This window comes from Saccharibacillus sp. CPCC 101409 (assembly GCF_030518235.1).
In the GTDB taxonomy this organism is placed as follows: domain Bacteria; phylum Bacillota; class Bacilli; order Paenibacillales; family Paenibacillaceae; genus Saccharibacillus.
The window spans coordinates 1-57217 of record NZ_JAULSA010000020.1; the positions used below are offsets into that span (position 1 = coordinate 1).

General features: G+C 58.7%; 54 protein-coding genes, 1 rRNA gene, 1 pseudogene and 1 riboswitch (1 of these 57 cut by a window edge). Of the genes and pseudogenes, 5 read left to right on the forward strand and 51 right to left on the reverse strand.

The features are described from left to right. Both QWJ34_RS24110 and QWJ34_RS24115 read right to left on the reverse strand, forming a co-directional pair. Positions 1-67: ribosomal RNA gene (locus QWJ34_RS24110) — 16S ribosomal RNA — on the reverse strand; the annotation flags it as partial. A 528-nt stretch (positions 68-595) separates the two neighbouring features. Beyond that, positions 596-1144 (reverse strand): hypothetical protein, encoded by a 549-nt coding sequence (locus QWJ34_RS24115; protein WP_302731664.1) that lies wholly within the window; start codon positions 1142-1144, stop codon positions 596-598. 106 nt (positions 1145-1250) lie between these two features. Here QWJ34_RS24115 and QWJ34_RS24120 point away from each other — a divergent pair, with 106 nt between their 5' ends. Continuing rightward, complete coding sequence (locus tag QWJ34_RS24120) at positions 1251-1850, forward strand: TetR/AcrR family transcriptional regulator (RefSeq protein WP_302731665.1); 600 nt, start codon at positions 1251-1253, stop codon at positions 1848-1850. A gap of 114 nt (positions 1851-1964) precedes the next feature. Here the strand turns inward: QWJ34_RS24120 and lysS are convergent, their stop codons facing one another. From lysS to folB, 5 genes are all read right to left on the reverse strand, one after another. Beyond that, the gene (gene lysS / locus QWJ34_RS24125) at positions 1965-3476 is read right to left on the reverse strand and encodes a lysine--tRNA ligase (RefSeq protein WP_302731666.1); all 1512 of its coding nucleotides are present in this window, start codon (positions 3474-3476) and stop codon (positions 1965-1967) included. A gap of 261 nt (positions 3477-3737) precedes the next feature. Continuing rightward, positions 3738-4214, reverse strand: coding sequence for a transcription elongation factor GreA (gene greA, locus QWJ34_RS24130; protein ID WP_302731667.1), 477 nt, complete (start codon positions 4212-4214; stop codon positions 3738-3740). A 445-nt stretch (positions 4215-4659) separates the two neighbouring features. After that, a complete protein-coding gene (gene dusB / locus QWJ34_RS24135) occupies positions 4660-5643 on the reverse strand; it encodes a tRNA dihydrouridine synthase DusB (protein ID WP_302731716.1) in 984 nt (327 codons plus the stop codon). A gap of 145 nt (positions 5644-5788) precedes the next feature. Beyond that, entirely contained in the window at positions 5789-6313 is a 525-nt protein-coding gene (folK, locus tag QWJ34_RS24140) for a 2-amino-4-hydroxy-6-hydroxymethyldihydropteridine diphosphokinase (RefSeq protein ID WP_302731717.1), read from the reverse strand. Positions 6314-6335: 22 nt separating this feature from the next. Next, positions 6336-6698 (reverse strand): dihydroneopterin aldolase, encoded by a 363-nt coding sequence (gene folB, locus QWJ34_RS24145; protein WP_302731668.1) that lies wholly within the window; start codon positions 6696-6698, stop codon positions 6336-6338. A 45-nt stretch (positions 6699-6743) separates the two neighbouring features. On the opposite strand from folB, the gene QWJ34_RS24150 reads away from it, so the two are divergent. Next, positions 6744-7007 carry a hypothetical protein gene (locus QWJ34_RS24150; protein WP_302731669.1) on the forward strand — a complete coding sequence of 88 codons (264 nt, stop codon included), beginning with the start codon at positions 6744-6746 and terminating at the stop codon, positions 7005-7007. Here QWJ34_RS24150 and folP read toward each other — a convergent pair. The 5 genes from folP to cysK form a co-directional block, all read right to left on the reverse strand. Next, positions 6989-7855 (reverse strand): dihydropteroate synthase, encoded by an 867-nt coding sequence (gene folP / locus QWJ34_RS24155; protein WP_302731670.1) that lies wholly within the window; start codon positions 7853-7855, stop codon positions 6989-6991. The two genes, QWJ34_RS24150 and folP, sit on opposite strands and share 19 nt — an antisense overlap. Before the next feature lie 2 nt (positions 7856-7857). Next, positions 7858-8754, reverse strand: a complete 897-nt coding sequence (locus tag QWJ34_RS24160) for an aminotransferase class IV (RefSeq protein WP_302731671.1) — start codon at positions 8752-8754, stop codon at positions 7858-7860. Next, the gene (locus QWJ34_RS24165) at positions 8751-9332 is read right to left on the reverse strand and encodes an anthranilate synthase component II (protein WP_302731672.1); all 582 of its coding nucleotides are present in this window, start codon (positions 9330-9332) and stop codon (positions 8751-8753) included. The genes QWJ34_RS24160 and QWJ34_RS24165 overlap by 4 nt, the downstream gene beginning before the upstream one ends. A gap of 782 nt (positions 9333-10114) precedes the next feature. Continuing rightward, entirely contained in the window at positions 10115-12040 is a 1926-nt protein-coding gene (locus QWJ34_RS24170; RefSeq protein WP_302731673.1) for an anthranilate synthase component I family protein, read from the reverse strand. Positions 12041-12361: 321 nt separating this feature from the next. Further along, positions 12362-13300, reverse strand: a complete 939-nt coding sequence (cysK, locus tag QWJ34_RS24175) for a cysteine synthase A (protein WP_302731674.1) — start codon at positions 13298-13300, stop codon at positions 12362-12364. Between the two features lie 362 nt (positions 13301-13662). Between cysK and QWJ34_RS24180 the strand changes: the two genes are divergently transcribed. Continuing rightward, on the forward strand, positions 13663-13812 hold the full coding sequence (locus tag QWJ34_RS24180; RefSeq protein ID WP_302731675.1) for a hypothetical protein: 150 nt from the start codon (positions 13663-13665) through the stop codon (positions 13810-13812). A gap of 249 nt (positions 13813-14061) precedes the next feature. On the opposite strand, the gene hslO is transcribed toward QWJ34_RS24180, so the two are convergent. The 19 genes and pseudogenes from hslO to pth all read right to left on the reverse strand — a co-directional run bounded on the left by hslO (position 14062) and on the right by pth (position 37162). Then, entirely contained in the window at positions 14062-14982 is a 921-nt protein-coding gene (gene hslO, locus QWJ34_RS24185; RefSeq protein WP_302731676.1) for an Hsp33 family molecular chaperone HslO, read from the reverse strand. A 67-nt stretch (positions 14983-15049) separates the two neighbouring features. After that, the gene (locus QWJ34_RS24190; RefSeq protein WP_302731677.1) at positions 15050-15826 is read right to left on the reverse strand and encodes a type III pantothenate kinase; all 777 of its coding nucleotides are present in this window, start codon (positions 15824-15826) and stop codon (positions 15050-15052) included. 326 nt (positions 15827-16152) lie between these two features. Further along, a complete protein-coding gene (gene ftsH, locus QWJ34_RS24195; protein ID WP_302731678.1) occupies positions 16153-18180 on the reverse strand; it encodes an ATP-dependent zinc metalloprotease FtsH in 2028 nt (675 codons plus the stop codon). A 169-nt stretch (positions 18181-18349) separates the two neighbouring features. After that, the gene (gene hpt, locus QWJ34_RS24200; protein ID WP_302731679.1) at positions 18350-18889 is read right to left on the reverse strand and encodes a hypoxanthine phosphoribosyltransferase; all 540 of its coding nucleotides are present in this window, start codon (positions 18887-18889) and stop codon (positions 18350-18352) included. 60 nt (positions 18890-18949) lie between these two features. After that, positions 18950-20380, reverse strand: a complete 1431-nt coding sequence (gene tilS, locus QWJ34_RS24205; RefSeq protein WP_302731680.1) for a tRNA lysidine(34) synthetase TilS — start codon at positions 20378-20380, stop codon at positions 18950-18952. A 98-nt stretch (positions 20381-20478) separates the two neighbouring features. After that, entirely contained in the window at positions 20479-21402 is a 924-nt protein-coding gene (locus tag QWJ34_RS24210; protein ID WP_302731681.1) for a protein kinase domain-containing protein, read from the reverse strand. A gap of 284 nt (positions 21403-21686) precedes the next feature. Further along, positions 21687-23270 (reverse strand): FAD-dependent oxidoreductase, encoded by a 1584-nt coding sequence (locus QWJ34_RS24215; protein WP_302731682.1) that lies wholly within the window; start codon positions 23268-23270, stop codon positions 21687-21689. 52 nt (positions 23271-23322) lie between these two features. After that, positions 23323-24156, reverse strand: coding sequence for a MurR/RpiR family transcriptional regulator (locus QWJ34_RS24220; RefSeq protein ID WP_302731683.1), 834 nt, complete (start codon positions 24154-24156; stop codon positions 23323-23325). A 115-nt stretch (positions 24157-24271) separates the two neighbouring features. Next, positions 24272-24334, reverse strand: a pseudogene (locus QWJ34_RS24225) (hypothetical protein); the annotation flags it as partial. Beyond that, on the reverse strand, positions 24331-24831 hold the full coding sequence (locus QWJ34_RS24230; RefSeq protein WP_302731684.1) for a hypothetical protein: 501 nt from the start codon (positions 24829-24831) through the stop codon (positions 24331-24333). The gene QWJ34_RS24230 and the pseudogene QWJ34_RS24225, both read right to left, overlap by 4 nt. Positions 24832-25183: 352 nt before the next feature. Then, entirely contained in the window at positions 25184-25738 is a 555-nt protein-coding gene (locus QWJ34_RS24235; protein WP_302731685.1) for a S1 domain-containing RNA-binding protein, read from the reverse strand. A gap of 126 nt (positions 25739-25864) precedes the next feature. After that, positions 25865-26263 carry an FtsB family cell division protein gene (locus tag QWJ34_RS24240; RefSeq protein WP_302731686.1) on the reverse strand — a complete coding sequence of 133 codons (399 nt, stop codon included), beginning with the start codon at positions 26261-26263 and terminating at the stop codon, positions 25865-25867. 385 nt (positions 26264-26648) lie between these two features. Beyond that, positions 26649-26927 (reverse strand): RNA-binding S4 domain-containing protein, encoded by a 279-nt coding sequence (locus QWJ34_RS24245; RefSeq protein ID WP_302731687.1) that lies wholly within the window; start codon positions 26925-26927, stop codon positions 26649-26651. Between the two features lie 2 nt (positions 26928-26929). Continuing rightward, positions 26930-27202 (reverse strand): HU family DNA-binding protein, encoded by a 273-nt coding sequence (locus QWJ34_RS24250; RefSeq protein WP_302731688.1) that lies wholly within the window; start codon positions 27200-27202, stop codon positions 26930-26932. Positions 27203-27469: 267 nt separating this feature from the next. After that, positions 27470-28975 (reverse strand): bifunctional methyltransferase/pyrophosphohydrolase YabN, encoded by a 1506-nt coding sequence (gene yabN / locus QWJ34_RS24255; protein WP_302731718.1) that lies wholly within the window; start codon positions 28973-28975, stop codon positions 27470-27472. Between the two features lie 274 nt (positions 28976-29249). Then, positions 29250-31241: an oligosaccharide flippase family protein gene (locus QWJ34_RS24260; protein WP_302731689.1), complete on the reverse strand. Its 1992-nt coding sequence runs from the start codon at positions 31239-31241 to the stop codon at positions 29250-29252. Between the two features lie 556 nt (positions 31242-31797). Further along, a complete protein-coding gene (locus QWJ34_RS24265; protein WP_302731690.1) occupies positions 31798-33003 on the reverse strand; it encodes a peptidylprolyl isomerase in 1206 nt (401 codons plus the stop codon). Then, complete coding sequence (gene mfd, locus QWJ34_RS24270; protein WP_302731691.1) at positions 32984-36517, reverse strand: transcription-repair coupling factor; 3534 nt, start codon at positions 36515-36517, stop codon at positions 32984-32986. Before mfd ends, QWJ34_RS24265 begins: the two co-directional genes overlap by 20 nt. 84 nt (positions 36518-36601) lie before the next feature. After that, a complete protein-coding gene (gene pth, locus QWJ34_RS24275) occupies positions 36602-37162 on the reverse strand; it encodes an aminoacyl-tRNA hydrolase (RefSeq protein WP_302731692.1) in 561 nt (186 codons plus the stop codon). Positions 37163-37330: 168 nt separating this feature from the next. On the opposite strand from pth, the gene QWJ34_RS24280 reads away from it, so the two are divergent. After that, a complete protein-coding gene (locus QWJ34_RS24280) occupies positions 37331-37531 on the forward strand; it encodes a hypothetical protein (RefSeq protein ID WP_302731693.1) in 201 nt (66 codons plus the stop codon). A gap of 120 nt (positions 37532-37651) precedes the next feature. Here QWJ34_RS24280 and QWJ34_RS24285 read toward each other — a convergent pair whose 3' ends face one another. The 11 genes from QWJ34_RS24285 to QWJ34_RS24335 all read right to left on the reverse strand — a co-directional run bounded on the left by QWJ34_RS24285 (position 37652) and on the right by QWJ34_RS24335 (position 49605). Continuing rightward, positions 37652-38602, reverse strand: coding sequence for a ribose-phosphate diphosphokinase (locus QWJ34_RS24285; protein WP_302731694.1), 951 nt, complete (start codon positions 38600-38602; stop codon positions 37652-37654). A gap of 177 nt (positions 38603-38779) precedes the next feature. Continuing rightward, on the reverse strand, positions 38780-40174 hold the full coding sequence (gene glmU, locus QWJ34_RS24290) for a bifunctional UDP-N-acetylglucosamine diphosphorylase/glucosamine-1-phosphate N-acetyltransferase GlmU (protein WP_483314300.1): 1395 nt from the start codon (positions 40172-40174) through the stop codon (positions 38780-38782). A gap of 263 nt (positions 40175-40437) precedes the next feature. Next, positions 40438-40725, reverse strand: a complete 288-nt coding sequence (spoVG, locus tag QWJ34_RS24295; protein ID WP_302731696.1) for a septation regulator SpoVG — start codon at positions 40723-40725, stop codon at positions 40438-40440. Positions 40726-41041: 316 nt separating this feature from the next. After that, a complete protein-coding gene (purR, locus tag QWJ34_RS24300) occupies positions 41042-41878 on the reverse strand; it encodes a pur operon repressor (protein WP_302731697.1) in 837 nt (278 codons plus the stop codon). 218 nt (positions 41879-42096) lie between these two features. Continuing rightward, complete coding sequence (gene ispE / locus QWJ34_RS24305; RefSeq protein ID WP_302731698.1) at positions 42097-42951, reverse strand: 4-(cytidine 5'-diphospho)-2-C-methyl-D-erythritol kinase; 855 nt, start codon at positions 42949-42951, stop codon at positions 42097-42099. A gap of 203 nt (positions 42952-43154) precedes the next feature. Next, positions 43155-43433, reverse strand: coding sequence for a Veg family protein (locus QWJ34_RS24310; RefSeq protein ID WP_302731699.1), 279 nt, complete (start codon positions 43431-43433; stop codon positions 43155-43157). 133 nt (positions 43434-43566) lie between these two features. Continuing rightward, positions 43567-44451, reverse strand: coding sequence for a 16S rRNA (adenine(1518)-N(6)/adenine(1519)-N(6))-dimethyltransferase RsmA (gene rsmA / locus QWJ34_RS24315; RefSeq protein ID WP_302731700.1), 885 nt, complete (start codon positions 44449-44451; stop codon positions 43567-43569). A 6-nt stretch (positions 44452-44457) separates the two neighbouring features. Next, the gene (gene rnmV, locus QWJ34_RS24320) at positions 44458-45003 is read right to left on the reverse strand and encodes a ribonuclease M5 (protein ID WP_302731701.1); all 546 of its coding nucleotides are present in this window, start codon (positions 45001-45003) and stop codon (positions 44458-44460) included. A gap of 161 nt (positions 45004-45164) precedes the next feature. Further along, positions 45165-46616: a 3D domain-containing protein gene (locus QWJ34_RS24325; RefSeq protein ID WP_302731702.1), complete on the reverse strand. Its 1452-nt coding sequence runs from the start codon at positions 46614-46616 to the stop codon at positions 45165-45167. A 331-nt stretch (positions 46617-46947) separates the two neighbouring features. Continuing rightward, positions 46948-47182, reverse strand: a riboswitch (cyclic di-AMP (ydaO/yuaA leader). Positions 47183-47383: 201 nt separating this feature from the next. After that, positions 47384-48151: a TatD family hydrolase gene (locus QWJ34_RS24330; RefSeq protein ID WP_302731703.1), complete on the reverse strand. Its 768-nt coding sequence runs from the start codon at positions 48149-48151 to the stop codon at positions 47384-47386. Positions 48152-48303: 152 nt separating this feature from the next. Further along, the gene (locus QWJ34_RS24335) at positions 48304-49605 is read right to left on the reverse strand and encodes an HD domain-containing protein (protein ID WP_302731704.1); all 1302 of its coding nucleotides are present in this window, start codon (positions 49603-49605) and stop codon (positions 48304-48306) included. A 372-nt stretch (positions 49606-49977) separates the two neighbouring features. Here QWJ34_RS24335 and QWJ34_RS24340 point away from each other — a divergent pair, with 372 nt between their 5' ends. After that, a complete protein-coding gene (locus tag QWJ34_RS24340) occupies positions 49978-50232 on the forward strand; it encodes an AbrB/MazE/SpoVT family DNA-binding domain-containing protein (RefSeq protein ID WP_172247901.1) in 255 nt (84 codons plus the stop codon). A 187-nt stretch (positions 50233-50419) separates the two neighbouring features. Here QWJ34_RS24340 and rsmI read toward each other — a convergent pair whose 3' ends face one another. The 9 genes from rsmI to QWJ34_RS24385 form a co-directional block, all read right to left on the reverse strand. Beyond that, entirely contained in the window at positions 50420-51316 is an 897-nt protein-coding gene (gene rsmI / locus QWJ34_RS24345) for a 16S rRNA (cytidine(1402)-2'-O)-methyltransferase (RefSeq protein WP_302731705.1), read from the reverse strand. After that, a complete protein-coding gene (locus QWJ34_RS24350) occupies positions 51288-52130 on the reverse strand; it encodes a tRNA1(Val) (adenine(37)-N6)-methyltransferase (protein ID WP_302731706.1) in 843 nt (280 codons plus the stop codon). Before QWJ34_RS24350 ends, rsmI begins: the two co-directional genes overlap by 29 nt. Before the next feature lie 99 nt (positions 52131-52229). Then, on the reverse strand, positions 52230-52610 hold the full coding sequence (locus QWJ34_RS24355; RefSeq protein WP_302731707.1) for an initiation-control protein YabA: 381 nt from the start codon (positions 52608-52610) through the stop codon (positions 52230-52232). A 32-nt stretch (positions 52611-52642) separates the two neighbouring features. Beyond that, complete coding sequence (locus QWJ34_RS24360) at positions 52643-53443, reverse strand: PSP1 domain-containing protein (protein ID WP_302731708.1); 801 nt, start codon at positions 53441-53443, stop codon at positions 52643-52645. Positions 53444-53563: 120 nt separating this feature from the next. Next, the gene (gene holB, locus QWJ34_RS24365; protein ID WP_302731709.1) at positions 53564-54559 is read right to left on the reverse strand and encodes a DNA polymerase III subunit delta'; all 996 of its coding nucleotides are present in this window, start codon (positions 54557-54559) and stop codon (positions 53564-53566) included. A 175-nt stretch (positions 54560-54734) separates the two neighbouring features. Beyond that, the gene (locus QWJ34_RS24370) at positions 54735-55178 is read right to left on the reverse strand and encodes a YaaR family protein (protein WP_302731710.1); all 444 of its coding nucleotides are present in this window, start codon (positions 55176-55178) and stop codon (positions 54735-54737) included. Positions 55179-55335: 157 nt separating this feature from the next. Then, positions 55336-55665 carry a cyclic-di-AMP receptor gene (locus QWJ34_RS24375; protein WP_302731711.1) on the reverse strand — a complete coding sequence of 110 codons (330 nt, stop codon included), beginning with the start codon at positions 55663-55665 and terminating at the stop codon, positions 55336-55338. Positions 55666-55742: 77 nt separating this feature from the next. Beyond that, entirely contained in the window at positions 55743-56408 is a 666-nt protein-coding gene (gene tmk, locus QWJ34_RS24380) for a dTMP kinase (protein ID WP_302731712.1), read from the reverse strand. Positions 56409-56494: 86 nt separating this feature from the next. Further along, a protein-coding gene (locus QWJ34_RS24385) for an aminotransferase class I/II-fold pyridoxal phosphate-dependent enzyme (RefSeq protein ID WP_302731713.1) crosses the window boundary here: on the reverse strand, positions 56495-57217 show its 3' end. 978 nt of this gene lie beyond the right edge of the window; 723 of the gene's 1701 nt are visible here — the last part of the coding sequence; the start codon falls outside the window, past its right edge; it ends in the stop codon at positions 56495-56497.

Genomic DNA, 57217 nt, shown 5'->3' on the forward strand with positions numbered 1-57217 from the left:
GCTCGACTTGCATGTATTAGGCATGCCGCCAGCGTTCGTCCTGAGCCAGGATCAAACTCTCCATTAAAGTTGGCGACCGAAGTCACCGTTTAAAAGAAAGCACCATGTGCTCGTTTTGAAGCTTGGCGCTGGAATTTCAATTCGCTTTGCCCAGAGGGATCCGCGATTTTCATTCCGAACGTTGTCGATTCTCGATTGCTCAAGAATCTATATTCTCACGATGATCTGCACCATCGCGACTCACTTACTGTTCAGTTTTCAAGGAGCAAACTGTGTTTCTCGTTTCTGCCGTTCAGACTTTCGCTCGCAGCAGCAACTCTTATATATTAGCATGTTCGATTTTGTTTTGCAAGCCTTTTTTGAAATCTTTTTTTCGGCTTCTTTCGAAGCTTCCATCCGATCTCATCATCGCCCTGCTCCATTGTCCGAACCGCACCGGCGCTCTCTCAAGGCCGTTCCTAGAATATATCATGCTGATATTAAGAAAGCAAGCATTTTTTCGAATAGCTTTTCAAATAGTGACCCCTTCCTCCCGCAGAGTTCCGATAAATTAGAAGAAAATCATACGGGATAAGGAATCTCTTGCGCCCTGCTTTTATCCGTGTACCTTCTTATTCGACTTCCTCGGCCACAGCGTATAGCTGAAGCTGATTGCAAAGTCGATTCCCAGGATTACCGCCCAGCGTACGATCCACAGTCTCAACGCCTCGGCTCTGTCCATATCCCCGATCAATAGAATCATCCCGGCCAACAGCGCGCTTCCGATCGTCCACGCCAGCAGATGACGGTACCAGCCCGCCCGCTCCAGCGCCGCGTGCTCCGGTCCCGCTTTTGGCTGCCGCTTCGGCTCGGGACCGTCCGCAAACCGGTAAGCAAAGCGTTCGTCCGCCCATTTGATCATCCGATGCCCATACGAGACCGTTGCTCCAATATAGACGGCTGACAGTCCATGCACAAAGCTTACGTCCGCTCCTCCGCGAATATCGATCACCGTAGCTCCCAGAAGTACCAGATCCACCACCGGCGTCAGCATCAGCAGAACCGCGCCCAACTTTTTCAGCCTGAGTACGTATCGTGTCACCAAGCCCAGCAGCACAATGAACCAGAATCCTACTTCGCACGCTACAATCAACCAGCCGATCATCTTGTTTCCTCCTTTTTGATACAATTGTATTTTATAAAAACCATATTAACACAACTGTACTAAAAAGTTAAAGCTTTTAAAAATACGTCTGTGCTATAATCGGTCTATGCCAAAAATCGTCGATCACGTACAACAAAAAATCAAAGTCGCCGAAGCGGCCTGGAGGGTAATTCGCCGTTCGGGCATCGAAAACGCTTCGGTGCGCAACGTCGCTCAGGAAGCCGGCGTGTCGCCCGGTTCGATGCGCCATTATTTTTCCACGCAGGCGGAGCTGTTCTCGTTCTCGATGAGTCTGGTATCGGAGCGGGTGCGCAAACGGATATCCTCGCTGTCGTTCGATCGTCCGGCCTCCGCGGTTGCCCGGGACGTACTGCGCGAGTTGGTGCCCTTGAATGAGGAAAGCCGGTCGGAGATGGAGGTGTGGCTCGCATTCGTATCCAAGTCGCTGTCCGAACCCTCTCTTCGCGATCATGCGGACCGGGTGCACGCGGAATTGAGGGAAGCGATGCTGCTCGTTGTACGCGGACTTGTCGAATACGACTTCGCGCCGAAGGAGCTGGACATCGAAGAAGAGGCGGAGCGGATGCAGGTGTTCGTGGACGGCGTTGCGCTGCACGGGCTGCTGTATCCCGCTCAGATGCCGTCCGCCAAGATGGAGAAGCTGCTGGACGGTTATCTGGACTCTCTTTGTAAAAAGGAACGCTGAATCGCGCCTCGCTTCGTCGTCGAGTCCGTTCAAAAGGAGGAAAACAAAAAGAAGATGCCGGGGCGGCATCTTCTTTTTGTTATTTATATAGGCGTGCGCAGAACTTTCCGCTTTCTACAGATTCCGCATATGCGGGAACAGCAGCACATCGCGGATCGACGCGGCGTCGGTCAGCAGCATGATCAGACGGTCGATGCCGATGCCCAGTCCGCCGGTAGGCGGCATGCCGAATTCCAGCGCGCGGATAAAGTCTTCGTCCATTTCGTGCGCTTCGTCGTTGCCCTGCTCTTTTTCGCGCAGCTGCGCTTCGAAACGTTCCCGCTGGTCGATCGGGTCGTTCAGCTCGCTGAACGCGTTCGCATGCTCGCGCGCCACGATGAACAGCTCGAACCGGTCGGTGAAACGCGGGTCCTGGTCGTTCTTTTTCGCAAGCGGGGAGATTTCAAGCGGGTGTCCCGTTACAAAAGTCGGCTGGATCAGCGTTTCCTCGACAAACTGCTCGAAGAACGCATTCAGGATGTGGCCGAACTTCATATGCTTCTCGACCGGCACTTTGTGTTCTTTGGCCAGCGCGTGCGCTTCTTCGTCGGTCATCTGCGCCCCGAAGTCCACGCCCGTCACTTCTTTGACCGCGTCCACCATCGATACCCGGCGCCACTGCGGCTTGAGGTCGATCGGCTGGCCCTGATACTCGATGGTCGTCGTGCCGAGCACTTCTTCCGCGATATGGGCAACCATGTTTTCCACCAGGCTCATGATGTCTTTGTAGTCGGCGTAAGCTTCGTACAGCTCGATCATCGTAAACTCCGGATTGTGACGCGTCGACGTGCCTTCGTTCCGGTATACGCGGCCGATCTCGTACACTTTCTCCAGGCCGCCCACGATCAGACGCTTCAAATGCAGCTCGATCGCGATCCGCATGTACAGCTGCATATCGAGTGCGTTGTGGTGCGTGATGAACGGACGAGCCGCCGCGCCGCCCGCGATGGAGTGCAGGGTCGGCGTTTCCACTTCGAGATAGCCGAGCGAGTCCAGGTAACGGCGCATCGACTGAATGATCTTGGAGCGCAAAATGAACGTCTGCTGCACTTCCGGATTCACGATCATATCGACGTAGCGCTGGCGGTAGCGCAGCTCGACGTCTTTGAGACCGTGATATTTGTCCGGCAGCGGCTGGAGCGACTTGGTCAGTACGGTAAGTTCCGCTACTTTGATCGTCGTCTCGCCGGTCTTCGTCTTAAATACCGTGCCGCGCACGCCGACGATATCGCCAAGGTCGAGAATCGAGAATGCGTCGTACTGCTCTTCCGGCACACTATCTTTGCGTACATATAATTGAATGCGTCCGGTCAGGTCCTGAATATGCGCGAAGCTGGCTTTGCCCATTGCGCGTTTGGCCATGATGCGTCCGGCCAGCGTGACCTGGGGCGCTTTCTCTTCCAGCTCTTCTTTATCCAATGTATCGTACTTGGCGAGCACGCCCGCCGCCGTCTCGCTGCGTTCAAACTTGGCGCCGAACGGATCGATGCCCAGCTGTTTCAGTTCCCCCAGTTTCTCGCGGCGTACCTTGAGCAGTTCGCTCAATTCGATTTCCTGGTTTTCCTGGTTTGTGTTTTCTTCAGACACTTGTGTTTCAGCTCCTGTCCTTAGCAAGTGGCCGCCGCCGGGAACTGCCGGGCCGGCCCCGCTTATCGTCAACCTATATTATCGGCGCAAATCGTCTCGTTCGTCAACCGCGAAACCACCTTGCGGGACGCGAAATCGACACGAATCGGGCAGGTAAAGCCGCGATCGGCAAAAAAAGGCTCCCGTTCCCGCCCCGGCAGTGCCGGAAGCGGTCGCGGAAAGCCCTCGACTTACGGTGTGTCGCTTTGCGGACGCACCGGTTTATTTTTTGATATCGAGAATTTCGTACTGGATGACGCCGGCCGGAACGTTGACGTCGACCGTTGCTCCTTTGGACTTGCCGAGCAGCGCGCTGCCGACCGGGCTTTCGTTGGAGATCCGGTTCTCCAGCGGATTCGACTCCGCGGAACCGACGATCGTATACTCCATTTCGTCGCCGAACTCCAGGTCTTTGACCTGAACCGTCGAGCCTACGCTCACCACGTCGGTGCCGATCTCGTCGCTGTTGATAATACGCGCGTTGCGCAGCATTTTCTCAAGGGTGATAATGCGTCCTTCGATAAAAGCTTGTTCGTTCTTGGCGTCTTCGTACTCGGAGTTCTCGCTGATGTCTCCGTAGCCGATCGCCACTTTGATCCGTTCCGCAACCTCGCGGCGCTTTACGGATTTCAGGTTTTCCAGCTCGTCTTCCAGCTTCTTCAGCCCGTCCTGGGTGAGAATGACCTCTTTATCGCTCATTTGTACCGATTCTCCTGTCATGTGAATAGTAGTTTTCGCACTCTCACATCGGGTTAATATACGAAATTCCTGTAAGGACGGCAACGGCAAAATAGAAACGACCACGCCTTTAAAACAAGTAGACGTGTTCCGCTTCTCGTTATAAGAAATATACCAACGGAAGGTCGCGCCCGAAACCGTCGTATCTCCAGGAACGTCGATGCTTTAGCATCGTTCGCGTCTATCAAATGCCGCATCCAGGTAAAGCGTGAATATTCCGCATTTTGGAATTTATGCTGCTGAGGCGAATTTTATACTGACAAATTATATGGGAAGGATTACGAAAAGTCAATGCGTTTCCTTGCTTATTTGTAACCGCTTTTATAGATGGAAAAAAGGAACCGCCGAAGCGGCTCCCGAGTCGAATTAACGCGAAGTTTGGAACAAAATGTTCCACGGGAAGCAATCAAGCTTCAGCGGCGGCAAGCCGGGGCAGGTTCTCGATGTAATCTTCCAAGGTAGCGACCATCTGTGCGCGGGTTGTCCCTTCCATGATGCTGTCCCTGATACGGGTCGAATCTTTCAGTCCTTTGAGATACCAGGCCAGGTGCTTGCGCATCTCGCGCACGGCGACCGTTTCGCCCCTGAGCGCGATCAAACGGTCCATATGCAGCACGGCGATGCGGATCTTCTCCTCCGGTTCCGGGTCGCCCGCCAGCTCGCCGGTCTCCAGATAATGAATGGTGCTGTACAGCATCCACGGATTGCCCAGCGCGCCGCGCCCGATCATCACGCCGTCGCAGCCGGTCGTGTCCAGCATGCGCTTGGCGTCTTCCGGCGTCGCCACGTCACCGTTGCCGATCACGGGAATCTGCACGGATTCTTTGGCCAGCTTGATCCAGCTCCAATCGGCGGTGCCGGTGTAAAGCTGCTCGCGCGTACGTCCGTGCACGCTGATCGCGCTCGCGCCGGCGGCTTCGGCCGCTTTGGCGTTCTGCTCGATAAAGATATGCTCGCTGTCCCAGCCGATGCGCATCTTGACCGTGACGGGTTTCTGCACGGCTGCGGTTACGGCGGACACCATCTCGTGGATCTTGTCCGGGTTCAGCAGCCAGCGCGCGCCCGCGTCGCATTTGGTCACTTTCGGCACCGGGCAGCCCATGTTGATATCGATGATATCCGCGTTCGTTTCCTGGTCGACAACTTTCGCCGCTTCGACAAGCGATTGTCGGTCGCCGCCGAAAATTTGCAGGCTGAGCGGCTTCTCGCGTTCGTCGACAAACAGCATTTCGCGCGTTCTTTTATTGCCGTTCAGAATCGCTTTGTCGCTGACCATCTCGGCGCAAACGAGCCCGGTCCCGAATTCTTTGGCGATCAGGCGAAAAGCGGGGTTGCAGACGCCGGCCATCGGGGCCAGCACGACGCGGTTCTTCAATTCGATACTGCCGATCTTGAGCGTATGGAGTCACCTCTTCGATGTAGGCGCGCGCATCGCGGATATCGGGAAAGCGCGCACCGCGGAAAATAGCAAAATATTATTAAAATTTGAGATATGGCGGCGGGAAAAAGAATACCGGACAGCCGGAGCGCCGACTTTACGGAAACAGCGGGCCGGAAAAAGCGCGGATGCCGGAGGCTGCCCCGAGTTCGATCAGGGAATCGTCGATCAGCGCGCGCAGTCCCGAAGGTTCGCTCTGCGGCACGATGTCGTCCAGCGGCACCAGCACGAAAAAGCGCTCGTGCATCCGCGGATGCGGCAGCGTCAGCTCTTCGGTCGAAATCGCCAGCCCGTCCATCCAGAGCAGATCGAGATCGGCGGTACGCGGCCCGAAACGGATATCGCGCACGCGGCCGAGCCGGTTCTCGATCTCCTGCAGCACGCCGAGCAGCGCCTGGGGTTTGAGCGAGGTGGCGACGGCGGCGGCCATGTTCAGAAAAGCGGGCTGGTCGGCATAGCCGACCGGATCGGTCTCGTACACGTCCGACGCCCGCAGCACTTCGATCTCCGTGTGTTCGTTCAACAGACGCAGCGCTTCGCGCAGCGTTTCTTCGCGGCGGCCGAGATTGGCCCCCAAAGCAATATAAGCCTCTGATCGCTCAGAGGTGAAGTTCCGGGTGATGTCTTTCTTCATGTTATCGGTCTCACTTTCGGCTCCTGCGAATCTCCACGGTGACGCCTTCGAAGTGGATATCGAACGGAGGATGCGGCTTGGTGACCTTCACGGTCGCCGCTTCCACCCTAGTATACGTACCCAGTACGGCGGATGCAATACGTTCGGCCAGCGTCTCGATCAATTGGACCGACTCGCCTTCGACGACGCTTTTGACCGTTTCGTGCACTTCGGCGTAATTGACGGCCTGCGACAAATCGTCGGTCAGCCCGGCCGCGGACAGATCGAGCTCAAGCTCCAGTCCGACGTAGAAGCGCTGGCCCAGCCGGCGTTCTTCTTCGAACACGCCGTGACGGCCGTAATATTCCATGCGGGAAATCGTCATTTTGTCCATGATATACCGCCTTTCTGCGCCGGTCCGATCGGGGAGCCGGCGGGGATGGGATGGGAAAAAGCTTTGAATTGCACACGTTTCCGGTGCGAGTCGGACGGTCGCAATCGTACCGCCGATTGCGTACAAGCTATCGGTGTGTTGACTGCTTTCGAAGACGAGCTTGCAAGCGAACAGAGAGAAGATGCGCCGGATAATCAGACTGCGGGCAAGACCAGGCGGCCGAAGCTCCGCGATTGGACGGGCTGCGATTTGTGTAAGCGTTCCGTTTTTCAAAAAAAGTCCGCTGCTTATCAGGAAAGCGGTTCGTAGGACCGGCCGGATTCCGCGTACAGCATGGCGTCGCACATCTTGACGGTGCGCTTGATCGCCGCCACGTCGTGCACGCGCACGATCTGGCAGCCTTCGGCGATGCCGAACGCCACGGTGGCGGCGGTTCCTTCGATCACTTGGTCCGCCGGCAGATCCAGCACGTCGCGGATAAACCGCTTGCGCGAGGTGCCGAGCAGCACCGGGAAGCCGAGTTCCACCAGCCGGCCCAGCTGCGTCATCAATTGCAGGTTCTGGACGCCGTTCTTGGCGAAGCCGATGCCCGGATCGAGAATGATATTCTCGTCCAGCACGCCCGCCGCGCGGGCGATCTGCACGCTTTCCATCAGGTCGGCCGCCACATCGGCGAGCAGATCGGTATAGTTCGTGTCCGGACGGTTGTGCGTCAGCACGACCGGACAGCCGGCTTCCGCCGCGACCTGCGCCATGCGCGTGTCGGCTTTGCAGCCCCAGACGTCGTTGACGATGTGCGCTCCGGCCGCCAGCGACTGGCGGGCGACTTCGGCTTTGTACGTGTCGACGGACAGCGGAATATCGGGCAGTTCCCGCCGCAGCCTCTCGACCACGGGCAGGATGCGCGACAATTCTTCGTCGAGCGAGACCGGATCGGCTCCCGGCCGCGTCGATTCTCCGCCGATATCGATCAGGTCGGCTCCGGCCAGCACCATCTCGCGGGCGTGGCGGACGGCCGCTTCGAGATCGACGTACCGGCCCCCGTCGGAAAACGAGTCGGGCGTCGTATTCAGGATACCCATGATGCGGGTGGCGCGTCCAAGGTGAAAACGGACGTCGCCCCAGGCATAGTGTCGGATATGAAGGGTGGGCTTCATGTTCAGTTCCCCGTTTCTTTCGTAAAATGTCGGTATTCGCGCATCAAGCGCAGCGTCAGCGGACCGGGACGGCCGTTTCCGACGACGAAAGTCGTTCCGTCCGGCTGTCTCCATCTATGTACAGGCACGATTTCCTGAACCGATCCGGTCAGGAACATCTCTTCGGCGCCGGACAGATCGTCCGGCGTATAGAAGCCTTCGGCGGTTTCGACGCCGAGCCGCGAAGCCAGCTCCAGCACGAAAGCGCGGGTGATGCCGGGCAGAATGCCGGTCTCGACAGCCGGCGTGTACAGCCGGCCGCCCGCGGCGAAAAAGAAATTGCTGACGATCCCTTCGGCGGCGAAGCCTTCGCGGGTCAGCATGAGCCCTTCGGCGCCCTCGGCGCCGGGTATGGCGCCAAGCTCGCGCCGGGCCAGAATGCCATTCATGTAATGGAGCGACTTCAGCCGCACGGGGCCTTCCGGCGTATTGCGCCGGGTATTCAGGACCTGGAGGGTCCGGCCCTCCGAGGTCCAGGAGGGCGGGTTCTCGGGCAGCGTCTTCATATGGACGATGCGGTTCGGGTGGGAGTAGCTGTCGCCGGAGGGAAGGCCGAGGCCTTCGGCTCCGGCGGTCAGCGTCAGGCGGATATACGCATCCGCCAGGCCGTTCGCCGCCAGCAGGGCGGCGATCTCGGCGCGCAGCGCCGCAGAATCGGCGGCGTAAGCGATGCCGAGCTGGCGCGCGCCGCGCGCCAGCCGATCGAGATGGCGATCGAGCAGGAACGGGCTGCCGCCATACGTGCGGAACGTCTCGAACAGCCCCATGCCGTACAGCAGGCCGTGGTCCAGCACCGGCAGCGCCGCGGTCGCCGCTTCGACAATCTGTCCGTTCAGCGACAGATAACGGTCTCCGCTCATACGGCCTCCTCCGCGCCGCGGCGCAGAAAGCCGCGCAGCAGATCGTGACCGTGCTCGGTCACGATCGATTCCGGATGGAACTGTACGCCTTCCACCGCATATTCGCGGTGCCGCAGCCCCATGATCTCGCCCTCGGCCGTCCAGGCCGTCACTTCGAGGCAGTCCGGCAGCGTCCCGGCCTCGACGATCAGCGAATGATAGCGCGCCGCGGTCAGCGGCGACGGAAGCCCTTCGAACACCGAGCCGCCGCCGTGCAGGACCGGCGAGGTTTTGCCGTGCATCAGCCGCTGCGCGCGCACGACGCGGCCGCCGAATGCCTGTCCGATCGCCTGATGGCCGAGGCATACGCCGAAGATGGGAATTCGGCCTTTGAACGCATGGATCGTATCCAGCGTAATCCCGGCGTCGTCCGGCGTGCACGGCCCCGGCGACAGCAGAATACGGTCCGGCGCAAGCCGGCAAATGCCGTCCAGATCGATCTCGTCGTTGCGGCGCACCACGACTTCTTCGCCAAGCTCGCCCAGATATTGGACCAGATTATAGGTAAACGAATCGTAATTGTCGATAACCAGAATCAATGGGAGTCTCCTTTCGGCGAATAATGAAAAAGGACGGCGAAATTTCGACCTTTGGAATACATATTACAGGCAAATCGTTGTTTGGATCGATTTTGCGCCAAAATGTATACAGGGATCAAAATTTCTGCGCGTTCTCCGGATTTTTCGATAAATGCTGTTCTATCCTCAATATATCGGGTTTCACGGGCGGCCACTCTTGCGAAGTTAGATCTTGGGATCGCGGCCAAGCGCTGCAAGGGCTCGGCTAACCTTGCCTTTACACGCAAATATGGAATTCGGCGAGCGAAGTCCGAAATAACTGCTCAGATACAGTTATTTGGAACAGATAGCGGCTTTTTTTGTAAATAAGTGCACAGATACAGCTATTTGGCGATCAGTGCCGTAAACAGGCTCATTGAGGATGAAATAAATGTATCTGTGCATTTATTTGGCCGGAAAACGGGAATTCTTGAGAAATAAGTGTACGGGTGTACTTATTTTCGGAACCCTGTTGTTTAGAGTGCGGCGAGTTCCGGGCCGCTGTCGAAAGTGCCCGGAGCGAAGCAGGTGTTTGTATGCGAGCCGGGCTTTCAGGAAACGTTGAACGTAACGGTTCCGGAAGTGCAGAATGCGAGTTTGAGGACGTGATGAGCCAAGAGAGCGAATAACCTTAGAAGCTTAAATCGTTTGGACCCGCGGGCCGCGATTTCGCGCTTTGCAGTTCAACTGCTTGCTTAACGCGGAGAAGCGGAAATCGCTGTGCCGAAGGGCTGCGATTTTTTAGGGCTCGCTTGGCGCGGGAATTACAAATCGCCTTGCCCGGAGGGGTAAGCGATTTTTGTTCCTAACTCAGCGCAGAAGACCGCGCGGCTCACGGAGCGGGCTTTATTATAACACTCCCGATACTCGCGGTACGGTTCCGAATCGATCACGATCCCGGCGCCGGCCTGCATATGTCCGATTCCGTCCTGGACAACCAGCGTACGAATAATAATATTTAATTCCATATTGCCGCTGTAGTCAATCCAGCCCATGGAGCCGGTATACGGGCCGCGGCGGACGGGTTCGAGTTCTTCGACGATCTGCATCGTGCGCACTTTGGGCGCGCCGGTAATGGTTCCGCCGGGAAAAACGGCGGCGATTACGTCGTACGCCGTCTTGCCGGGAGCCAGATCGGCTTCCACCTGCGAAACCAGATGCATCACATGCGCATAGCGCTCGATCGTCATCAGTTCCGGGACGACGACGGAGCCGTAAGCGGCGGCGCGGCCCAGATCGTTGCGCTGAAGATCGACGAGCATGATATGCTCGGCCCGTTCTTTTTCGCTGCCGGCCAGTTCCTCGGCCATGCGAAGATCTTCTTCTTTGTCGGCGCCGCGCCGACGAGTGCCGGCGATCGGCCGGGCGGCCAGACGGCCGTCTTCCAGCCTGACCAGCAGCTCCGGCGAACCGGAAACAAGCTGGAAGCCGGGAAAGCGCAGGAAGCCCATATAAGGCGACGGATTGACGATGCGCATCCATTCGTAGATTTCTTCGGGCGAGGCTTTGAGCCTGCGCTGTTTGCGCAGCGACAGATTCACCTGGAACACGTCGCCGCTGCGGATATACTCCTGGATGCGGCGCACCGCTTCTTCGAACTCCGCCTGCGCGAACTTCGTTTCAAAACCGTCCGCGTCGAGCCGGCCGGCAAGCTGCCGCTCCGCTTCGTCGACGATCTCCGCCCGCCGCGCTTCGCTGTGCGCCGGCTCCGCGCGCTCGAAGCGCCGCCAGCGCTCCAGCATGCGCTCCGCATCCCGCGCCGCCTGCGCGTAGGCCGCCTTCAGCGCGGCCCGCCCAACCGGAGCGGCCTGCTGCTCCGGCCGCTCGTTCCCGGACGCGCATCCCGCCGCGTCCGGGAAAGCCCCCGGCTGCGCAGCAGCCGTCTCCGCCGCCTCCGCTCCGGCGAGCTCGCCAAGCGGAACCTGTACGGCGCAGTACACCGACCGCTCCGCATGGTCGACAATCCACAGCTCCCTTACGCGCATAAACGCGTAATCGGGAAGCCCGGCTGCGCCGAGGTCGTCGCCGGCCAGCTCCGGCAGCCGCTCCAGCGATCTCGCGACGTCGTACGCGAGAAAGCCCACCGCGCCGCCGCAGAATTTCGGCGCGCCGGGCACCCGCGGCCCCCGGTGCGGCTCCATCCAGCCGCGAATCGCTTCGACCGGCGTCCCCCGCCGAAGCGAACCTTCCATGCCGGCGGAATCTCCAACCGCCCGGGCGCCCTGCGGCGCTGCATCCGCATCGGGGAACGCTTCCCGCGGCGCTTGCTCTGCCGGCCCCTTCGCTTCGGCGGTTCCGGCCGCCCGGGCACGGGTGGCTTCTTCCGTCATTTTCGCTTCGCCGCCTCGTTCCGTTCCCGAGCCGCCGTATGCGGAAACTTTCGCCCGAACGCCCGCGCCGCCGGCTTGTTCCTCACCGTTTCTCTTCCGACCCGTTGCGCGGGCAAAATTCGTTACCCTCGCTTCCGCGCCTTTCCCCTGCAGGATTGACTCCGCTTCCAAGCCCAGAAACGTATACCGCCCTTCCTTGCCGCTTTCCAGCACAAACGCATATGGAGAACTTTCCTGCCAGGCTTCCAGCCAGGAGTCCGGCTGCTTCTCCAATGTACTGCGCAGCACATACGGAAAACGGGTGTATCCCTGCTCCGCCCATTCCGTCCACTGCGACAGGGACGCGATGATCTCGCTCACTTTTCCGCACTCCTTTCCGGGCCCGCCCGGCCGTTATGGTCAATTTGTGTCTATTATACGACGAAAACGGCCAGGGTCGATAGCCAAAGCGACCGAATTCGACAACACTCTCTCATACAACCATCCGGCTGCATGCGACTTCCGATTCGGATGCAGGCGAAACGCGACCGGAGACATCCAAACAAGCGGAAGCAAAAAGCCCCCTTGAGCGCAGCTGCGCCGAAGAGAGCTCATGTCCCGGGCGGAACAGGCCGGACGGGATAAAACGGCCGCCTTCAAAGCGGCCGCGATATTCGATCTGAACCGAATCCCGATACGAAATCAGGCTTCGAAGTTGTACAGCGGCGTGCTCAGGTAGCGTTCGCCGTTGCTCGGCACGACCGCGATGACGCGCTTGCCTTTGCCGAGTTCTTTGGCGACTTTAAGCGCGGCATAGATCGCGGCGCCGGACGAGATGCCCGACAGGATGCCTTCCTGCTTCGCCACATTGCGGGCCGTTTCGAACGCGTCGTCGTTCTCCACGTGAATGATTTCGTCGTAGATGTCCTGGTTCAAGATATCCGGAACGAAGTTCGCGCCGATGCCCTGAATCTTGTGCGGACCCGGCTTGCCGCCGGCCAGGATCGGCGAAGCCGCCGGCTCGACCGCATAGATCTTCACGTCGGGGAAGTTCGATTTGAGCACTTCGCCCGCGCCGGAGATCGTGCCGCCCGTTCCGATGCCCGCGATAAACGCGTCGAGCGTTCCGCCGATCGATTGGACCGCTTCGACAATCTCCGGTCCCGTCGTTTCGCGGTGGATCTTCACGTTCGCTTCGTTCTTGAACTGCTCGGCGATAAAGTAATCCGGGTTTTCTTTCAGCAGTTCTTCCGCTTTGCGGACCGCGCCGTTCATGCCTTCCGATCCCGGCGTCAGCACCAGTTCCGCGCCGTAGGCGCGCAGCAGGTTGCGCCGCTCGAGGCTCATCGTTTCCGGCATGACGATCACGGCTTTATATCCTTTTGCCGCCGCCACCATGGCCAGACCGATCCCGGTGTTGCCGCTCGTCGCTTCGATGATCGTGCCGCCCGGCTTGAGACGTCCGTCCGCTTCCGCCGCTTCCACCATACTGATGGCGATCCGGTCTTTGACGCTTGCGCCCGGGTTCTGATATTCCAGTTTTACGTAAATTTCCGCGCTGTCTTCCGGTACGATCCGGTTCAAGCGGACAAGCGGCGTGTCTCCAATCAGATCCGTAATGCTGTTAACGACTTTGGCCATGGTAAATCCTCCTTCGAAATGGGTGAACTTAAATGAAAGCGGGGCCGGCGCTGCAGACAGCTCCGGTCTGGAATCGGCGGAAAGCGGCTCCCGGCTTCCGGATGCGGCAATCGTTTGGCGCGAGGTGAAGCAGGTGTCGTCCCCGTCTTAATCCGAGTAAAAAAGTAGGTTTTTAGCTTCTTTTATCTTAGCAATCCGCGTGGTAAATGTCAATCCGGGAAGAAGTGGGGCAGGGCCGGTTTTTGCAGCTCCAAAAAAGCGCTATCAAAACGACGCCGAATATCGGGAGTTTCGCGCCGCTTCGGACGGGTAATGATCTGCAAGCAATGAAATCCGTCAATATCCAAGAGGAGGAATTCATCATGAAACGGAAAACGCTTATGGGCGTCGCAGTCGGTCTCGGAGCCGCTTACCTGCTGAGAAACAAAGATTCGCGCAGCAAGCTTGTGAATCAATTCCAGTCTTTCGGCAGCAAAAAAGAAGATCGCGTCAGCGACAGCACGGTGATTTGATCGGACGCGGCGGCTTTTCGGGGCATTTATGCGAAAAGTCCTGGGCGAGCCGGTCAGCCGGCAGTATCGGATCATAGCAAAAAAGCCGTTTTCCCGTCCGCATAAGCGGCGGAGAAAACGGCTTTTGATTTTTGCGCGTTTGCTGCGCTCGTTGAGATCGCTTTATAGTTACGCGCTTGCCAGACCCGCTTGCCGGAGCGCGCGGACGGCAAGAAGCCCGGGCAATCCGCTCGGCAAAAACGGACAATCTTATCCGCGCGTTTGCTCCAGGATCTTCTCCAGATCTTCGCGCTCGAATTGATAAGCTTCGTTGCAGAAATGGCAGACCACTTCCGCCACGCCCTGCTCTTCGATAATGTCTTCGATTTCTTTCGAACCCAGGCTGATCAGCGTGCGCTCGACGCGCTCGCGCGAGCATTCGCAGCGGAAATCGATATCCAGCCGCTCCTGTACCTGCACATCCGGCAGCACCCATTTCAGCAGTTCTTCCGGCGAAAGGCCTTGATCCAGCAGCGCCGAGACCGGCGGCAGCGTGGACACGGCGTGCTCGATCGCGTCGATCTCTTCGTCGGACAATCCCGGCAGAAGCTGCACGATAAAGCCGCCCGCGCTGATGACCGTATTGTCCGGCGCCACCAGCACGCCGATGCCGACCGCCGAAGGCGTCTGCTCGGATACGGCGAAATAATAAGTGAAATCTTCGCCCAGCTCGCCCGAAACGATCGGCACGCTGCCGCGGTACGGTTCTTTCAGCCCCAGATCCTTGATGACGTACAGGAAGCCTTCCGTGCCGACCGCGCCCGCGACGTCGAGCTTGCCCATCGCGTTGCTCGGCAGATGCACATGCGGATGATCGACGTAACCGCGCACCTCGCCTTTGGCGTTGGCGTCGGCCACGATCTGACCGAGCGGCCCGTCGCCTTTGACCTGGATCGTCAGCTTTTCTTCGCCTTTGAGCATCGCGCCCATCATCGCGGCGGTCGTCAGCGTGCGGCCGAGCGCGGCCGTCGCCGTCGGGAACGTATCGTGTCTGCGGCGCAGCTCTTCGACGAGCTGCGTGCTGCGGACCGCAAAAGCGCGGACTTTGCCTTTCAGCGCCGTGCCTCTGACCAGATAATCGCGTTCCGGATGTTCGGAACCGCCGTTATGCGCATGTTCGTTGTTTTCCATTCAGCAGTCTCCTCCACTTCCGTCCGCTGTCGCGGCGGTTTTTTTTATTTGCTTGCTTTGATTTCGATTAAGCTTTGGCAAACCGGTTGCGCTCGTAGATCAAACGCAGTCCTTCGAGCGTCAGCATCGGATTGACTTCCTGCACCGTTTCCGTCTCTGCGCAGATCAGCGGCGCCAGGCCGCCGGTCGCCACGACTTTCAGCTCCGTGCCCATTTCTTCGCGGATGCGCTTGACGATGCCGTCCACCTGTCCCGCGTAGCCGTAAATGATGCCCGACTGCATCGCGTGGACCGTGTTGCGTCCGATGACCTTTTTCGGCTTCTCCAGCTCGATTCTCGGCAGCTTCGACGCGCGCTGATACAGCGCTTCGGTCGAAATGCCCAGTCCCGGCACGATCGCGCCGCCCAGGTAATTCCCCTGGTCGTCGATGCAATCGAAAGTGGTAGCCGTGCCGAAATCGACGACGACCAGCGCGCCTCCGTACAGCTCGACCGCCGCCACCGCATTGACGATCCGGTCCGCTCCGATTTCTCTCGGGTTTTCGTAGCGCAGGTTGAGTCCGGTCTTGATGCCCGGTCCGACCAGCAGCGGAGTCCGTTTGAGATAAGTGCGGCACATCTGCTCAATGACGCCGACGATCGGCGGCACCACCGACGAGATAATCACGCCTTCGATCTTGTCGGCGTCGATCTTCGACATGCGGAACAGATTATAGATCATTACCCCGTATTCGTCGCTCGTCGCCTGGCGGCTGGTGCTGATGCGAAAATGATGCAGCAGCGTTCGCTCTTCGTATACGCCGAGCACAATATTGGTGTTTCCGATATCCACTACAAGAATCACGCGGTTGTTATCCTCCTTTGCGTTCCGAACGGAAGGAATAGGGTTCCGGACCGTTCCTGCGCGGACCGCTTCCGATACGGCCGAATCTATTCGGCGCGACGGGACGGACGTCCGCCCGCAGTCCGTTTATCGCTTTCTGCATTGTACCATTATCGCCGCCTGCGGGCACCCGTTTGCGTCATTATTCGCGCATCCGCTTGGCGCATTTGACGGAATCGAACTCGCAAAAAGACCGGAAAACGAAAAATCGTTTTCCGGTCCCGCATCCGTACGGTTGAAGATCAGGATAAACTGCCCGGCATTCGTTCACCGGCATTCTGGCTTGATTAAGACTGCGAAGTGCCTCCGCCGTCCGAATTGTCGCGCTTGTTCAGCGGATCGTTCGGAATATCGCCGGTCTTGCCGAGGTCTACGCCTTCGGACTCGTTCAGACGCACATTCGAATCGCCGATGCTGTCGAAAGTCGGCTCGGAAGCCGGCTCCGTGCCTTCCGGCGTATTCGTCGTGCCGACCGCGCCTTCGAGCGATCCGGTCTCGATCAGGCTGCGGATCTGGTCGAGTTCCAGCGTTTCGACTTCAAGCAGCGTGTTCGCGATCAGATGCACTTCTTTGGCGTGCTCGGTAAGGAGCTGACGCGCTCTCTCGTACGATTCGTTGACGAAGCGCTGCATTTCCTGATCGATCTCGTACGCCACGGCGTCGCTGTAATTCGGCTCGTGTCCGAGATCGCGGCCCAGGAAGACCTGGCCCTGTCCGGTGCCGAACTGCATCGGGCCGAGCTTCTCGCTCATGCCGTATTCGGTAATCATGCTGCGCACGATGCCGGTCGCCTGCTGGAAGTCGCTGTACGCGCCGGTGCCGATCTCGCCGATAAAGATTTCCTCGGATACGCGTCCGCCCAGCAGGCCGGTTACACGGTCGAGCAGCTCCTGTTTGGTGACGAGCATGCGGTCTTCTTTCGGCAGCATAATCACGTATCCGCCCGCGCGACCGCGCGGAATGATCGTAACCTTATGCACCATATCGGCGTGTTCCAGGAAGTAGCCGACGATCGTGTGACCCGCTTCGTGGTAAGCCACGATGCGCTTCTCGCGGTCGCTGATGACGCGGCTTTTCTTCTCGGTGCCGACGATGACGCGGTCGATCGCTTCGTCGATCTCGTTCATCGAGATATCTTTGCGGTTGCGCCGCGCCGCGATCAGCGCCGCTTCGTTCAGCAGGTTTTGCAGATCCGCGCCGGAGAAACCGGTGGTGCGCTTGGCGATCTTGTCGAGCTGAACGTCCTTGGTCAGCGGCTTGTTGCGCGCGTGAACGTGCAGCACCGCTTCGCGTCCCTTCACATCCGGGCGATCGACGGTAATCTGACGGTCGAAACGTCCGGGACGCAGCAGGGCCGGGTCGAGGATATCCGCGCGGTTGGTCGCCGCGATAATGATAATGCCTTCGTTTTCGCCGAAACCGTCCATCTCCACGAGGAGCTGGTTGAGCGTTTGCTCGCGTTCGTCGTGTCCGCCGCCGAGGCCTGCGCCCCGCTGACGACCCACGGCGTCGATTTCGTCGATAAAGATGATACAAGGCGCGTTCTTCTTCGCGTTCTCGAACAGGTCGCGAACCCGCGAAGCGCCGACGCCGACGAACATTTCGACGAAGTCGGAACCGGAGATGCTGAAGAACGGTACGCCGGCTTCGCCCGCTACCGCGCGCGCAAGCAGCGTTTTACCGGTACCCGGAGGGCCCACGAGCAGGACGCCTTTCGGAATCCGTGCGCCGAGAGCGGCGAACTTGCGCGAATCTTTGAGGAATTCGACGACTTCGACGAGTTCCTGCTTCTCTTCGTCGGCTCCGGCCACATCGTTGAACGTTACTTTTTTCTTTTCTTCATTGTAAAGTCTGGCTTTGCTCTTGCCGAAGTTCATGACTTTACCGCCGCCGCCCTGGGCCTGGTTGAAGAGGAAGAAGAACAGCACGAACATGATGATCAGCGGGATAAACGAAGTCAGAAGCGTCAGCCAAATACTGTCGCCCCGCATCGGCTTGACCGTGACCGGCACATCATTCTGCTGCATGGTAGCCGTCAGCTTGTCAATAGCCGAATCAGTGGCGGGAATATACGTTGAGAACGTCTTGGGACCGTCCTGTTTCAGCGGCTGCTTGTACGTCCCCGTAACGAGGTAAGCATAATTCTCGAACTGCAGCGTAGCTTTGTCTACGTTGTCGCTCTCCACTTGCTTGACCAATTCATCGTATCTTGGAGCTTCGGATGTGTCTGGACCACCATTCAAAAAGCGAAATATACCTATAACGACGAGAAAAAGAAGCAAATAAAAGCCAGAATTCCGGATGAACCGATTCATCCTCAACCTCCTCTCAAGACACTGAAGTTATTTTAACATAGTCGGTTCGCACATCACAAATTCAGCAGCGGGGCGGTTTCGCGGGGAACCCGGCTCCGGTCGCCTTACGTCGATTAGATGAAACTTCCGTCCGGCTTTCCTGGACGAAAATTCCAGTTCCAGAAAAGGATTACGTCGTGTAAATTTCCGGCTTGAGCACGCCGATATACGGCAGATTGCGGTAGTGTTCCGCGTAATCCAGGCCGTAGCCGACCACGAAAGCGTCCGGCAGCACGAAGCCCGTGTAATCCGCTTCCATCTTGACGGAGCGGCGCACCGGCTTGTCGAACAGTGTAACGACCTTCACGCTCTTGGCGTTGCGGTTCTTCAGCAGCTCGATCAGGTGGCTGAGCGTCAGGCCGCTGTCGATAATATCCTCGACGATCAGCACGTCGCGTCCTTCCACCGTGTTGTCCAGATCCTTGATAATCTTCACCACGCCCGACGACTTGGTCGCCGCGCCGTAGCTCGATACGGCCATAAAGTCCAATTCCATCGGAACGGTAATGCGTTTGACCAGATCGGCCATAAAAATGAACGCGCCTTTGAGTACGCAGATCACGAGCGGGTTGCGTCCTTCGTACTCGGCGCTGAGCTGTTCGCCCAGTTCCTTGATTTTGGCCTGAATTTCCTCTTCGCTGATCAATACCTCTTGAATGTCGTTTTGCAACTTGCTTGACCCTCCTGCCCATAGTCTGAATGTTCTTTCTATTTCTTTAACCCAAAACCGTCAACAAAGAGCCCGATCCATCCGAATATATAGAATCTTCTCGGTCCGTCCGTCCACCCAGGCGTGGGCGGATCTTCTCAGCCCGGCCAGCCAGACGACGCGCCCGCGCGCATCGCAGACGACGGGAACCAGTCCGCGCTCGGACGGAGCGATCTTTTCGTCGATCAGCAGATCCTTGACTTTCTTCGTGCCGGCCCCGCGCGGCAGCTCGATCCGGTCGCCCGGAAGACGAGAACGCACGGTCAGCGGATACTCCAAACGGTCGGCGTCGAAAGCGGCCTCGTCCGCGCCCAGCGCAAGCAGGGTCTGTGAATCCGGGACTTCGTCCTCTTCCCGGAAAGTGAGTCCGCGGCTTCCGAACCAGATCCGTCGAGCATCCGGCTCTCTGCCGAGCAGCCTCGTCTTTGGCGTTTCGATCGGCGGCCTGCCGAGACGGAAAAACGCACGATCGTATTCGCGCGTGCAGGTCCGGCCGTATCCGAGATCGAGCGTCCAGGTCGAGGCATCCGGGGAAACCAGCTGCCTGCGGACGAGATCCACCTTGGCAAAGTCGGTTTCGGCGCCGGCTGCCGGCAGATAATTTAATATTAATTTAACCAGCCTGCGTTGTAAAGCGAAGGGGAGCGCGGCAAACCCCGCCGTATCAAGCTCCGTCGCTTCCCCGCTTCTTCGGCACAGCCTTTCGAACGCGCGATCGGTCTCCCCGGCTAGATAATCGTCCTCCGGACCCAGCGTATCGGCGAGCCGGTTCAGCGCTTCGACCAGCCGCCCGTTATAGCTTTCCAGCTGCGGCAGCGTCTCCAGCCGCAGCCGGTTGCGCGCATAATCAGTATGCGCGTTGCTGCTGTCTTCGGCGAATCGAACAGCGTTGGCCGCGCAGAAGCCGACCAGATCGGCTTTGCCGAACCGCAGCAGCGGACGCGCCAGGCGCATGCCGCCCCGCTCGCGCACCCGGCGCATGCCGGCAAGCCCGGCGGGGCCGCTGCCGCGCAGCAGATGCAGCAGCACCGTCTCCGCCTGGTCGCCGGCGTGATGCGCCAGCGCGATTGCCGCCGCGCCGCGGCGAAGCGCCGCTTCCCGCAGGAAGCGGTAGCGCAGTTCGCGGGCCGCGGCCTGCGTGCCCAGCCCGCTTTCTTTCTTATAGGCCGCCACATCCGGGCGCCCCAGTTCGAACGGCACGCCCAGCCGCAGCGCGGCCTGGCGCACCAGCTCTTCCTCCGCGGCCGATTCTTCCGGCCGCAGGCCGTGGTTGACGTGCGCGCAGACCAGCGCGAAGCCCTGTTCCAGGGACAGCGCATGCAGCAGATGCAGCAGCGCCATGGAATCCGGGCCGCCCGATACCGCGGCCACGACGCAGTCGCCGGGCGCCCACATGGCGTGCTCCGCCGCTTCCTCCCGGATGCCGCGCAGCAGCCCGATGTCGTCTTTCATTGTTTGTTTCCGCCTTTCCGCCGCCTGCTTGCGGCAAACCCTTCCCGCGGCCCAATCCGCCGGGATTCGATCCCGTCGGCCGGCCTCGCCGCTTCCGCTCACAGCGAGAACGCCGCGTACAGCACGGCGCCCAGCAGCACCAGCGAGCCGCAGAACGCGGCGGCCAGCATGCCCGAAGATGCGCGGCCGGCCCGCACCGGATGCAGCCGGCAGATCGCTTTCCAGTGCGCGTAAGCTTCGCGCGAACCCGGAAACGAGCCGCGCAGCGCCCGGACGAGCCACGGCTCGAACGGCTTCAGCGCCGGAATGGCTCCGGCCAGCTTCACCAGGTCTTCGGCGCTGCGCGTTTGCGGCAGCAGCCCTCTGTCGAGCCGGCTCAGCCCCGGCTCGTCGAACACGTGCAGGCACAGCACGGCGAACGCGAACAGATCGTAGCCGGGATCGGCCGTGCGTTCGCCCGCGTTCCAGTACTTGCGGTCGTACCAGCCGCTGTACTGCTTTACCCCTCCGCCGAGCGCGCTGGCGCCGCCGTAATCGACCAGCTCCACGCCGCCGCCTTCTTCGACCAGCACATGGCAGGGCTTGAGATCGCCGAAGATGAAGCCGGCGCGGTGCAAGCCCGCCAGCCGTTCCAGCAGGCTGAGACCGGCCGCGCCGATCTGCCGGTGTCCGTATTTGCGGACAAAAGCGTCGATCGGCATGCCCCGCACGTACTTCATAACGTAGAACGGCACGGAACGCCCGTCTATGCGAAACCGGTCCGCGTCCAACAGAAAGGAGCGGCGCACGCCGCTCTCGAGTTCGCGTTTCTTCAGCGCGGCCAGCACTTCGACCTCCGCTTTGAGTTCCGGCTTTTCCGGCCCCGCTTTCAATGCCGCCGTTTGTCCCCCGGCGGTCCGGACGAGATAAACGGTGCCGTTGGCGCCGCGGCCGATCAGCGACTGAATCGTGTATTGCCCGCCCTGGCCGGCGCCGATTACGACGGTTCCCGGCCCAAAGCCCGGCAGCTCTGGTGCAGCCACTTGGCATCCCGTCCTTTCCCGAGCCGGCTTCGCCGCCTCGTTTATTTGCATCCCGCGTTCCAAACCGGACGTGTTTCCCGTTTGCGTCTATTCAAGCGCTTCGCAGCGCGCACTTGTCAGGTAAACATAATTATCCATTATACCAGCGGGCTTCCCGCAACAAAAGGCTTCGCCCCGTCCGCGCGCAAAAAAGCGCGCCTTCCCCATTTATCGGAAGGCGCGCCTGATTCGCTGAACCGGTCTCGCGCGGACAGCCGGCGGGCTTCTTTTCCCTGCGTTTTACCCTACAACTCGTCTTCCGTGCCTTCCGGCCAGTGCCGCTGCACTCCGCAGCGCTCCAGCAGCGCCAGGTAAGCGCCCCGGTGCTCCGGCCCGTCGTGCACGCCGCGCGGAGACACGCCGGCGCGAAGAGAGTAGGCCGCCAGCAGTCCGGCCGACTCGCCGATATTCCACTCCGTCGGATGCAGCCGGTAGCAGCCGTTGGCGATCTGGGTCGTGCCGATATTTTTGCAGGCCGGCAGCAGATTGACGACGCGCTCCGGAATCAGCGAACCGAGCGGAATTTCGTACGGATAGTTCGGAATATAGAAGGTCCGCTGCGAGACCGTCGTCGGATGCAGATCGAGCGAGTAGCTGCCGACGCCCACGCTGTCTTCATAGCGCTTGATGCCCCGTTCTCCCCGCAGCTCGCGGCTGACGTCGTGCTCCGTGACGGTGTACAGCGCTTTGATCCGCCGCGACTCCCGGATATAAGGCGCTTTGGCGAGACCGTCTTCCGTGCCGAGCAGATCGCCGCGCAGCCGGATGCCGGGCCAGCCCGCTCCCCCGTCCGGACGCGGCGCTTCGGTCTGCAGCCAGTATACGAGGGACAGCGTAAGCTGTCTCGATTCTTCCAGCCTGTCCAGGCGCTCGCCGGCGGTCACGCCCGGGCCGATAATCGGCAGCGTGTAGTAATCGTTCTGCGCCCAGTTGAGCAGCGTCGCCGGCCCGTCGAACAGCGGAATCCGGAAAATGCCCGGATTGACGATCCGCCGGTACGTCCACAGCGGGGTCGTGCCTTCCGGAACCGGAAACAGCGTGAATTCTTTCGTTTTCGTCGTATCGTTCGAGTCGGTCGCGTACCAGCTCAGGATCGGGAATTCGGAAAAGTCCGGCACGAACGTTTTCCAGAAATCGTACGCGGCCGGCCGGGGAATCGTAAAGTCTCCGCCTTCGATATAATCGACGGCTCCCACCCAGGTGATCGACTGCATATCGAGCGGATCGGCTTGCTCAAGCGCGTGCGGCTCGCCCGTGTCGGCGCGCGATTCGGCGCCGGTGACGTATTCCGTGCCCGTCAGCTCCAGCAGATCGCCGCAGTCCGTCCCGTCGAGAAAATAATCGGCCGTAATGCGCACTCGCTTCCGCGCTTCCGCGCCGACGGTGACCGACAGCACCCGGTCGCCTTCCGTCTCCGCCGAAATTGCCGCCGCCCCGGTCAGCAGGCGAATGCGGCCGGAGTGAAGATAAGGCGCCAGCATATCCTGAAGTACGCGCAGCGCCACCTTGGGCTCGTGCGCCAGGCGGCTGACCCAGCCGCCGCCGGGGTTGAGCGTAGGATTGGACGCCGCCGCGTCGGTCAGCGGATAGTTGTCCCGGTAATAGCGGCGGACCCGCTCCCGGAACTCCAGATAGCTCGCCGTCGCGCCGGAGCTTTCGATCCAGCGGTGCTCGTCGGGCGGCACCGCCTGACTGGTGAGCTGTCCGCCCGGCCAGTCCGTTTCTTCCGTTACGACGACGCGATAACCTTCCTTCGCCGCGGCCAGCGCCGCCGCGACGCCTCCGGTCCCTCCGCCGATCACGGCGATATCCGTCTGCCATTCCTGCATATTCTTCATCCTCCTTTTGCGCCGCGAACGATCTTCCCGCCGCGGACGACTTTTAATAAATCCGGTCGATAACCGCGCGCGCCGTTTTTTCTTTCATCTCTACGGCCCGGCCCAGATCGCGGCGCGCCACGCCCTCGCACAGCAGGTCGATCAGCAGCAGCTGCGAGACTTTGGCGCCGAGCGAGCCGCCTTCGAGCGGCGTTTCGCGACCGGCCGTCAGCAGCACCGCGTCGGCGATCGAAGCGATCGGCGATTTGGCGTAATGCGTCAGCGCCACCACTTTCGCGCCGTTCTGCTTCGCTTTGAGCAGCATGTTGTGCGTGTCGAGCGTGCTGCCCGATACGCTGATGCCGACCGCCACGTCGCCTTCGCCCATCGTCACGGCCATCATCGCCTGGATATGGCTGTCGGCGACGGCTTCGACCCGGCGGCCCATGCGCAGAAACCGGTTTTTGGCGTCGAGCGCGGTAATGCCGGACGAGCCTACGCCGAAAAATTGCACATGGCGCGCGCCGTCGAGCCAGCCGGTCACCTCGTCCAGCTTTTCCCGGTCCAGCAGGCTCATGCTCGTTTGCAGAATGCGCACCATCGAATCGCATACCCGCGCCGCAAAGTCTTCTTCGCCTTTGCCGGACGACGCGGCCGATTCGTTTTTGCGATGGGACGGGTCCTGGGCCAGCGCCAGCCGAAAGTCCTGGTAACCTTTGAAACCGATCTTGCGGCAGAAACGCATCACGGTCGTTTCGCCCACTTTCGCGAAATCGGCCAGCTCGGTCACCGACAAATAAATCAAATCTTCCGCGCTGGTCAGCACGCTGTCCGCCACCTTTTGTTCGGATTTGGTCAGCGAGGGATAGTACGTATTGATTCGGGCGTTCATTTCCATGGATCGAAGTCACCCCTTTCTCCGCCGCGGCGGCAAACCGCTTGGTTATGAGCTGCGGCCGCGCGGCTTTCCGGGCGACCCTATCGGCTCCCGCGGCGCGCAGCTCTTCTATCTTTTTCTGCGCCGGCGCGATATATACCTCCGGATCGGCGTAATTCCGTTTGATTAGGCCGATCACGGGCCGCTTAACCGTTCGCTTGACTCGCGGCGGCCCGAAACATTTTGACGCCGGGAATCCGGCTGTTGACCACAATCGCCATCAGGATCGCCAGGATCTGGATCACCGGCACGACAATGACATACAGCAGCGAGTTGTACAGCGATTTGATAAAGCTGCCGTCCTGAAAAGCGTTTCTGAAATTGTCCAGCCCCGCTTAATTCGTTTCTCCGATCACCGAATAGTCCGTCAGCGACACCGGGATGCCGTAAAGGGTCGACCGGAACACGAATACGGCGATCAGCAGCAGTCCGGGCGTCAAAATTCCAGGCCGAGAAGACGCCGCAGCGCAGCTTTTTGCCTCCTTGCCGGCCGCTGCGGCCGGCGGAGACGGACGAACCGTCATCTTCCGGTCTTCCACCGCCGTGACGTTCTTTCGCAGCCGTCTGCAGAGCGGCGAAGGCGCCGGCACGCGCTTTGTTTTTTTCCGTTCGGTTATCCATGCGCGATTTGTCCATCCAAGATCACTCCGATCACTTGCCGAGAATCGAATTGACTTGCTGCTAGGCACAGCATACATACGGACGGCAGCATCATGATAAATCCTCGCTTGCGATTTTTCACTGGATTTCCCCCTTGAACAAGAATTGGATAAAAAACCCTTTATGCTTGGCAAGAGTATAGCAGAGAACTTTTCAATAAAAAAGATTTTCTTCAAAGTAATTTTATTTTGTGGAATATTTTTTCTTTTAATCGAATAGAATCGCCGGGTAAACACAACAAAAAACCGCGAGCGGCCGAAGCCGTTCGCGGTATGAGTCTTAATCAAAGAAAAAACTTAAAGCTGAATCCGTTCGATTGCCGCCAGGATTACGATCTCTTGGCTCCACGGCCTCCGCGCTTGGATTCCGTGTTTTTCTTGATCGAAGAGATACGTTCCTCGCTGTCTTTGAGGAAACGGGTCACTTTATCGTCAAACGTAGGCTTGCCAAATGCAGGCTTGCTGCCGAATGCCGGCTTGCCGCCCGCAGGTCTCGGAGGTCGACCGCCGCCACCGCCGCCGCGATTGAAACCGCCACCGCCGCCGCTGCTTCCTCCTCCGCTGTAACGTTCGCCGCTACCGCCGCTGCCGGGTCCGCGGTCTTGTCTTGGCGGTCGGGAAGATGGCGCAGGCGAAGAGCCGGCCGGCCGGTCCACGGTTTGTTTGATGGACAGTCCGATCTTGCCGTCTTTGTCGACATTGATGACTTTGACCGTCACCATGTCGCCGATCTTCAGGTGATCATTCACATCTTTTACATAATTGTCGGCGATTTCCGAGATGTGAACAAGCCCTGTGACACCTCCGGACAGATCCACAAATGCTCCAAAATGCGTGATGCCTGTCACTTTGCCCTCTAATTTGGTGCCCACTTCAATTGCCATAGAATAAAATGATCCTCCCTTAAAAATATACAGCCCAATCAGTCCGATTCCAGGCTGCGGTGATTTGATTATAACGGAAGAGGAAACGACGGTCAACAAGCGAAACGGCGTGAATACGCGAAAAACCTACTCTCCGCCGCCTTCTCCGATGACCTTGATCGGAATCTCTTCCGGTTTATACATGTTGTATTCTTTACGGGCGATTTGCGCGATATACTCCGGGTCCTGCAGACGCTTGATCTCGTCTTTGACTTCCTGAAGCTGCGTCGAACTTTCGCTTTTGGCCGTTTGGCGTTCCTGAAGCTGGCCGGACTTGTCGGCGATGACCGACGACTGGCTCACGAGGGTATAGACGGCCCATCCGATCAGCACGATCATCAGGAGCGCCCATAAGCGGATGCGTCTCTTGCCGCCTTGCTGCCGATTGGGCGAAGTTTTCCGGACCTGCTGCGTCCGTACCGCTTGCTGCGGGCGCTCGGTCTGTTGTTGTCGATTGGGTCTGGTTGCTGTGGACGTCGCTCTCATGGAACCTCCTTCACCGGAAAGTCCGGCTTTTATGCAAAATGGGCCTGCTTGTACTCTTAATCGTTATCGGTTAAAGCCCGCTTAGGGCTTAATATTCAAGGGTTCGACAGCCTTAGGCCGTTATCCTGCCTTCTTGTATTCTTATCCTTCGCATCTAACGAAACCGGGACGCTTTGCGGTCGTAGAGCGCAGGCCCTATGCCGCTGCCGTTTATTTGACGGCGCGCAATAGGCTGAACTGCTCAAGTTAGCGAAGAGTCCTTTTTAACATTAACACAAAACCTGCGTTCTGACGCGAAAACCCGAAGATTTAAGCCGAAAAGGCGCTTCCGCGTAAGCGGAAACGCCATAATCCGGATATTCGAGAATCAAGGATCGAATGGCCGTTAAAAGTTCAAACCGTCTTCCCTTGGAAGCGGCTCTTCTTTGACGACGGTGTACATCCCTGCGGCTTCGTCTTTGCGGGTCGTGTCGGCAATGCGTTCGACGCGAACGGTGACGAGCTTCTGGCCGAACTGCACGGTAATTTCATCGCCGACTTTCACCGAAGCGCTGGGCTTGGCCTCGCGGCCGTTGATCAACACGCGCCCCTGCTCGGACACATCCTTCGCCACGGTGCGGCGCTTGATCAGCCTGGACACTTTCAGGAATTTATCGACACGCATGATTATTTTACCGCGTCTTTGAGTTTGTTGCCCGCTTTGAACGCAGGAACGCTGGATTCGGCAATGTTGATCGGCTCGCCGGTTTGCGGGTTGCGGCCGGTACGTCCGGCGCGTTTGCGCGTTTCGAACGTGCCGAAGCCGATCAGCTGCACTTTATCGCCGCCGGCCAGCGCTTCGGTTACGCCGTCCATAAAGCCGTTCAGTACCGCTTCGACTTCTTTTTTGCCTACTCCGCTTTTCTCGGCGATGCTGTTGATCAGTTCGGTTTTATTCATTGGTTTCATTCCTCCCAAAGTTGTGTAGAATCCGCGTTCTTCGCCGCGCTGCGCGGGAGTTCCGGCAGAACCGTTCTTCCCGTCAGCAAGCGGAACGCTAAAAATGATAAGCGGAGTCCGGGAAAGCTCCCTTCCTGCCGCGGTTATCCTCTGCTTCGGCGGCCGCTCCCGCAAGCGGGGCGCCTTATCCTCATATTCTGGATGCGCGCGCCGATTCCTCTTCCGCGCGCGGCCGCTTTGAAAATTTTGTCAGCCCGGACGCTCGATTTACAGCGGTTTGCCGCCCGGCGCGCGTTCCAGGGTCTTCGCTTCGTCCCACAGCCCGTCCATTTCTTCGAGCGTGCTTTCGCGGGGCGAGCGGCCCTGCCGCCGCAGCCGGTCTTCGATATGGCCGAAGCGGCGTCGGAACTTGTTGTTGACGAGGGACAGCGCCTCTTCCGGATCAAGATCCAGGAATCGGGCCGCGTTGACGGCCGAGAACAGCAGATCGCCGAGTTCCAGCGACAGTTCTTCGGCGCCCGCGCCGCCGGCCAGACCGGCGCGCAGCTCGCCCAGTTCTTCTTCGATCTTGGCGAATACGTCTTCGATGTCTTTCCAGTCGAAACCGACTTTCGCCGCTTTCTTCTGGAGCTTGTACGCCTTCATCAGCGCGGGCAGATCGCGCGGAACGCCGTCCAAAGCGGAGGCTTCGCCGGCGATCCCGCCTTTCAGCCGTTTCTCCTCGGCTTTCATGGCGTCCCAGTTCTTGAGCGCCTCCGCGGCGTCTCCGGCCGCCTGATCGCCGAAAACGTGCGGATGGCGGAAGATCAGCTTCTCGTTCAGTCCGCGGATCACGTCGTACACGCCGAACGTGCCGACTTCTTCTTCCATGCGGGCGTGCAGCAGAATCTGCAGCAGCAGGTCGCCGAGTTCTTCTCGCATATGGTCCGGATCGTCTTCGTCGATCGTCTCCAGCACCTCGTACGTTTCTTCGATCAGGTTCTTGCGGATCGAAGCGTGCGTCTGCTCCTGGTCCCACGGACAGCCGCCCGGGCTGCGCAGGATGCCGACGATCTCGCGCAGGCGCTCGAAACTGCCGGCGCGCAGATTCTCGTCGTCGCTGCGCGGCACGTACACGAGCGACAGATTGCCGTACCCTTCGAGCCGGTCCAGCTCGTACAGCGGCACGCGCAGGATGCGCTCTTCGCCTTCGACGCCGAGCGCATGGCCGACGACGACGGGATAATCGTCCGGATAGACGTCCATCAATCCGAGTTTAACCTCGGAGGCGGTGAACGAATCGTACACCTGTCCGATCAGCGTATGCAGACCGGGCCGGATCGCTTCGTTCGCGACCGCCGAAGAATCGAGCAGTTGGAAGCCCTCGATCGGATCGAAGCCCAGCCGGATAAACGCCTGGTCCAGGAAGCTCTCCCCGCCCAGGATGCGCAGATCGATGCCGGCTTCCTCCGCGTAGCGCTTCAGCAGCAGCACCGTCTTCTCCGCCACCATCGGATGACCCGGCACGGCGTACACGATCTCCCGGCCCTCCTGGGCCAGCCTCATCAGCCCGCGGGCGATCGTCTCGTAGACGTCCCCGAACGAATCGTTCTCTTCGTAAACGCCGTCGAACGATTCGAACGATACGCCTTCGGCCGCGATCCGGCTCATGACCGGATGCTCCTTCGTCCGCACGTAAAGGCTCCGCGTCCCCTGCAGGATCTTCCATATGCCCAGCGTCAACTGGTCCGGATCGCCCGAACCGAGCCCGACCACCGTAATCTCCGCACTCATTCCCGTCATCCCTCTCCTTCCGCTGCACCTCGCATTCTATCACTATATCACGGGTTCTTTTGAATTGCGAATCCTAAAATGCGGACAGGCGTTCGTATCCTTCAAAAAGAGAATACCCGTAAAAGCGGGGGAGGAAACAAGCGGGCGGCCGTTCGGCGCAAAGACGAAAGGCGGGTAGAAGCGGTGCGAGCACTCGGTGAAAAGACGAAAGACAGCGAAGGGCGAGGGCGGCGAGCTTCGCGCCGCCGACAAGAACGGCAGGCCCGGGCGCGGTCTAGCTTTCGCGCCGCATACGGCGGGCGAGGGCGGCGAGCTTCGCGCCGCCGGGCAGGGCGGACAGCTCCGCGTCCGACACCGCGCGGGTGAAGACCAGCGCGGCGGCGAAGACGACGACGCCCGCCGCGACGCCCGCGGCGCTGGTCAGCAGCGCTCCCGCGCGGCCGCCGAGGCCCGCGGCGGAAAGCAGTCCGCCGCACAGCAGGCGGACGGCATAAGCGGCCAGCGCCGTCAGCCCCGCCAGCAGCAGGGGCTGGAGCAGCGTGCGGCGCGCGCCGCCGCGCAGCCCGGTCAGGCGGGCGAGCATAAGGACGCCGAGCAGCGCGGCGGTCATGTAGGACACGGCGCCGGCCAGAGCGGCGCCGGATATGCCCATCTGCGGCACCAGCAGCAGATTGAGCACGAGCTTGAGCGCCGCCGAGACCAGCAGGAACAAGGCGGGCGCGCGCACGGCGCCCATGCCCTGCAGCAGCGCGGCGGACACGATGCCGAGCGTGCCTCCCGCGGCGGACAGCGCCGTCCAGCGCAGCGCGTCGGTGCCCTGGGCATCGGCGTACAGCATGACGTTGACCGGGCCGGCCAGCGCGGCCAGGCCGGCCGCCGCCGTCAGGCCGAGCAGCCAGAGCCAGCGCAGCGCCACGCCGGCCGAAGCGGCGATGCGTTCTTCTTCGCCGCGGGCTTTGGCTTCGGCGATTGCCGGCAGCAGCAGCGTGGACAGCGAAGTCGCCAGCATGAAGACGAGCTGCACAAGCGGAATCCCCCGGTTGTAGATGCCGAACTGCTCCATCGAAGCCAGGTCGCCCCAGCCCGAGCCGTGCAGCAGCCTTGGCACGGTCAGCGTATCCACCAGCCCAAGCAGCGGCTGGGACAGCGAGCCGACGAAGACCGGCACCGCGTAGATCAGCAGCCGCTTGATCCAGATGCGGACGGAGCTTCCGTCCGCCGCCTGACCGCCGGCTCCGCGTTCGCGCGCGGCGGTCTCCGTCCCCGGCGCCGCGCTTCCCGGCAGCGCCGCCGCGTCGGCGGACACGGCCGCGAAGACCTCTTCTTCCCGTTCGCCTGCCGCTGCGGAGGCTCCCGCCGCTCCGAAGGCCTCCGCCCGCTTCGCGGCGCCCGGCATTCCTTGCTCCCGCCGGGCGCCGCCGTTTCCGGCGGACTCCCCGTCCGCCGCGTTCCAGGCGGCGGAATCGGCCGCCTCCGCGCCGGCCCGCAGAGCGGCGGCGGCGCGCAGCTGCGCGCTGTCCGCTCCGAAGCCGGTCGTCTCGTCACGAGCCGGCCCGCTTCCCGCTTGTGCGCCTCCCGACGCGTCTTCGCCCGCGCCGGCGCTTCGCTTCCCGCGCCGCGCCCGCCCGTAGCGGCGCCAGAACTCCAGCATGACGCCGAGGCCGGCCAGTCCGCCGGCTGCGGAACCGATCGCCGCGCCCGCCGCGATACTCTCGTCGGAAGCCCCCGCCGCGTTCAGCGTCAGCAGCAGCGCGATCATCACCCCGACGCGCGCAATCTGCTCGCATACCTGCGAGACGGCCGTGGGCAGCGCCTGCTGCATGCCCTGGAAGAAACCCCGCAGCGCCGCCATCGGCGGCACGACGAGCAGCGCCAGCGACACGGCGCGCAGCGGCAGCTGCGTATGGCTGCTGCCGATCCAGCCGGACAGCATCGGCGCGCAGGTCCACATCAGCAGCGCAAGCAGCGCGCCGACGGAACCGGCCGTCAGCAGCCCGGCGCGCAGCACGCGCCGCGCTCCGCGCTCGTCTTCGCCGGCGATCCGCTCGGCGACGAACTTCGAGATGGCCGCCGGCAGCGCCGTCGATACGAACACGGCGAGAAACGCGTACAGCGAATATACGGTCGTGTAGATGCCGAACACGCCGTCTCCCCCGATATTTTGCAGCGGAATCTTCTGCAGCGTACCGATCAGCTTGGACAGCAGCGCCGCGGCGCCGAGAATAAACGCGCCCCGAAGCAGACCCGATGAACCGGACGTCTTCATTTCTTTTCCTCCTTCCCGTAAGCTTTTACGTATAGATATGTATCCGGTAATCCGTCAATGATGCAAATCCGCATCAATATCGATAGTTCCCGGCGATTCCACGGGGCAATTGTGCGAATCGGCATCAATTTCGATCAAAACAAGCCTTTTAACCGGCTAACGCACCCGTTCCTCCGAAAATTGATGCGGATATGCACAAATACTCGCATTTCACTCCAAAAACTTCAAAATTGATGCGCATACGCATCAATCCTTCAGCCGCGCATCCTTACAAAGCGGCGCGTCCTTTATAAAGCGGCTCAGCCGTCGAATGATTCGTATACGCTCCGGCAGGTTCAAAAACCCGTTCCACACTCGGTTTTAACCCTTTCCCGCTCATAAAGGCAAAAAAATAGCGCGTGCTTCCGCGCTATTTGATCTCTCGCTTATTTACCCGCAATCGTCCGGCCGGAAGCGAAGCTTCGCCGCGCGATCTTCCGGAGCGCGTGCCGCTCCGAAACAAAGCGTCCCGGCCGCGGCTTTACAGCCGGCAGCCGGAACGCCCGCCGCGAAGTCCTTACTTACCGTCGGTCGACGTACCGGCATCGCTGCCCGCGTCGCCGGATTCATCCGCCGCCGGAGCGTCCGTGCCTTGATCGGTCGCCGCGCCTTGATCGGTGCCTTCGACTTCCGCGCCGTCGGTCGATGTGCCGTCGGCCGGCGTGCCTTCCGTGGACGTTCCGTCCGTGCCTTCGGCAGCCGGAGCTTCTTCGTCCTTGAACTCTTCCTTGCTCTTTGTGATGCCTTTCAGGTCGTTCTCCATAAATTCGTTCAGCTTGGTGGAAGCCAGCGCGCTGCGAACGGATTCTTTGACTTCGTCGTTCAGCGTATCGTTGCGCTTCTCGACTTTGATGATGTGGTAGCCGTATTCCGTTTTGACCGGATCGCCGACCACGCCGACTTTTTGTTCCAGCGTCGCTTTTTTGAATTCTTCGACCCAGTTGCTGACCGGCTGGTCTTCGTACAGACCGCCGTTTTCGGCCGAACCCGGATCTTCGGAATATTCTTTGGCCAGCGCCGCGAAATCTTCGCCTTTATCCAGCTTCGCTTTCACTTCGTCGGCGAGTTTCTTCGCTTCGGCGTCCGTGCGTTCTTTGCCTTCCGCGTCGGTCAGACCGATCAGGATATGGCGCACGTCGGCCGTTACATACGCTTCTTTGTTGGAATCGTATTCTTTCTGCACTTCTTCGTCCGTCACCTGTCCGGACATGTACTGCACGGCCGTCATCACTTTGGTCATATAACCGCTCAGCTGTTCTTCGGACACGTTCTGCTGCTCCAGCATGCTCAGGAGCTGCTCGTCGCCCACCTGCGTTTTGAACTGGTCGATTTGTTCTTTCGCCATCTCGGCGCCTTTTTTCTTCTCCGCATCCGACGCTTTGCCGTCCAGATACTGATATGCGATCTGCTGATCCAGCAGGTAGTTCTTGATTTCGGCCGAATCCATCATCGAGGCATAGGTCGGCTGCAGGAATTTCATGACGTTCATCTCTTCGTTGAATTGGTTCTCCGTTACGGTTCCCCCGTCGTAGGTAGCCAGCACTTTACTGGTGTCTTTCGTTTGCGAATCGGTCTTTCCCGTGTCGGTTACACCGGTGTCGTTTCCTGTGTCTTTGCCGGAGTCCGCTTTATCGCCGCAGGCCGCGAGCACGGAAAAGGACAATACCGCAACCGCCCCCAGCGACGCCAGTTTTCCCCATTTTTTATGACTTGACTGCATCATGAAGTTCTCCCTTCGATTTAAACGCTTCTTTGAGGGCGTCCAGAACCCGTTCCAGCGTCGTAAGACGCTCGGCTTCCGGCAGACTCCTGCCTTTGAGTTGAAACGCAAGAGGCGTACCCTGCTTAAATTGTACACTGGTTTCGAACTGATTTCCAATTTGTGCGAGTTTGGCCGGATCGGCCGCTTTTTCTTGTCCGTCGTAGAACGCAACCACCAGATCTTCGCCTTTTCTCGCGATGCTCTCGATGCCGTACAGTCGGCCGTAAATCTTGAATCTGGCGACCTGCATCAGGCGCACGACCGACTCCGGCAGCTCGCCGAACCGGTCCAGCAGCTCGTCTTCGAGTTCCAGGATATCCTCGAACGTCGAGGCCGCCGCCACCTTTTTGTAAATCTCGATCTTCTGGATGCTGTCGTAAATGTAGTCCGAAGGCAGGTAGGCGTCGATCGACAGATCGATCATCGTGCTCCAGCGCTTGTCGTCGACCGGTTCTTCGTTCAGCATCGAGATCTTGCGCTTCTGGATCTCTTCGGCCAGCATCTGCGAATACAGATCGAAACCGACCGACGCGATGAAGCCGGACTGCTCCCCGCCGAGCAGGTTGCCCGCGCCGCGGATCGACAGGTCGCGCATCGCGATCTTGAAGCCCGAGCCGAGCTCCGTAAACTCCTTGATCGACTGAAGCCGCTTTTCCGCGACTTCGGTGAGCACCTTGTCTTTTTGATACGAGAAATACGCATACGCGATCCGGTTGGACCGCCCGACCCGTCCTCTCATTTGATAAAGCTGCGACAGGCCCATTTTATCCGCGTCGTGCACAATCAAAGTATTGACGTTCGGAATATCCACGCCCGTCTCGATAATGCTGGTGCTGACCAGCACGTCGGACTCGCCTTCCAGGAAATCGAGGATGGTGCGCTCCAGCTCCTGCTCCGACATCTGGCCGTGGCCGACGCTTACCCTGGCATCCGGCACGAGATCGGCGATTTCCGCCGCTTTCTCGTGGATGCCCTGGACGCGGTTGTACAGGTAGTAAACCTGCCCGCCGCGCGCGAGTTCCCGTTCGATCGCTTCGCGCACCAGGGTCGGGCTGTACTCGACGACGTACGTCTGCACCGGGAAGCGGTTCTCCGGCGGCGTCTCGATGACCGACAGGTCGCGCACGCCGAGCATCGACATATGCAGCGTCCGCGGAATCGGCGTCGCCGTCAGCGTCAGCACGTCCACATTCGTTTTGAGCCGCTTGAGCTTCTCCTTGTGCGTGACGCCGAACCGCTGCTCCTCGTCGACGATCAGGAGGCCCAGGTCTTTGAATATCAGGTCCTGCGACAGGATGCGGTGCGTGCCGATGATGATGTCGATCGTGCCCTGCTTGACGCCCTTGATCGTTTCGTTCTGCTCTTTGCGCGAGCGGAAGCGGCTGAGGACGCCAATATTGAACGGATATCCTTCGAAGCGCTCGCGGAACGTTTCGTAGTGCTGCTGCGCCAGGATGGTCGTCGGCACGAGGATTGCCACCTGCTTGCCTTCGATCGCCGCTTTGAACGCCGCCCGGATCGCCACTTCCGTTTTGCCGTAGCCGACGTCGCCGCACAGCAGACGGTCCATCGGACGGCTCATTTCCATATCGCCCTTGATTTCGCCGATCGCCCGGATCTGGTCGCGCGTTTCGTCGTAAGGGAACGTATTTTCAAACTCGTGCTGCTCCGGCGTATCCTTGTCGAAACTGTAACCGGCCGAAGCCTGGCGCTCCGCGTACAGCTTGATGAGGTCGTCGGCGATGTCCTGCACCGAGGAACGGACTTTGGTTTTGACCCGCGTCCATTCGTTGCCGCCGAGCTTGTAAACCTTCGGTTCTTTGTCTTCGGCGCCCACGTATTTCTGGATCAGGTCGATCTGTTCGATCGGTACGGAGAGTTTGTCTCCGCCAGCATACATGATGTGCATGTAATCTTTATGAATTCCGCCCACTTCGAGCGTGCCGATGCCCAGATATTTGCCGATGCCGTGATTCTGGTGCACGACATAGTCGCCAACCTTGAGCTCGGTATAGCTTTTGATGCGCTCGGCGTTGTCGATCTGCTTGCCGCCGCCGCCTTTGCGCGCTTTGCGCTGCTTCTGCGCGAACAGCTCGCCTTCGGTAACGACCACCAGGTGCGCGGACGGAAGCTCGAAGCCGCCCTGCAGATGACCGCGCATAATCTCCGGCGTTTCGATCTCGTAATCGTCCAGCACGCGGCGGATGCGCTCGGCCCGTTCGTCGTCCGCGGCCAGCATCACCACGCGCATATTGGACTTTTTCCAGCGCTCCATCTCGGCTTTGAGCACGTTCATCTGCCCGTGGAAGTCCTGCATGGTCCGGCTGACGACGTTGACCACCTGGCCCGGATGGGTGCGCGGGATCTGGCGGACGAACAGCGACAGGAACAGCGTCTGGAACGGACGATGATACACCGCGGTGTCGCCTTCGAGCGCCAGCGGCAGGTCCGGCAGGCTTTTGCCGCTCTGCAGCAGGTGCAGGTTCCATTCGGCTTCGTCGCGTTCGAGCTGCGAGGCTGTATCGAGCAGACGCGACGGTTCGTCCATCAGCAGCAGCGTGTTCTCCGGCATGTAATCGTACAGCGTGCGGCGCTCCGGATAGATCAGCGAGACGTATTTATAAATTTCCGGAAAATGAATCTGCTGGCGCAGCAAATCGATCTCCCGCCCGATTTCGTGCTGGAGCGCCGTTCTGGCTTTGCGGTCGGTCATGCGCTCCAGCTGTTTGTCCAGCAGCGCGGCGGCCGCGTCGGCGGCTTTGCCCATCCGCTCGCCCGTCGCCACAAGCTCCCGGCACGGCAGGATGCGCACGCTTTTGACTTTGTCGATCGAACGCTGGTCGCCCGGATCGAACGTGCGGATCGAATCGATTTCGTCGTCGAACAGCTCGACCCGGTAAGCCAGCTGCGAGGTGGTCGGATAGAAATCGACGATCCCGCCGCGCACGCTCATTTCTCCGCGCGTCTCGACCCGTTCCACGCGCGAGTAGCCGAGTTCGACCATCCGCAGCAAAAAGTGCTCCAGATTAAGGGTGCCGCCTTCTTCGAGCGTCAGCCGCGCGTCCAGGATCGCCTGCGCGTCCGGCACAAAGCGGCGCAGCCCGGAAAAAGGAACGACAAGAACGCCCTTGAAACCTTCGGCGCAGCGATTAAGCACTTCGATTCGCTGCGCAAGCGTTTCCGGGCTGGAGATGGCGGATTCCGCCGCGACCAGTTCGTTGGCCGGGTAGAACAGCACCTGACCTTCAGGAAGCGCTTCCTGGAGATCATCCGCGATTTTTTGAGCCGAAAAAATATTGTGGGTGACGATCAGCAGCGGGCGTTCCAGCTCCTGATGCAGGCCGGCCATCATCAGCTGGCGCGCCGAGCCCGACAGGCCCGCGACCAACTGTTCTTTCATGCCCGCCAGCACGGCGTCCTTGACGGAGACGAAATCCTGATCGCGGGCAACTTCCTTGATAAGCGCGTTTAACAAAAGGGGCACCTCTCTTATGCGTGTGGCCGGCAGCGATTACTTCTCGCTCCGGCTCACTTCTATGGTTTCGAATCGTTCCTGTTTCTATCCGTTAAACCGGGCCATCGTCTGCTCGAACGTATGGTCCAGGCCGTATTCGAGCGCGTCGCACGTTTTCTCGATCATTTCGTCCAGCAGCGGCTGCTCTTTTTTGGCAAAAGGCGCCAGTACGTAATCGACGACGGCGAAGCCGGTTTCCGGACGGGAAATGCCCATGCGGATCCGGTCGAACGTCTGCGTTCCCGTATGCTGGATGATCGACTTGATCCCGTTGTGGCCGCCGGCGCTGCCCTGGTAGCGCAGACGGATGCGGCCCGTTTCGGTATCCAGGTCGTCGTAGACGACGATCAGGTCTTTGAGTTCGACTTTGTAGTAGTCCATATAAGCGCGCACCGATTCGCCGGACAGGTTCATAAACGTCATCGGCTTGATCAGCGCGGTCTTGACGCCTCCGATCATTCCTTCGCCGACGAGCGCTTTGCACTTGTTTTGCGTAATGGATATGCCGTGACGCTGCGCCAGCCGGTCCAGAGCCATGAATCCGACGTTATGGCGCGTTTTTTCGTAATTTTTGCCGGGATTGCCCAGCCCTACGATCCATTTCATCCGTTCAAACTCCTCGCTTGCAATCGGTAATGGTTCTGATGCGTATTTTTGTTACAATATAAGGATAGAGGTCACGATATAAAGATAGAGATTGCCATAATTGCAGAAAATAATCCGAAAAAAGAAGTCGCCTTGACAGTGAATTCAGCAAAGGAGCTGTGAACCCACATGTACGAATTCGGAGCCGTGCTTAAAGACAACCGCCATTTTCACGACCACATGAACGCCGGGGTACCCGTCGAGGTCTACCACCAGGATGTGCCCGTCGATATCGGCGTCGTCACCGGCATTCACGAAAGCTTTATCGAAATCGGCCGGGCGCTCTACCACCGCGGCAGATATGTCTTTCTCTCCCGCCCCGGCTATTAAAGCCGAACGGTTCCTTCTTGCGCCGCAGCCGCGCGAAACGTTCACGCCGAGAAGGGTTACGCTCCTTCCAGGAAGGAGGCGTAACCCGCATCGGCAGACCTTATCGCAATCGAAAACCCTTTAAATCTCAAACAGCTTGCTGATCGACAGTTCCTCGTGAACGCGAATAATCGCTTCGCCCAGCAGCGGAGCCACGGACAGCACCTTCAGCTTGTTCGTCGGATTCGGATGCGTAATCGGAATCGTATCGGTCACGATGACTTCTTTCAGCGGCGAATTCTCCAGTCGGTCCATGGCCGGACCCGACAGCACCGGGTGCGTACAGCACGCGTACACTTCCTTCGCTCCGCCTTCCATCAGCGCATTTGCCCCGAGCACGATCGTACCGGCGGTATCGATGATATCGTCCACCAGAATCGCCGTTTTGCCTTCGATATTCCCGATAATATTCATCACTTCGCTGACGTTCGGCTCCGGACGGCGCTTGTCGATAATCGCAAGCGGCGCGCTGAGCAGGTCGGCCAGTTTGCGCGCGCGCACCACGCCACCGTGGTCCGGGGAAACGACGATCGGATTCTCGATCTGTTTCGAACGGAAATACTGGGCCAGAATCGGCACGCCCAGCAGATGATCGACCGGAATATCGAAAAAGCCCTGGATCTGCATCGCGTGCAGGTCCATCGCGATTACGCGGTGGGCGCCGGCTTTCTCGATCAGATCCGCGACCAGCTTGGCCGTGATCGGATCGCGCGAACGCGCTTTGCGGTCCTGGCGCGCGTAGCCGTAGTACGGAATGACGACGTTGATACTTTTCGCGGAAGCGCGCTTGAGCGCGTCGACCATGACCAGAAGCTCCATCAGGTTGTCGTTGACGGGAGCGCAGGTCGATTGAATGATGTACACGTGGCTGCCGCGCACGCTTTCCGACAATTTAACCTGAATCTCGCCGTCGCTAAAACTCGTCGTGTTGGATTCGCCCATCGGAATGCCGATGTAATCCGCAATTTGATTCGCCAGTTTGGGATTCGAATTGCATGTGAATATTTTCAGCTTTGAATCGCAATAAGTCATAGTCTTGTAAACCCTCCGTGCTGGTCATTAGTGGGCAGACGCGCGAAGCGTCGCTGCTCTGGTAAAGCGGATGCTGCGGAAAACGTGGCCCAACCTTCCTGTCGTCTAAAGCGCGCGGGGATCGTCCGGTTCCTGATCCGGAAGTCCCCTCCGCGCCGCCTGTCAGCCGCTGCGGGCTTATTCGGCTTTGCCGCCCGCTTCTTTCTTCGCTTTGGCGCGGGCTTTGATCTTGTCGGCATAGCCGGGTTTGTTCTCCTGGCGCGCTCTGCCGATCGCCAGGTCGCCTTCGGGCACCTGCTTCGTGATCGTCGAGCCGGCGACCACGTAAGCGCCTTTGCCTACATGCACCGGAGCGATCAGGTTGACGTTGCTGCCGACGAACGCGTCGTCTTCGATCTCGGTCAGCGATTTGTTGAAGCCGTCGTAGTTGACGGTGATGGCGCCGCAGCCGATATTGACGCGGCTGCCGACTTTGGCGTCGCCGACATAGCTCAGATGCGAGACTTTCGAGTCCGGCCCGATGTCCGCGTTCTTCACTTCGACGAAGTTGCCGATCTTCACGCCTTCCGCCAGATTGGCGCCCGGACGCAGATGCGCGAACGGTCCGACCGACACATGGTCGCCGACGCGGGAATCGCGAACCACGGAATGCGAGACGGTCGACCCGCTGCCGACCGAAGCGTTCTCGATCTCGCTGCTTGGACCGATCTTGCAGTCTTCGCCGATCGACGTGCGGCCGCTCAGCACCGTGCCCGGATACAGAATCGTATCCGCGCCGATCGTCACGTCCGCGCCGATGTAAGTCGAAGCGGGATCGATGACGGTCACGCCGCCGAGCATGTGCCCGCGCACGATGCGTTCGCGCATCGCCGCTTCGGCCTGCGACAGCACCAGACGGTCGTTGACGCCGATCGATTCGTCGAGGTCGCTCGTGGCGTAAGCGGCGATCCGCTCCCCTTCGCCGCGCAGAATCCCGACTACGTCCGTGATGTAGTATTCGCCCTGCGAGTTGTCGTTCGTGACTTTGGACAGCGCATCGAACAGCTTGCGATTGTCGAAGCAGTACGTGCCCGTATTGATTTCTCTGACGGCGTTCTCTTCCGGCGAGCAGTCTTTCTGCTCGACGATGCGCACCACGCCGCCGTCTTCGCCGCGGATAATCCGGCCGAGACCCGTCGGGTCTTCCGGCACGGCCGTCAGAATCGTCGCCGCCGCGCCTTCGCTTTCATGCAGCGCGATCATCGCTTCGATCGTTTCCGCGCGCACGAGCGGCGTATCGCCGCAGATCAGAATCGTCGTTCCGTCTTCCTTGCCCAGAAGCGCTTCCGCCTGACGCACCGCGTGCCCCGTCCCGAGCTGCTCGGCCTGAAGCACGTACTCCGCCTGTTCGCCCAGATAAGCCTGTACGTCTTCGGCCCCGTGCCCCACGATGACCACCGTACGCTCGCTGTTCGTTTGGCGCACCGTCTCCACGACGTGCCCGACCATCGGTTTGCCGCATACCGGATGCAGCACCTTGTACAGCTTCGACTTCATTCGCTTGCCCTTGCCGGCGGCAAGAACAATCGCCATCCTTTTCAATGCTCCGCCTCCTCTTTGTTTACCCGGAAATAACCGTTGCCAATAAAGGCGACGGTTAGGTGGGGCCGGCCCTTGAGGCCGCTATTTCTGCGTACTGCGTATAATAGTGCGTCTATGTCATTCATCCGTCCGCGTGCTTCAGGCGCTTTCGGCACAAATGTTGAAATTACTATACTGAATATATCGCATTCCCGCCAAAAAGAAAAGGGAACCGAATCCGCCGGCTCCCTACTTCCATCTGGATTATGTGTGACTTACGCGCCTTCCTCGATAACTTCTTCCGCTTCCGTGCCTGCGCGCTCGTATTCTTCGAGCACGGCGGCCTGGATCTTCTCGCGGGTTCCCGAAGAGATCGGATGGGCGATATCCCGGAACTCACCGTCCGGTGTACGCTTGCTTGGCATAGCGACGAACATTCCGTTATTTCCATCAATCACCCGAATGTCGTGAACGACGAACTCGTCGTCGATCGTGATCGAAGCGATTGCCTTCATTCTACCCTCGGAGTTGACCCGGCGGAGTCTGACAGCCGTAATTTCCATTTAGGTTCACCACCTTTATCATTAGAAGACTTGGTGTATTATTCCACACCCGCGGCTTAAATTCCTGCTTATTTCTCAACGTAATTTCAGGAATTTCGGATTTATTTTTGATTTTCTTCACGAAATCGACAGATAACGCCGATTTGCGCCGAGCCCGTTTCTCATTACGGGGCGGCGGCGGAAAGGTTTCAACTTTTTTTGCGGAATTTCGTTCTTTTTTGAACGGACAAATAAAAAAGCGTTCTCCCGAAGGAAAACGCCGTTCAAGCGAGACCTGGCCGGGCCAAGCTCCGATCGCTTCAAAACGCCACTGTCTTCAATTCGCCTGCTTGTCGAAATAGTTGCCGGGCTTCACGCCGACCGTCCGGTTCTTCGCGTCCACTTCTTCGAGCGTCGCCAGCGACACATAGTCTTCGAACAAACGCTCTTCCGTATCGACCGAACCGGACTCCAGCAGCACGCCCACGCCGGCCACTTCCGCGTTGAACTCGGCCAGCAGGTCGATCATGCCGCGCACCGTGCCGCCCGCCTTCATAAAGTCGTCGACGATCAGCACGCGCGATTTCTCCTTCAGCGCCCGACGCGACAGCGTCATCGTATGGATGCTCTTGTGCGAGCCCGATACGTAGTTGATGCTGACCGCCGAACCTTCCGTCACCTGGTGGTCCCGGCGCACCAGCACGACCGGCAGATTCAACTTGGCTCCGGTCGCGTAAGCGATCGGAATGCCTTTCGTTTCAACCGTCATGACGACGTCGATATTCTTGCCGCCGAAGATAGTCGCGAAAATATCGCCGATCTCGTTCACCAGATGCGGCTTTCCGAGCAGGTCCGACATGTAAAGATAACCGCCCGGGAGAATGCGTCCCGGCTCCTCCAGCTTGATGCAGAGGTCCTCGATGATCCCGAGCGCCCGTTCGCGCGATACGCGCGGAATGTACTTCACGCCGCCCGCCGCTCCCGCCAGCGTCTGCAGCTCGCCCATGCCTTCTTCCTCGAACACTTCCTTGATGATCGCCAGATCCTCGCTGATCGACGACTTCGCCGCCCCGTACCGCTCCGCAAACGTGGTCAACGGAATCAAAGAATGCGGTCTGGCCAGCAAAAACTGGGTTAACTCTACGAGTCGTGCACTGCGTTTTAATTTTTTCACTAGGGTTTCCTCGCTAAATCCGAATATTTTATAAAAAATATAACACCTTTGTACGTATTTGTACAAGTGAATGTTTTATAAAATATCCAAAAAAGCGAGTAATATCAAAGAATTTTAGGCGGAACGCTTCAACCGCCTAAAATTGTACCCGTTAAAAGCCCCGAGCGCTTCCAATCCAATTTTATAAAACATGGGTCACCGAGTCTTTTATGAATCCCCTACACCAGCGTCCGCACCGCGTACACTTCCTGACAGAATCCTCTCAGCCCGTTGCAGATCCGCTTCGCCTTCTCTTCCTTCGAGACCAGGCCGAATACCGTCGGCCCGCTGCCCGACATCAGCACGCCGTCGGCGCCAAGGCTGCGCATGGCTTCCTTGATCCGCGCCACCTCCGGGTACAGCTTCAGCGTCACGTCTTCCAGCACATTGCCGAGCCCCGCGCACATGGCCTCGAACGAGCCGCTTTCCAGCGCTCCGTGCATATCCTGCGCCGAAGGATGCTGCGCAATCTCCGACGCCTTGAGGCCGCCGTACACATCCGCCGTCGATACGTTGATCGGCGGCTTCACCAGCACCACCCAGCTCCGCGGCGGATTCGGCAGCGTCTCCAGCCGCTCGCCGCGTCCCGTCGCCAGCGCGGTGCCCCCGCGCACGCAGAACGGCACATCGGAGCCGATCTGCGCTCCGATCTCCTCCAGCTCGGCCGTGGACAGGCCGAGCTCCCACAGCCGGTTCAGGCCGCGCAAAGCGGCGGCCGCGTCGCTGCTGCCGCCGGCGAGCCCGGCGGCCACCGGGATGCGCTTCTCCAGGTGCATGCGCACCCCCTGCTTCACCCCGAAGCGCTGCTTGAGCAGCCGCGCGGCCCGGACCGCCAGGTTCTTGTCGTCCACCGGGATATAGCCCGATTGGCTCGTCAGCGAGATCCGCCCGTCTTCCGCCGTTCCGAGCGTCAGACGATCCGCCAGGTCCACCATCGTCATGACCATTTCCACTTCGTGAAACCCGTCCTGCCGTTTATGTAAAACATCCAGCATCAGATTGATCTTTGCCGGCGCTTTTTCGTAAATATACATGCTGTCCACCGCCCCTGCGTTCTCGCCGCTACTCCGGCTTCGCTCTCTATGCCGCCGCTTGCCCGGCAAGCTTGAAAACAAACCCTATTATATGCAAAATCCACGATGAAGTCTATTTTCCTCTGCGGCGCGCGGCCGAAAGCGGACATGAATAAAGGCGGCCTTCGCCTCAGCGAAAACCGCCCTACAACAGACTGTGCAAATCAGGCGCCGGCGTAAGCGATCGGAATCTCCGAATCGTCTTCCATCAGCGAAAGTTCGACCGTCTCGGTCAAGACGTCGGCATAACTGTACGAGACGCGTCCGGAAGCGTGTTCCGCCTCTTCTTCAAGCATAACGGTAAACACCGCGGGATACGTGCCTTCCAGAACCCCGGTCTGTTCGACCATCTTACGCCGTCCCCCGTTGGCACGGAGCATGATTCGATGTCCTACATGAGCGTCGAGACTGCGTTTGATATCCGATAGCGTTTGTTGTGCCATTTTTCTCAACCACCTCTCTCTCATCTCTACAATTGTAACATTTTGAGAGTATTATGTCAAGGCAAAATAATCATTATAGCAATATCATTTTGCGCTTGTCAATAGGGGTTTTTATAAAAAAATCGAACAACCACTACCGTAGGCCGGCTTTCAAAAAAACAAGGCTAAGACGCGCGAATTCGTCCATCGAAAGCGTTTCGGCCCGGCGGGAAGGCTCGACCTGCGCTTCCTGGAGCAGCGCTTCGAGGCGCTCGCGTCCTTCGCCCGGAAAATAGCGGCTGCGCAGATTGTTGGCGATCGTTTTGCGGCGCTGCGTAAACGAGGCCTGCACAAGCGTAAAGAAGTGCTCTTCGTCCGCTACCTCGACCGGCGGCTTCTCGCGCACTTTAAGCCGGATAACGGCCGATTCGACGTTGGGCTGGGGAATAAACACCGTGCGCGGCACGATGCAGACCAGCTCCGGCTCGCTGTAGTACTGCACGGCGATGCTCAGGCTGCCGTACTCTTTGCCGCCGGGAGAAGCCGACATGCGCTCCGCCACCTCTTTTTGGATCATGACGACGATATTCTCCAACGGCAGCTTTTCTTCGAGCAGCTTCATCAGAATCGGCGTCGTCACGTAATACGGCAGATTGGCGACGACGCTAACTTTGGAGCTTGCGACGAACACTTCCTCGAACAGCGTCTTGAGATCCACTTTGAGCACGTCCGCTTCGCGTACCGTCACATTGCCGTACGGGCCCAGCACGTCTTTCAGGATCGGGATCAGACGCCGGTCGATCTCGACCGCGGCCACCTCGCCCGCTTTCATCGCCAGGCGCTCGGTCAGCGCGCCGATGCCGGGACCGATTTCAAGCGCGCCTTTGCCGGAATCCAGATCCGCGGCGTCGACGATTTTGTTCAGGATATTTTGATCGATCAGGAAGTTCTGACCGAGGCTTTTCTTGAATGAAAAGTTATGCTTGGCGATAATGTCTTTGGTCCGCTTCGGCGAAGCGATCCCTTCTCTTTCGTTCATCACGGTTCACAATCCTTCGTTGTCAATTTGGGCCAGAGCGGAAGCGAATTCGGCGGGCGTAATCTGGAACATGCGCAGCCGGTTGTGGAACTGCTTGCCGTTGCAGTAGCCGATGCCGAGCAGATTGCCCATCGCCATGCGGCGAGCCGCCGCGCTGCGATGCACGATCAGGCCGGCTTCGATCAGGTCCTGCCAGTCGATCAGGCTTTCTTTGCCGGGCATTTCCGTATGCACCCGCTCCAGCGCGCGCCGGATCGCTTCGGGCGACGCGTTCTCCACGCCGATATCCCCTTTGCGGGTCGCGTCGGCTTCCGGGATAAAAGCGTGCTTGCAGCCGGGTACCCTCTGCGCCACGATCTTGCGTATGCGTTCTCCCGCGAAGTCCGGGTCGGTCAGGATAATGACGCCCCTGCGCTCCATCGCAAGCTTGACGCGCCGGATCACCGCGGCCCCGATCGCCGAACCGCCCGTTTCGATCGTGTCCGCCTCTACCGCGCGCTTGATTGCCACCGTATCGTCGCGTCCTTCCACGACAATCACTTCTTTGATCATGATTCGCTCTCCCCTGCTGTCTATAGCCCCGGATTTCTTCGCCTTTCATAACAAAAAGAAGAGGAGAACCTCCTCTTCTTCGGCAACGTTCATCCCATATGCAGTTGATTATACCATCGATCGGGCATCAGCGTAAACGCCCGCATCGTACACGGGGACATTTACGGTTTGTTCGGTCCGATCACATAGATCGTCAGTCCGGACTTGCGGCCGAAGTTCAGCGCCGCCCCGAGGCTGTCGTAGTAAATATCGATCTTCTTGCCTTTGATCGCGCTGCCGGTGTCTTCCGCTTTGCGGTAGCCGTACCCTTCGATGTACACCCACCAGCCCAGCGGAATCACGTTCGGATCGACGGCGATGGTGCGGCCTTCGGTCACGGTCGTGCCCGTTGCGGTGCGCGTTCCGATTCCCGGCTCCTGCGAGGAGTAAGCCGTGGCGGATACGCCCGTCAGCACTTTCTTATATTCGAATCCCTTGTCGCCGGACGATGTATTCGCGGCAGCGGCGGTCGTGAAAGTCTTCTCGACTACCGGTTCTTTGGTGCCGACCGCGATAATTTCGTTCTGCTTCTCGGTTTTGGTCTCTTTGTCTACGAGGTGCTTGGTGACGTACTCGCCGTTCTGGTACACTTTTTCGATCGTTTGAACGACGACGCCTTCGACGCCTTTTTGTACCGTCTTGGTTTTGCCTTTAAGCAGCGAGGAGTCTTCCTTCTTCACGGTCTGGTACGGAATGGTTACTTCCTGATCGACCGTGAATTTGCTGATGCGGTTGACCGACACGCTGATGTTTTCCGTCAAGCCATTGGACTCGCTCGGATATACCTTGTCGTTCTCGCCCAGCTTAACGCCCCAGTCTTTCAGAGCTTCGCCGACCGTTCTTTCGGTCGTATAAGCCGTTTCGGTCTTTTCTCCGCCAACCGTAAGTTCGACCGGAAGCGCCGTGTTCAGCTTCACTTCGTCGCCTTCTTGAATCGCCGATTCCAGCGGTTTGGAGATTTTATCGTGCTTGCCGACTTCGATATCCCAGCTTTCGAGGGCATCGCCCACGGTAGCTTCGGCGGTATAGGCTTCTTCGGTCTTGCCGTCGATCGTCAGATCGACCGGGAAAGCCGTCGTAATCGCCACTTCGCCGCCGTTTGGCACGGCCGAAGCGACCGGTACCGAGATCTTGTCGAACTCGCCGAGTTTTACATTCCAGCTTTTAAGCGCCGCGCCGACCGTTTTCTCGGTCGTATAACGCGTTTCTTTCTTTTCGTCCACCGCGAGCGTTACCGGAACCGCCGTCGTAATGGAGATCTGATCGCCGTCCTGAATCGAAGCGCCGAGCGACATCGACAGATCGTCCTGCGGCTTTGTGCTGACCGAGTGCTCGTTCAGGAACTCCTGAAGGCTACCCTTGTGCGTAGTCAGCGTTTGAGCTTTTCCGTCCACGACCAGCACGATTTGCTTTTCGGCTTTTGCATACAGGCCGAGCAGCACCATCGTCACTACCGCGACGACGAACAAAGCGACACCCAAAATTTGAAGCCCGTTCTGGCGCTTCCAACGCAAAGCGTAAGTCATGCTGGATGATCGTGAACCATGGGTGTCTTCTTTAGTGAAAATGCCCACTACTCCGTCCTCCTCCATAGCCCCGCCGTCAAGTATATCCAAGAAAGAATTGACGCGACTACTTGCTATTTTTTCGTAAAAACGTGCAGCACAAAATTCGTGTTTCCGGGCAGAGCCGGGGGTGCGCCGTTTCTACGTTCAGTCCGTTCAATCAAAGTTCAGCCGGTGAATCCCACACTTATGTACGCTTTTCCCTGTTCAAACCTTTTCCGGTTAAAACAAAAGAAGCCTGGAGAAGAGTACTTAAGAAATCTTAAGAGGAACTCTTCCGCGGGCTTCCCTCTAGAAAATCGACAAGTTGACGATCTGAGGAAAACATAAGGCGCGTGGCTGCCTCTCTCTTATGACGCTTACGAGGTTAGCTGTCGGGTTCGGACAGAAGAGAGTCGTCCTATGTCGGCTCTTCCGCTCATGGCGAGAAGACCTTCAATTCACCCCATAGACCCAATAAAAAGGAATCGGCCACGGCATTGGCAAACGGGTATAATCGTCCGTTTTTGGAAAATGCCGCTTCGGGTTCCCCCGTTCTCCGTTATGTATGGACGAAGATTCAGCGAGACGGTACATGAATTTATCGGATTAACCGAACATACGGCCGGATTAATCACTGACAAGATAATAGCTTTTTTCAGAGGACTTTGTAAAGCTGCGCAATTTCACGTTTCCCGGATTAAAAGGTTAAAAATTTGTAATCTTCTTCTCTTTTTTGTAACAAAGAGATTAATATCTCGCAAATGCTCTCTTTTACGCCGGTTTTTCTCCCGTTCTTAACTGATACCAAAAAGACTCATCGCATTTTTTGTCGTACGATCGGCAATTTCTTCCAAAGAAACGCCTTTAAGCTCGGCTGCTTTTTCAGCGACCAGACGTACATAAGCGGTTTCGTTTCGCTTGCCCCGGTACGGATGGGGGGTCAGATAGGGAGCATCCGTTTCGATCAGCAGACGATCCATCGGCGTTTTTTCCAGTACCTCTTTCGGCTGCTTGGCGTTCTTGAACGTCACCGGCCCGCCGAACGACAAATGGAAGCCCATATCGAGGCAGATTTTGGCCGTTTCCCAGCTGCCCGAGAACGCGTGCATGATCCCGCCGACTTCCGACGCGTTTTCTTCTTTCAGGATGCGGATCGTATCTTCGTGCGCTTCGCGGTTATGGATCACGATCGGCAGCTTGACCCGCTTCGCCAGCGCGATCTGCTCGCGCAATACGCGGTGCTGGATCTCTTTGGGCGATTTGTCCCAATGGTAATCGAGGCCGATCTCGCCGATTGCGACCACTTTCTCGCGGCTGCACAGCGATTCGATCCATTCCAGGTCCCCTTCCTGCATATCGATCGCATCGACCGGGTGCCAGCCGACCGCCGCATATACGAACGGGTACTTCTCGGTCAGCGCCAGCGTGGTCGGAATCGTTTCCCGGTTGAAGCCGATATTGACCATCCGGCTGACTCCCGCTTCCACCGCCCGCGCTATCGCATCGTCCCGGTCTTCGTCGAACTCCGGAGTATCCATATGGGTATGAGTATCGAACAGCATGTCCGCATCTCTCCTTCTCATGTTTTCGCAATCTGAAAAAAGTTGTTTTCTTGGTACGTCTTCTTGTTTTCAATCGTTTTCTGCATTTTTTCTGACGTTACACTTTCAATTTTTCAAACGCAAAATCGGGCGATTTTTCTCCAATAACAGCATTAATCGGCCGAAATCGGGAAAATCGAGGCGATATGGGCCGGCAGCCTGGAGATCACGGAGGATAGTTTGTGGTGAGGATAATACAAATGGTATTTGCCTCGGTGCAGTCCGCTGATCGATCTTATGATATCGGAAACTTCGGAAATTTCTCTCAATTTACCCTGTTTATCAATCAGGATGATCCCGTTGCCCATACCGGAATCGTCGGGACGGAATACGTCGTACGGAAGATCGGTCGGAAAGTCGATTTCGAAGTCGTATTCGGGATGCAGGCCGACCTGTTCGAAGCTGGCGCGGATCTCGTCGATGGTCTCCATGTCGATCGAATCGACCTCTACATATTTATACAGTCGGCGGTGCAGAAAACGGCAGCACAGCTCTCTCAATATCGGATCTTTTTCGTCGCTCCACTGCATAAACGTCGTCTGGATCAGCGATTCGTCCAGCTTCAAATACTCTTTGACGCTGAGTTCGTTTACGAACAGTCCCGGAAGCGGCTGCGGCAGAAATTCGAAAGCGTATCCTTCTTTATGCAGTTCGGCCGCCCGGCGAAAAATTTGGCGCAGGATGATTTCCGAGCTTCTCGTCACCGGATGGAAGTAAACCTGCCAGTACATCTGGTAGCGGGACATCAGATAATCTTCGACGGCGTGCATGCCCGATTCCTTGACCACGATCCGGCCGTTGTGCGGACGCAGCATGCGCAGGATCCGGTCGATATCGATCGTGCCGTAGTTGACTCCGGTGAAATACGCGTCGCGCAGCAGATAATCCATCCGGTCCGCGTCCAGCGGGCTCGTAATCAAGTTGACGACGATTTCCTGCTCGTAGTCTTTGCGGATCACGGAAGCGACCCGCTCCGGCAGATCGGCCGACACTTCTTTCAGCACGCGGTTGACGTCGGTATCGCCGAGAATGATTTTGCAGGTCCAGTCTTCGTGGTCCATCTGGAACGCTTCTTCGATCGAGTGGGAAAAAGGCCCGTGACCGAGATCGTGCAGCAGCGCCGCGCACATCGCGACCATATTTTCTTCGACCGGCCAGTCGGGATAACCGCCGCGTTCGAACTGCGAAATAATGCGCCGGGTAATCTCGTAAACGCCGAGCGAGTGCGAGAAGCGGCTGTGTTCCGCGCCGTGGAAAGTCAGATAGGTCGTGCCCAGCTGACGAATCCGGCGCAGCCGTTGAAATTCCGACGTATTGATCAGCGACCAGATGGTCCGGTCCTGTACATGGACATAATTATGCACCGGATCTTTGAACACTTTTTCTTCTCGCAGCGGCTTTATGAAGCTCGGCATGGCATTCCACTCCTTTTGGGCAAAAAATAAAGGCAAGATTTTTAGTATATTGTCGAATAATGTCGTAAAACCAACAAAAACATTTCCAAATTATTTTTATGTGGGTGAAACGTTTCAATGTTACTTTTACATCATATTCTCTAATTATTTTTCTTTTTTTATCAAAAATTAAGCAAAACTTCAGGTTTCCAGGGTTGACTATTCTGGGAATCATTGTTATTATGAGGAACATAAAAGATAGAACATTGTCGAATATTGACACTGAGGGATATACACCGGCCGATGATTGACCGATAGATCGAAGATCGAATCGCAGCTCGCGTGAATACCCGTAACCCTTTTAAATCACACTTCCCGGGAGGAACGAATATCATGATGAAATCCACAGGTATTGTTAGAAAAGTAGACGAGCTGGGCCGTGTCGTTATCCCGATCGAACTTCGCCGCACACTCGGCATCGGAGAGAAAGACGCCCTGGAAATCTATGTCGACGGCGAGCGCATCATGCTGAAAAAATACGAACCTGCCTGCATCTTCTGCGGCAATGCCGATAATGTTACGTACTTCAAAGGCAAGATCGTCTGCTACGATTGCGTTTCGGAAATTCCGGCCCCGGTCACAAAATAAGGGAAGCCGATTTTGCAAAATACGCCCGATCGGTTATAATGGAACTACCGAAGAGAAAAACAGGCCCAGTCCGGGGTCGTGCAATCTTTACTTTGTTAATTCTAACCTTTTTTATATCTCCTTGCACCCTCGCTTCGCCGGTTTCCGGCGTGCGGGGGTTCTTTTTTCGGATATTTTCGGACATTCCTCAGTTTTCTTCGTTCAACAGCGCGTTGTATATATCCCGTTTGGACAATCCCCGGTCGGAAGCCGCCTTTTTCATCGCTTCTTTGCGCGCAAGACTCTCCCGCTCTTCGTAATGGCCCACATGCTCCTGCAGCGTCAGTTCCTGCCACCAGGCGTCTTTACGCTCCTGCGCCTGCTCCGCGCTTTCGCCTTCGACGGCAATGCAGTATTCGCCGATCGGCGGACGCTCTTCCAGCAGCTCCAGCAGCTCGGCCAGCGTGCCTCGCGCGATCTCTTCGTGCCTTTTGGTCAGCTCTCTCGCCAGCGCGGCTTTTCTCGGCCCCCAGGCTTGAAGCATCGCTTCCAGCGTTTTGGCGATTCGGTGCGGCGATTCGTAGAACAGCAGCGTGCCGTCAAGCCGGGACAGCGAGTCCAGCGCGGCGCGCCGGTCTTTGTTCTCGCGGGGCAGGAAGCCGGCAAAAGTAAAACGTTCCGTCGGCAGTCCCGATACGATCAGCGCGGACAGCGCGGCATTGGCGCCGGGCACCGGCACGACCGGAATTCCCGCTTCGATCGCAAGTCTGGCCAGGTCCGCTCCGGGGTCGGAAATCGCCGGCAGACCGGCATCGCTGACGATCGCCAGATTTTTTCCTTCTATTATATAGCGTATCAGTTCGGGCCCGCTGGCACCTTTATTGTGCTCGTGATAGCTGAACAATTTCTGCGGCACGATCTCGAAATGAGTCAGCAGCTTGCGCGTCTGCCGGGTGTCCTCCGCCGCGATCAGCTCGCATTCGCGCAGCGTCCGCACCGCCCGGTACGTCATATCTTCCAGATTCCCGATCGGCGTCGCGACCAAATACAGCGTCCCCGTCCCGTTTGCCTGCGGTTCAAAACTTTTCTGGATCTGCATGACCATCTTCCTTTCCCGCACTTCCGTAATAAATTGTCAGAATTTCTTCACAATATTGCCCGTCTTCGTTGTAAACGATCAGCGGCGGAAGTACCCGCATCTCCGGTTTGCCGTCGCGCAGCCCTTCCACCAGCACCATATTGGCTTCCATATGCGCGCGCGGATGCACGAAGCGGACGCGCTTGGGCTCGATCCGGTACTTGCGCATCAGCACCAGAATATCGGCAAGCCGATGCGGCCGGTGCACCATCGACACTTTGCCGCCGGGCTTGATCATTCTGGCGCACGCCTGCACCACATCTTCCAGCGTACAATGGATTTCGTGCCGGGCGATCGCTTCGTGCTCGTTCGCTTTGATATCGCTTCCGGTCAGCGGCGTATACGGCGGATTGACCGTTACCGCGTCGTACATGCCGTGTCCCGCCGTTTCGTGAAAATGTTTGAGATCGGCGTTATGGATCGTAATCCGTTCCCGCAGCCCGTTCATCGCCACGCTGCGCTCCGCCATGCCGGCCAGGCGCTCCTGGATCTCGACGCCTTCGATTTGGGCGCGCGTCCGCGTGGACAGCAGCAGCGGAATGACTCCGTTGCCGGTGCACAGGTCCAGGACCCGTCCTTTGGCCGGCACGGAAGCGAATCGTCCCAGCAGCACGGCGTCCATGGAGAAGCTGAACACGTCCCGGCTCTGAATGATTCGCAGATTCTGCGTCAGCAGATCGTCGATCCGCTCGCCCGGCAGCAGGGGGATATCCGGCCGACTCCCGGCCGTCGTTTGCGTTTCTTTATGAGGTTCGATCGATCTTTTTACCGGTTCTTCCATCAAGCAGCGCTCCTTTTCCAAAAAAAAGCCGCAGGCAACAAGCGCCGCGGCTTTCAGGCTGGGATGTGGTCCTCACATCCGGATACATCGATACAATCGTTATTTATTCAAAAAAGACAGGCAGAACAGACAATCGCCTTCCGTGCGCAGATGTCCGTAGTATACATTGCAGATATGGAAGCCTTCGTGGTACAGGCGGGCCAGGTTGTCGTAGCCTTCGCCTACCATATCGCCGGCCTCCTCGTCCTTTTTCTTCGGTTCGCTGAGGACGTTGTACGGCTCGGGACGCGCGCTGGAAGCCGCTTCTCCCTGGGCTTCCCTTTTCAAAATTTTACGCAGACGTTCGTTTTCGGTGAGCAGACGCTGGTTGTCTTCCATCAGTTCCTTGACCGCCTGCTTCATCGTGCCGAGTTCGTCTTTGAAGCTTTCCACCTGCGTTTCCATCTCGTGGATTTGCGCAAAAACATTTTTCTTCTCCAAGTAAACTCCACCCCAGAGCGGTTCCGATTGACTTACTTGACGACGATGTCGTCCAAGGACAATTCTTTGACCTTGCTGATCTCAAACAGCTGCACATGCACCATCCGCTTGCCCGCGTTGATGCCGACGACCTTGCCTTCTCCGAGTGAAGTAACGACCATGCGTCCCACCGCCGGAAGTTCTTCCTTGCTGCTTTCGTAATTGTCGTGCTCGAACTTGAGGCAGCACATCAGACGTCCGCACAGACCCGAGATTTTGGTCGGGTTGAGCGACAGATTCTGATCTTTCGCCATCTTGATCGAGACCGGTTCGAAATCGCCCAGCCACGACGAGCAGCACAGCACCCGGCCGCACGGTCCGATTCCGCCAAGCATTTTCGCTTCGTCGCGCACGCCGATCTGGCGCAGCTCGATCCGGGTCCGGAAAATGCTGGCCAGATCTTTGACGAGTTCCCGGAAATCGACGCGGCCTTCGGCCGTGAAGTAGAAAATGATCTTGTTGCGGTCGAACGTGTACTCCACGTCCACCAGTTTCATTTTCAATCCGTGATCCTTGATCTTGTTCAAGCAGGTGGCAAACGCCTTGCGGGCGGCCTCCTTGTTCTCTTCGACCACGCGCGCGTCCGAATCGCCGGCGATCCGGATCACCCGTTTAAGCGGAAGGACGACGTCGTTTTCCTGCACCTGCTTCCTGCCCACGACGACTTTCCCGTATTCGACGCCCCGCGCCGTCTCGACAATCACGCACTGTTCCTGCTCGACGGGGAATTCCAGGGGGTCGAAATAATATACTTTGCCCGCTTTCTTGAAGCGGACTCCGACTACACTGTACAAAGCCAGACCTCCCTTGCGCGCATTCAAAAACGTTCGGTCCCGGATGCCCGCCGGACTTTATGCTTCGCGTCCCGGCCGCTCCGGTCCCCTGACCGCGTCAGCGGCTTGTTTCCTGCAGGCTCAGATCGAGCCCGCCAAAGGGACGAGTTCCACCAAAAACTGCTCAAGACAAAGCTGGGTGTTCATGTTGGATTTGAGCTTCTTTTTGCTTTCCGCGGTCATGGACATACAGGCTATCCAATATTCCGTACTGCGGGAACCTGCCACTTGGGAGATAAACTCCATCTGATCTATGAAAACGATGTGCTCGCGCCGTTCGGATTGAACGTGAATCATATCTCTGAACCACAAATGGAAAAGATCGAACAGGCTTTCCAGGTGCTCGCCAAGTCCGCCCTTGAATACTTTCTGCTGGGCGGTAACAAGGCTGGCTCCGCTTCGGCCGATCGACTCCTTCCCTAATTGTATCACTACATTTCTTATTTCTGCAAACCAATTCTCAGCCGCAAGCTCCCGGCATTCGTCGGGACCGGGCGTCAGATAGGCGGCGCAGCGGGCGGCGGGGGTCGCCAATCCTTCGGCGGCAAGCTCGCTCAGAATATCTTCGGCGCCCATCGATGTAAAAGGAACGAGCTGCGTGCGGGAACGGATCGTCGGCAGCAGCGCCTGTCCGTTCTCCGACAGCAGAATCGCCACCGCCGGAGCGGGCGGCTCTTCCAGGAATTTGAGCAGGCTGTTCGAAGCCTGAACGGTCATCTTCTCGGCTTCGTCGATAATATAGACTTTGCGGCCGGCCGAACCGGAACGGTACGAGAACATTTTCTGAAGCTCGCGGATCTGCTCGATCTTGATCGACGCTCCGCCCGGAACGACCGTCTGCAGATCGGGATGGTTGCCGTGCTCGACTTTGCGGCAGCTCAGGCACTCCCCGCAGGCGTCGCCGAGTTCCGCTCCACGCTCGCACAGCAGCGCCTTGGCGAAAGCTTCCGCTACTTTGCGCCGCGAGCTTCCGCCGGGACCGCTGAACAGATAAGCATGCGAGACGCGCCCGCTGCGCAGACTGGCGCCCAGCATGCGCTTGGCGGTGGCCTGGCCGCTGATTGTTTGTAAAGACATGGGGCAGGCTCCTCTTTTATTAAAAAATAACCGGCGTAAGCCGGTGATGTTAGGCGACTTTATGCTGCCCGCCCAACGCCGCCTCTCGCTCCCGCACTACGGCGCATACAGAAACGCCGAGCGCAAGCCGCAGAGGCGCGCTTCGGCGGAAACGGTGTTAAGGATGGATTTCCTTTTAGAACAGCAGGTTCACCAGCAGTCCGCGAATTTCGCCGATCTGCTGAAGCAGCTGCAGACGGCCTTCTTCGCTCGTCAGCAGTTCGTCGGCCATCGCCAGCAGCGAGCCGTCGACTTCGTCGATCAATTTGTAGCGCTTGGTCCGGCCGAGCCGGTCCCAGCCTTTGGTGTCCTTCATGCCGACGCCGCGGCGGACCGTATCTTCGAGGAAACGCTTGACCATCGTGCGGTAAGCCCGCAGCTCGCGCACGGTCATGGAACGAGCCAGACGGTCGCCCTGCCGGTTGATCTCCTGCATGCGGCGGCCCAGCTCGTCGTTCGTCGTCTGCGCTTCCTGGTTGCGGATCGCGTCGGCGAAGCTGCGCTGCTCGACCGGACGGGCCGCCGTTTCCGGCGCGACCGGCATATTGTTGAGGGGTCTGAACCCCGGATTGATTTTCATGGCTTATCCCTGCCTTTTCTCCGTAAAGACGGGCGGTCTCCCGCGGGAGAGCCGCTCGGCTCCAGGCCGGCTGTCCGCCGGTAAATTGGTAGATTCCAAGATGCTGCGGCGGCGGGACAGCTCGGACTTTCTGCGCTTCCCGGAAGAAGCGTACGGATCAGAAATGTTCGAAACGGTCGACCGGAAGCACGAATACCGTCGCGCCGCCTACCTGTACTTCAACCGGAAGCGGCAGATACGAATCCGTCGTTCCGCTCATCGGCGTAACCGGAGTTACGAGCTGCTCGCGCACCTTACAGCTGTTGCGGATCACGCTCATCACGTTCTCGACCTGGCTGTCGTCCACCCCGATCAGAAATGTCGTATTGCCTGCACGCAGGAAACCGCCCGTACTGGCCAGTTTCGTTGCCCGGAAATTCGCTTTGACCAGCTCGCCGGATAGACGGTTGCTGTCTTTATCCTGCACGATCGCGATAATCAGTTTCATCCGTGGTCCCTCCCTTTCGATTGGCTGGTGCCTGCCAGGGCGGCAGGCGGAGCCGTATGTCTTTTATTCGACGCCGATCAGGAAAAATCCTGCTCCGCGCCGCCGAAAAGAAGGTTTTCTATGACTTCTTTTATATCGGCGAATACATGCTCTTCGCTTTGGCTTGCGTCGATCGTGACGAACTGTCCGGCATATTCGCGGGTCAGGTTGAGATAACCTTCCCGCACCCGCCGATGGAAATCTTCTTCTTCCAGATCGAGCCGGTTGATCTCGCGCTGCGCGTGCTTGGCGTGAATCCGCTGCAGCCCGACTTCCGGCGTCACGTCCAGGTACAGATTCCGATCCGGCCAGTATTCTTTGCCGTTTACATTGATCGCTCGCTTGTTGATGTCCAGCACGGCCCCGCCCAGCTCCCGGCCGTAGCCCTGATAGCTGAGCGACGACATGATATAACGGTCGCAGATCACGACTTTGCCCGCTTCGAGCGCCGGAATCACTTTGCGGATCAGGTGCTCGCGCCGGGCGGCCGCATACAGCAGACACTCGGTCAGCCCGCTCATGTCGTTGTCCACATCCAGGATTACGCTGCGGATCTTCTCCGCCACCTGTACGCCGCCGGGTTCGCGGGTCGAGATATAATCGACTCCCCGCTCCCGCAAATAAGCTTCGATTTTGCCGATCTGCGTGGTCTTGCCGCTGCCGTCAGGACCTTCCAACACTATAAATGTACCCGATTGCTCCATGTTTGGTTACCGCCTTCTTTTCTTTTTACCGTAAGATTTAATAGGATAAGACGAAAAATACGGCCGGAATATCCATTCAGCCGGCTTCAATGGGTTGAAGAAGCTTCTGCTGCGCCCGACTGCATCCGGATCGTGACAAGCGACGGATCGGAAGCCCCCTGGAACTTCGCCCCCGCTTCCCGCAGATCCAGCAGCTGCCTCTGCACGTCTCCGGTCAGCCGTTCCCCCGCGTAAAGAAGCGGGATCCCCGGCGGGTACGGCACGATCATCTCGGCCGAGATCCCGCCCGCGGCCTTCTCCAGCGCCACCGGCTCGGACGGCCCCGGCGGCGTCAGCCCGAAGGCCACGGGCTCGGAGATACCGGCGACGGACTCCGGCTTGAAAGCGGCGGGAGCCCAATCTTCGGTAGCGGGGCTGTCGGACGCTTCCGGCGGGGAAGTTCCGAACGCTGCGGGTTCGGAACCTGCCCCGCCCGGCGCGGAGCCGGGCGGGATCGGCGGCGAGTCCGAGCCGCGGTCTTGCGCCGCCTGCGCAGCGGCGGCGTCGGCTTCAAGTTCGCGCTGCACGTCCCGCAGCGCGGCGACCAGACGGCCGGCATCGTCCATGCCGGACCCGGGCCCGAGCGCCAGCACCGTGCGGCGCTCGTCGCTCATCTCCGCAATGCAGCCCGCGGCCGCCAGCCGCCGCTGCAGCGCGTAGCCGCTCAAGACTCGCCGTCTGTCGTAGACGGCGATCTTGAGCGGGTCCTGTTCGGCGTAGGCGCGCGCAGCGCCGCCGCCGAAGCGGACCGTGTCCGCGCGGCCGTGCGC

Excerpts from the sequence above, each read along its gene's own strand:
- QWJ34_RS24115 (WP_302731664.1), bottom strand. The coding sequence starts at position 1,144 with ATGATCGGCTGGTTGATTGTAGCGTGCGAAGTAGGATTCTGGTTCATT.
- QWJ34_RS24120 (WP_302731665.1), top strand. The coding sequence starts at position 1,251 with ATGCCAAAAATCGTCGATCACGTACAACAAAAAATCAAAGTCGCCGAA.
- greA (WP_302731667.1), bottom strand. The coding sequence starts at position 4,214 with ATGAGCGATAAAGAGGTCATTCTCACCCAGGACGGGCTGAAGAAGCTG.
- folB (WP_302731668.1), bottom strand. The coding sequence starts at position 6,698 with ATGGACAAAATGACGATTTCCCGCATGGAATATTACGGCCGTCACGGC.
- QWJ34_RS24150 (WP_302731669.1), top strand. The coding sequence starts at position 6,744 with ATGGGATGGGAAAAAGCTTTGAATTGCACACGTTTCCGGTGCGAGTCG.
- folP (WP_302731670.1), bottom strand. The coding sequence starts at position 7,855 with ATGAAGCCCACCCTTCATATCCGACACTATGCCTGGGGCGACGTCCGT.
- QWJ34_RS24160 (WP_302731671.1), bottom strand. The coding sequence starts at position 8,754 with ATGAGCGGAGACCGTTATCTGTCGCTGAACGGACAGATTGTCGAAGCG.
- cysK (WP_302731674.1), bottom strand. The coding sequence starts at position 13,300 with ATGGCCAAAGTCGTTAACAGCATTACGGATCTGATTGGAGACACGCCG.
- QWJ34_RS24180 (WP_302731675.1), top strand. The coding sequence starts at position 13,663 with ATGAAACGGAAAACGCTTATGGGCGTCGCAGTCGGTCTCGGAGCCGCT.
- hslO (WP_302731676.1), bottom strand. The coding sequence starts at position 14,982 with ATGGAAAACAACGAACATGCGCATAACGGCGGTTCCGAACATCCGGAA.
- ftsH (WP_302731678.1), bottom strand. The coding sequence starts at position 18,180 with ATGAATCGGTTCATCCGGAATTCTGGCTTTTATTTGCTTCTTTTTCTC.
- tilS (WP_302731680.1), bottom strand. The coding sequence starts at position 20,380 with ATGAAAGACGACATCGGGCTGCTGCGCGGCATCCGGGAGGAAGCGGCG.
- QWJ34_RS24215 (WP_302731682.1), bottom strand. The coding sequence starts at position 23,270 with ATGCAGGAATGGCAGACGGATATCGCCGTGATCGGCGGAGGGACCGGA.
- QWJ34_RS24220 (WP_302731683.1), bottom strand. The coding sequence starts at position 24,156 with ATGGAAATGAACGCCCGAATCAATACGTACTATCCCTCGCTGACCAAA.
- QWJ34_RS24230 (WP_302731684.1), bottom strand. The coding sequence starts at position 24,831 with ATGGACAAATCGCGCATGGATAACCGAACGGAAAAAAACAAAGCGCGT.
- QWJ34_RS24235 (WP_302731685.1), bottom strand. The coding sequence starts at position 25,738 with ATGGCAATTGAAGTGGGCACCAAATTAGAGGGCAAAGTGACAGGCATC.
- QWJ34_RS24240 (WP_302731686.1), bottom strand. The coding sequence starts at position 26,263 with ATGAGAGCGACGTCCACAGCAACCAGACCCAATCGACAACAACAGACC.
- QWJ34_RS24245 (WP_302731687.1), bottom strand. The coding sequence starts at position 26,927 with ATGCGTGTCGATAAATTCCTGAAAGTGTCCAGGCTGATCAAGCGCCGC.
- QWJ34_RS24250 (WP_302731688.1), bottom strand. The coding sequence starts at position 27,202 with ATGAATAAAACCGAACTGATCAACAGCATCGCCGAGAAAAGCGGAGTA.
- yabN (WP_302731718.1), bottom strand. The coding sequence starts at position 28,975 with ATGAGTGCGGAGATTACGGTGGTCGGGCTCGGTTCGGGCGATCCGGAC.
- QWJ34_RS24260 (WP_302731689.1), bottom strand. The coding sequence starts at position 31,241 with ATGAAGACGTCCGGTTCATCGGGTCTGCTTCGGGGCGCGTTTATTCTC.
- QWJ34_RS24265 (WP_302731690.1), bottom strand. The coding sequence starts at position 33,003 with ATGATGCAGTCAAGTCATAAAAAATGGGGAAAACTGGCGTCGCTGGGG.
- pth (WP_302731692.1), bottom strand. The coding sequence starts at position 37,162 with ATGAAATGGATCGTAGGGCTGGGCAATCCCGGCAAAAATTACGAAAAA.
- QWJ34_RS24280 (WP_302731693.1), top strand. The coding sequence starts at position 37,331 with ATGTACGAATTCGGAGCCGTGCTTAAAGACAACCGCCATTTTCACGAC.
- QWJ34_RS24285 (WP_302731694.1), bottom strand. The coding sequence starts at position 38,602 with ATGACTTATTGCGATTCAAAGCTGAAAATATTCACATGCAATTCGAAT.
- glmU (WP_483314300.1), bottom strand. The coding sequence starts at position 40,174 with ATGGCGATTGTTCTTGCCGCCGGCAAGGGCAAGCGAATGAAGTCGAAG.
- spoVG (WP_302731696.1), bottom strand. The coding sequence starts at position 40,725 with ATGGAAATTACGGCTGTCAGACTCCGCCGGGTCAACTCCGAGGGTAGA.
- ispE (WP_302731698.1), bottom strand. The coding sequence starts at position 42,951 with ATGTATATTTACGAAAAAGCGCCGGCAAAGATCAATCTGATGCTGGAT.
- QWJ34_RS24310 (WP_302731699.1), bottom strand. The coding sequence starts at position 43,433 with ATGGCACAACAAACGCTATCGGATATCAAACGCAGTCTCGACGCTCAT.
- rsmA (WP_302731700.1), bottom strand. The coding sequence starts at position 44,451 with ATGAACGAAAGAGAAGGGATCGCTTCGCCGAAGCGGACCAAAGACATT.
- rnmV (WP_302731701.1), bottom strand. The coding sequence starts at position 45,003 with ATGATCAAAGAAGTGATTGTCGTGGAAGGACGCGACGATACGGTGGCA.
- QWJ34_RS24330 (WP_302731703.1), bottom strand. The coding sequence starts at position 48,151 with ATGCTGTTCGATACTCATACCCATATGGATACTCCGGAGTTCGACGAA.
- QWJ34_RS24335 (WP_302731704.1), bottom strand. The coding sequence starts at position 49,605 with ATGCCGAGCTTCATAAAGCCGCTGCGAGAAGAAAAAGTGTTCAAAGAT.
- QWJ34_RS24340 (WP_172247901.1), top strand. The coding sequence starts at position 49,978 with ATGATGAAATCCACAGGTATTGTTAGAAAAGTAGACGAGCTGGGCCGT.
- rsmI (WP_302731705.1), bottom strand. The coding sequence starts at position 51,316 with ATGGTCATGCAGATCCAGAAAAGTTTTGAACCGCAGGCAAACGGGACG.
- QWJ34_RS24350 (WP_302731706.1), bottom strand. The coding sequence starts at position 52,130 with ATGGAAGAACCGGTAAAAAGATCGATCGAACCTCATAAAGAAACGCAA.
- holB (WP_302731709.1), bottom strand. The coding sequence starts at position 54,559 with ATGTCTTTACAAACAATCAGCGGCCAGGCCACCGCCAAGCGCATGCTG.
- QWJ34_RS24370 (WP_302731710.1), bottom strand. The coding sequence starts at position 55,178 with ATGAAAATCAATCCGGGGTTCAGACCCCTCAACAATATGCCGGTCGCG.
- QWJ34_RS24375 (WP_302731711.1), bottom strand. The coding sequence starts at position 55,665 with ATGAAACTGATTATCGCGATCGTGCAGGATAAAGACAGCAACCGTCTA.
- tmk (WP_302731712.1), bottom strand. The coding sequence starts at position 56,408 with ATGGAGCAATCGGGTACATTTATAGTGTTGGAAGGTCCTGACGGCAGC.